This is a genomic window from Algiphilus sp. (assembly GCF_023145115.1).
In the GTDB taxonomy this organism is placed as follows: Bacteria; Pseudomonadota; Gammaproteobacteria; order Nevskiales; family Nevskiaceae; genus Algiphilus.
The window spans coordinates 1-55,699 of sequence record NZ_JAGLEJ010000013.1; the positions used below are offsets into that span (position 1 = coordinate 1).

Here is a 55,699-nt window from a genome sequence, read left to right on the forward strand (position 1 = left end):
ATGAACAACCTATTGAGAGATCACAGCTAGCGCGTCCGCCACACCAGCGTGAAGTTGTTCGCCGGCATGGCGATGGTGTCGGCGCGCTGCAGGCCCACCGCTGCGGCCAGCCGGTCGATGTCGGCCATGTCGCGGATGCCGCGCGCCGGGTCCTGGGCGCGCAGGCTCTCCTCGAAGGCGGCGTTGCTGGGCGCGGTGTGGGCGCCATCGCGGCGGAAGGGGCCGTAGACGGCCAGGGTCGCGTCCGGTGCCAGCACGCGGCCCAGTGCGGCGAAGAAGCGCTCGACCTCGGGCCACGACATGATGTGCAGCGTGTTGGCGCTGAAGACGGCGTCGAAGGGGCCTTCAGGCCAGGGGTCGGTCACGTCGAGCGCGATCGGGTCCGGCGTGTTCGGCAGCGCGGCGTCCGCCAGCCAGGCGCGGATGCCGGGCAGGTGCGCCGCCACATCGCTGCACTGCCAGCTCAGCCACGGCATGGCGGCGGCGAAGCGCACCGCATGCTGGCCGGTCCCGCTGCCCACTTCGAGCACCTTCCGGCGCTCGGCGAAGGCGTCGCGCAGCACCGCGAGAATGGGCTCGGCGTTGCGTTCCGCCGCCGGCGCGAAGGGCCTGTCCGCCGCCGGCGCGCTCACAGCAGTTCCCGCACCTTCTCCGGCGGCCGACCGACCACCGCGCGCTCGCCGCGCAGGACGATGGGGCGCTCCAGCAGACGCGGATTCTCGGCGAGGATCTTCAGCCAGTCCGCGCGCATGCGGGTGTCGTCGGGCTTGAGCTTCAGTGCCTTCGCGTCCGGCTCCTTGAAGCGAACCATGTCCGTGGGCTCGCCGCCGAGGGCGGTGCACAGCATGTCCAGCTCGGCGACATCGGGCGGTTCCTTGAGGTACTCGACGACGGTGGGGTTGACGTCGGCGTCGTGCAGCAGCTTGAGCGTCTCGCGGCTCTTCGAGCAGCGCGGGTTGTGATAGATGGTGATGGGTCCGTGGGTCATGCTCCGTATCCTCCGGGTTCCGATGGCGCCTCCGGCGCGAGCGCGCGCAGATGCGCGGCACTGCGCAGCGCATGCACGGTGACGCGCTCCAGCCAGCGCTGCGCAGCGAGCTGGGCGAGCACCGTCTCGATGGCGACGCTGTAGCCGCCGAGGCGCTCGACGATGGCCTGGCGCGCATTGTCGGCGGTATCCCCGATGCGTGCAGAGAAGGTCTCCATCGTGGTGAGCCGCGCCTGCGGGAGGCCGCCATCGCTGACCAGTCCATCCGCGCAGGCGTCGAGTGCGTCGGCGAGCTCGTCGGCCAGGCTGGCCAGCGCCGGCATCTCGCGCAGCGCCGCGGCCCGGCGCGCCGCCTCGAGATCGTCGCGCAGGCTGCGCGCATGGTCGAGCACCTGGCGCAGCCGGCCGAGCCGCTTCTGATCGGTGCGGCCGGAGCCCGGATTGAGCCGCGCGAAGTAGGCGGCGACCGCGTCGAGCGCTGCGCTGTTGCGCACGATCTCCTGCGCCGACGGCGCGGTACCACTGCGCAGGCTGCGGGCCAGCACGCGCATCATGTCGGCCACGCCCCGGTGCAGCACGCTGCCGGCGGCGGCCAGCGCCCACGCCGGCACGCGGCGCAGCAGCGGATCCAGCAGCGGCGTGAGCGGCGCGTGTCCTTCCTCGGGCAGGAGCCGCACCAGCATGCGCACCAGCGGCTGGCGCAGCGCCATCATCAGCAGCGCCACCAGTGCCGCCTGCGCCGATACGAAGATCGCGAGCTGGCCGGCGCGCGAGAAGCCGCCTTCCGGGCTCACCGCGGCCAGCGCATCCGGCAGCCCCGCGACCACCATCAGATAGCCGAGCGCGGCGGCAAGGCACTGCAGCACGATCAGCAGAACGGCCGAGCGGCGCGAGACCGTACCAATCGCGCGCATGGCCGGCATCGCCAGTGCCAGCAGATGCCCCACCGCGAGCGCCATCGCCTGTCCGGCGGTGAGGACCGCGGCCGTGGTGGCGGCCAGTGTCACGACCAGCGCGGTCGCCGGCGAGGCGACCACGACGCCAGCCGCCGTTCCTATGGCCACCAGGACGAGCGCGGTGGCGGCAGTGCCGTTCGACAGCGCGGTGAGCGACCAGCCCAGCCCGCTCCATCCCGAATGGAGCAGATCGATGCCGATCACCGCGAGCCCCAGCGCGGCGACGCCGCTGCCGAGCTGTATCACCCAGCTGCGGGTGCCGAGCCGTGCCAGAAGGGCACCGCCGGCGACGGTGACGAGCGCGACCGAGAGCGCGGGCTTCACCACCAGCGCCCCCCACAGCAGGAGCGGCATCGCGAGCAGCGCACCGATCAGCACACCGGTGGCGGCCCCCAGTCGCTGCTGCGCCCCGGAGGGATGCCCTGCCACCACCGCGGCCGCCGCCAGGCCCGAGGGCGCCACCGGGGCCGACATTGCGCCGGCCAGGAGCGCCGTCACCGCATCGGTCCGCCCGCGCAGCAGCATAGCGTGCAGGCGCGGGCCGGCGATCCCCGCCAGTGCCGCCCGAAGCCAGACCGTGCCGAGCAGGAACAGGCCGCCCCCACCGACAATCACGCACAGGCTCAGCATCGCGTCTTCCTCCCTGGTCGGTCCGCGGTCGATCGTGACGCGACCGCGCGTTCAGAACCCGATGCTACCCCGCGAGTGCGCGCGAGAGCCGCGGGCGAGCTTGACCGAAGCGCGGGTGGCGCTTCGCAGCGGGGTGAGCCCGACCGAAGTGCCGGCGGCACTTCGCACGCGGGCGAACGCCCGGACAGGACGTCCGGGCCGGGGGGTGGTTGGAGCATCGACGATGCGCCATGGACGGCATCGCCAACGTCGCCTTGGGCGTGGGTGGAACGTCCCGCGCAGGAGCGGGGACGTTGCAGGGAATCAAGTTGGAGTCGGCCTGTAAGCCGGGGCGAGTCCCGACCGAAGCGCCGGTGGCGCTTCGCAGCGGGGTGAGCGCTCGGGCCATGGATGGCCCGAGCCTAGTGACCGCGGCCGCCGCTGGCACGACGACCGCCGGAGCGAACTAGTTGGAGTCGGCCTGTAAGCCGGGTTCTGTCAAGAACAGCCATTCCTCTGGGACGCACGTCACCGTGCGCCTCAAGCAGCCTACCCGGAAGCCGCGCGCGGGCCGCGCGCTGGCGGTCGAACCGCCGTGCTTCCCTATTTGGCCTTGCTCCGGACGGGGTTTACCGTGCCGCGAACCGTTGCCGGCCGCGCGGTGCGCTCTTACCGCACCCTTTCACCCTTGCCTGTGCCCGCGAGGGGCCATCGGCGGTCTGCTCTCTGCTGCACTTTCCGTCGGCTCGCGCCGCCCAGGCGTTACCTGGCGTCCTGCCCTGTGGAGCCCGGACTTTCCTCCACCGCTTGCGCGGCAGCAGCTGTTCGGCCAACTCCGCGGACAAGTCTACTCGCTCGCCGGCGGTGCGTCCGCGTCGTCGGCCAGCGCCAGCGCGCGCCGGTACACGGTATTGCGCCGCTCGCCGAGTGCGGCGGCGACCACGCGCGCGGCGCGCGACGGCTCCAGCTCGCGCAGCAGCGGGCGCAGCAGGTCGTCGATGTGCTGCTGCGGATCGCGCGGCGGGCCGGGCGCGATCATGATGACGAACTCGCCGCGCTGTCGGTCGGTATCGGCGGACAGCCAGTCGCTCATGTCCGGAGCCGCGCCCCGCCAGTGCTGCTCGTAGCGCTTGCTGATCTCGCGCGCCAGCGCCACGGTGCGCTCCGGTTCGAGGCTCTGCGCGATGTCCGATGCCAGTCCGGTGATGCGATGGCTGGACTCGTAGAGCACGATGGTGTGTGGCCAGTGCCGATGCGCGCTCAGCCATTCGCGCCGCGCCGCCGGCTTGGGTGGCGGGAAGCCGAAGAAGCTGAAGGCATCGCTGGGCAGTCCCGATGCGGAGAGCGCTGCAACCGCTGCGCACGGCCCCGGCAGCGCGATCACCGGCAGGTCCGCTGCGCGTACCGCACCCACGAGCCGGTAGCCCGGGTCCGAGATCAGCGGTGTGCCGGCGTCCGACACCAGCGCCACGCTCTGTCCCTCCGCGAGCCGCGCCAGCAGGGTGCCCACGACCTGTTCCTCGTTGTGCTCGTGCAGTGCCGTCATGCGTGCGCGCACGCCGAACTGCGCCAGCATGGCGCCGGTGGTGCGGGTGTCCTCGGCGGCGATGACATCGACGCTGCCCAGGATGCGCAGCGCGCGCGGCGACAGGTCCGACAGATTGCCGATCGGCGTCGGCACGACATAGAGCGTGCCGCCTGCGGCGGTCTGCTCGTGCTGCTCGCTCATGCGCTACGTCCCCGAAATCCGCGTGCGATACTTTCAGTATGAATCACGCTAGTCGATGGGCCGCGGCACTGGCGGCCACGGCCGTCGTGCTCGCCGGCACGGCCTGTGCGCCGCTGCCGCGCGAGCGCGGCGACGTGCGCAGCGTCCCGAGCCGCTCCGAACCACCGCTGGCGCGGGCCGAGCGCCTGCTCGACGAAGGGCGCATCGACAGCGCCGAGTCGGCACTGGCGTCGATCGATGCCAGCCGCCTGAACGCCCGCGACCGCCACCGCCTCAAGCTGCTGCGCGTCGAGCTGTCGCTCGCCGCCGGCGAGTCGCTGATCGCGCTGCGCGATCTGCCGCCACCCAACGCCACCCCCGACCGCGCACTGGCGGCCCGTACCGAACTGGTCCGCGCCGAGGTGCTGCAGGCAATGGGGGACATGGGCGGCGCGGTCAGCGCGCTGGTCGACCGCGAGCGCTTCCTCGACGACCCCATCGCCCGCGATCGCAACACCGACCGCATCTGGCAGATGCTCATCGAACAGCCGCTGGGCGCCGACGCCCAGTCGCGCTTCGCCGGCACCGACCGGATCACGCGCGGCTGGTTCGAGCTGGCGCTGATCGCGCGCGGCGCCGTGCCGGGCCAGCGCGAGGCGCTGCTGGCGGGGTGGCGACAGCGCTTCCCGAACCATCCCGCCACCCCCGAGCGTGCGCGCAACATCGGCACGCGTCAGATCGGTGCCGGCTGGGCCAAGGCCGAGACCGGAGGCGCCATCGCCGTGCTGCTGCCCGAGCGCGGCAACTTCGCAGCCATCGGCGCCTCCATCCGCGACGGTCTGGTGGCGGCCTGGGAAGCCAGGCCGGAGCCGCGCCCGCCGCTGCGCTTCTACCACACCGGCGACAGCCCCGAGACGCTGTTCGCGGCCGTCGATCGTGCCCTCGGCGACGGCGCGACGCTGCTCCTCGGCCCGGTACGCAAGGATCTGGTGAATGCGATGGCGCGCTACGGCAGCGTGCCGGTCCCCATGCTCATGCTCAACCGCATGGACGCGGGTACCTGGCCGCCGCGCAACGTCTACCAGTACAGCATCGCCCCCGAGGACGAGGCGCGCGCCGCGGTGCGCCGTGCCGCGCGCGAGGGCCATGGCGACATGGTGGCCCTGCTCATGCGGGCCGACTGGAGCGAGCGCGTCGTTACCGCGCTGCGCACCACCGCCGACGAGTACGGCGCGCGCATCCTGGAGACCCAGTACGTGGCACCGGACGAGGATCTGTCGCCGCCGGTCAAGAGCCTGCTCAACGTCGATGCCGCCGAGGAACGCCATCGCGCGCTGGTGCGCACGCTGGGCATGTCGCCCGAGTTCGAGGCACAGGCGCGCAGCGACGCGGCCTCCATCTTCTTCATCGCGCGCCAGCGCGAGGCGCTGCAGATCGCGCCGCGCTTCGCCTACTTCCGCGCCGGCGAGCGGCCGGTGTACACCACCGCGCTGTCCTGGGACGGCGACATCCCGGTGCCCGAGGAGATCCGCGGCACGCGTCTGTGCGACATGCCCTGGATGATGCACAACCCCGATGCCGAGTGGCGCCTGCTGCGCGAGCGGCTGGCGGAGGAATCGGCCTCGCGCTTCACCCGCTTCCCGCGTCTGTTCGCGCTCGGTCACGACGCCCTGCTCATGGCGCTGCGCTTCCAGCAGGGCTGGGCGCCCGGCGAAGCCTTCCCGGGTGCCACCGGCTTCCTGCAGCTCGGCACCGACGGCGCCGTGACCCGCGAACTGGGCTGCGCCGAGCTCACCGCCGACGGCGCACAGCCGCTGCCCCCGATCACCACGCGCGACGATGCCGCCTTCGGCGACGGCCGCCCCGACCGCGACGGCTACGCCCGGCCCGCCGAGCGCGGCGGCTATTCCCGTGGCGGCACGCGGGAAGACAGCTGGGGACGTGACTACTGAGCGCAGCCGTCGCGGTCGCAGCGCCGAGGATGCTGCGCTGACCCTGCTGCGCGGACACGGACTGCGCCTGCTGGCGCGCAACGTGCGCTCGCGCGGCGGCGAGATCGACCTGGTCATGCGCGACGGCGACACCGTCGTCTTCGTCGAGGTCCGCAGCCGCCGGCGCAGCGACTACGGCACTGCGGCCGAGTCGGTGGGCGCGCGCAAGCAGCAGCGCCTGATCCACGCCGCCCGCACCTGGCTGGCACGCAACCCGCGCGATGCCCGGCGCCCGCTGCGCTTCGACGTCGTGGCCTACACCGGCGCCGACGAGGCCGAGTGGCTGCGCAACGCCATCGAGGTATCGGCATGAACACCGATGCGCTGCTGACCCGTCTGCGCGAGGCGCTGCCCGCGGAGCGCGTGGTCACCGACGAGGCCGAGCGCGTGGCCTACAGCTACGACAACAGCCGCCTCCAGGCGCTGCCCGACGTGGTGGTGCATGCCGCCGGCCATGACGATGTCGTTCATGTCGCGACCTGCTGCCACGCGCTGGGCGTGCCGCTGGTGGCACGCGGACGCGGCACCAACACCACCGGTGCCAGCGTGCCGGTGGCGGGTGGCGTGGCACTGAGCCTCGAGGGCATGCAGCGCATCATCGACTACCGACCCGCGGACCGGCTGCTGGTCTGCGAGGCCGGCACACTCAACGGCACGGTGCAGAGCACCGCCGGAGCCGACGACCTGTTCTGGGCGCCCGATCCCACCAGCGGCGGCTATTCCACCGTGGGCGGCAACATCGCCTGCGGCGCCGGCGGCCCGCGCGCGGTCAAGTACGGCACCGCGCGCGATGCCGTGCTGGGGCTGCGCGCGGTCGACGGAAGCGGTCGCACGCTGGTCACCGGCTGCCGCACCACCAAGGGCGTGGTCGGCTACGACCTCACCCGCCTGCTGGTGGGTAGCGAGGGCACGCTGGCCATCGTCACCGAGGCCACCCTCAAGCTGCTGCCGAGGCCCGCGCTGCGCCGGACCATGCGCGCGGCCTATCGCGATGTCGAATCGGCGGCCGCGGCGGTGGCGCGCATCATGGGCCAGCCGGCCACGCCGTGCGCGCTGGAGTTCATGGACGACCGCGCGGTAGCGCTGGCGCGCGCGCACGCCGCGCTCGATCTGCCCGAGGCGACCGGCGCCCTGCTGCTGCTGGCCGCCGACGGCTTCGAGGCCGGCATCGACCATGACATCGCCGCCATCCGCGCAGCCGCCGAGGGTGATGGCCTGCTCGACTGGCAGGCGGCGGCCGACGAGCACGCCGCCGACGACATCTGGGCGGCGCGCAAGGCGCTGTCGCCGGCGCTGCGCGGCCTGGCGCCGAAGAAGGTCAACGAGGACGTGGCCGTACCGGTGAGCCGGCTCGCCGAACTGGTCGCGGGCCTGCGCGAGCTGTCCGCACGGCACGGCCTGATGATCGTCAACTTCGGGCACGCCGGGAACGGCAACATCCACGTCAACATCCTCGCCGACCCCGACGATGCCGCCCAGATGCGCGCCATCGACGCCTGCCTGGCCGAGGTCTTCGCGCTGGTGCTCGCCCTCGGCGGCACCCTCTCCGGCGAGCACGGGGTGGGCGTTGCCAAGCGTGCCTTCGTGGCGCAGGAGATCGACGCCGGCACGCTGGAGCGCATGCAGGCGATCAAGCGCCTGTTCGACCCCGCCGGCATCCTCAACCCGGGCAAGACGCTCCCCGATCCGGTCCGGGCGTGATCGCTCGATAACTCGTGCACCCGGGCCATCGGCCCGGCACCGATGGGCGTCCACGTCCGTCAGCGCAGGGAGCAACCCGGACGAGTGCACCCCGGCACGCGTGCCCGACGGCCACGGTCGTGCGGCATCGGTGCACGGGCCCGCGCACCTCGAGCCCCATCGCTTCGCGTCACCGGTGCGTCGTCCCGGGGCCGGCCGCGTGCCGCCCCGCAGCGGTCGGGAGGTCCGTTCCATACCACCGTTGCGGCAGCGCCCGGATGCCCGGCCCGCGCGTCCGCTCGGCGTCGTGATATCTCATACTTGCATAACAGAATTGCCGATGTAATACTTCATCCCGCGGTGTGGAGGAGCGATCAAGTGACAGGACGGGAAGGATTGGTCATCGTCGGGGCCGGGCAGGCCGGCTTCCAGTTGGCGGCTTCGGCGCGATCGTCGGGTTACCGCCAACCGATCACGCTCATCGGCGAGGAGCCGGATGCGCCCTACCAGCGTCCGCCGCTCTCGAAGGCCTACCTGCTCGGCCGGAGCGCCAGGGACGGCCTGACGCTGCAGCCCGCCCGGTACTTCGACGATCAGGCGATCGAGCTGCGTCTGGGGGTGTCGGCGGTCGGGATCGATCGGGCCGGCGCGAAGCTGCACCTGGAGGATGGAAGCAGCGTCGGGTATGCAGCGCTGGTCCTCGCGACCGGGGCGGACAATCGGGCGCTGCCCGTTCCGGGCGCGGATCTGCGCGGCATTCATTCCCTTCGGACCCTCGGGGAAGCCGACGCGCTCAAGGCTGAACTGGAGACCGCCCGGCGAGTGGTGATCGTCGGCGGTGGATTCATCGGCCTCGAGATCGCCGCAGTCGCGACCCGGCTGGGCAAGCAGGTGACCGTCGTCGAGGCGCAATCCAGACTCATGGAGCGGGCCGTGACCCCGGAAATCTCCGCGTTCTTCTGCCGCGAGCATCGCGAGCAGGGCGCGACGGTCCGGCTGTCCGCATCGGTGACCTGCTTCGAGGGGCGGCAGGGTGCGGTCAGCGCGGTCCACCTGGATGATGGCAGCACGCTGCCCTGCGACGTGGCGGTGGTCGGCATTGGTGTGACCCCGAACACGCAGCTGGCCGTGTCGGCGGGGCTGCACACCCGGAACGGCATCCTGGTCGATCCACATCTGAGGACGAACGATCCTTCGATACACGCGATCGGTGACTGCGCCGCCTTCGAGGGGGGCGACGGCCAGATCCGCCGAATCGAGTCGATCCAGAACGCGGTGGACCAGGCGAAGCATCTGGCCGCGACGCTGTGCGGATCGCAGCGTCCCTACCGGGCCGTGCCCTGGTTCTGGACAGAGCAGTACGACTGCCGGCTGCAGATGGCCGGACTGACGTCGGGTGCCGATACCACCGTGATCCATGGAAGTCCCGAGGAGCGCAGTTTCTCGGTATTCGCATTTCGAAACGGACGATTGATCGGAGTGGATTCCGTCAATCGTCAGCGGGATCACGTCCGCGCGAGAAAGATGCTGGCTTCGGATCAGGTAACGACTCCGGAAGATATCGCATCCGATGGTGGTGCGATTCGCAATGCCGGCGTTCCGGTTTCCGCAGGCGCTGAAAGGGTTTAGACGCAATACACGAACGGATTCAGGGTGAAAAGAGATATGCAGATAAAGGTTACTGACCATAGCGGCGTCGAGCACGATATCGACGCGCCTGTTGGCGGAAAGATCATGGAGGCGATTCGCCAGGCGGGGCTCCCCGTGGCGGCCCAGTGCGGTGGATGCTGCTCCTGCGCCACCTGCCACGTCTACGTGCACGAGGCCTGGTTGGGGCAGCTCCCGCCGCCCGAGGAGGAAGAGGCGGAAATGCTGGAGCTTGCGGAGGACTGCCGCGATGCGTCCCGGCTCTCGTGCCAGCTGACGGCGGTCGAGGCGCTGGACGGCATCCGGGTCACGCTGGCCCCGGGCAGCCAGCTATAATCGGTCGCTCGTATGGCCTTTCGCTGGCTGCGGGATTAATGCGGTAACAGGCGGTTTTGCTTCTGAATAATTAATACAAGAATCGCAATGCGATGGAGGTTGACATGGAGAGCACGCAATTCCAGCCGGTAGAGAATCTTCCGGAATGGTTGCCCGGCGACATTACATTCGAAAGTCGCCCCCGCGAACACCCTGACCTCATGCTCCGCGGTTTCACCTATGGTTGTCAGGATGTAAAGGTTCCCCCGATGGAGGACTACACCATCGCCCTGTTCCATTGCAGCGGCGGTGCGGTCGGCAACATGGCGCACGGCCAGTGGGAGGACACGCAGGTCCAGTCGGGCAACGTCACCATAATGACCCGCGGCGAGGACACCCGTTGGCGCTGGAGCGGGCCGATCAAGGTGACCCACCTCTATCTGACGCATGCGGCCTTGAATGAAGTCGCGGCATCGGCTTTCGCCACCGACAAGGAATGCGTCCGGTTGCCCAACGTCCTGCATACCGACGATGCGATGCTTCGCCGCATCGTGCAGATGCTCTACAACGAGCTCTGTGCCGACATGATCGGCGTCGACCTGCTGCTGGAGACGCTGCAGACGCAGCTCTGCGTGCACCTGCTGCGCCGGTACGCGACCATCGACATGGAGCGCCGGATCGCGAGCGGCGGCCTCTCGCGCGTGCAGCGCAGGGATATCGTGGCCTTCATCAGGGAGAACATCCACCGGAAGATCACGCTTCCGGAACTCTCCCGGCTCCTGCGGATGAGTGCCTCGCAGACCATCCGGACCTTCCGGTCCGAGTTCGGCGCCACCCCGCACGCCTATGTGCTCCAGCAACGGTTCGAGCACGCGAAGGAGATGATCCGGAGAATGCCCGACGCGCCGCTCAAGATGGTGGCCATCGACAGCGGGTTTTCGGACCAGAGCCACATGACGCGGGTCTTCCAGCGGATGCTGCATCAGAGCCCCGGCGGGTATCGTGCCGATTGCCGGCGCAAGACGCCGACGATTGCATCGATTACCGCGCTGGAGCCAATCGAAGAAGCCTAGGTGGCCCGACGTCGCAGCCGGGGCACCGCCGCCGGTCGCCACTCGCGCTTCGGGCCGGACCTCGAATGGTAATCTCGACCGCCGAAGGCGGGAACGCGAATCCTCGGCAGGCATCACGGCGGGTGCTCCGTTCCGGGGTGCGTGCTCCCGCATGGGGGCTGTCCATTCCGGGGGCGGGTCTTCGAGCCAACGTGGAACTGCGATGAAAGACCAGAAGAAGGCGATCGATCCCCAGAATTCGGTTATCGAATCGCGGCGCCTGTTCTACTTCTATCACGTCGCGAAGCACGGTCGCTTCGTAGCGGCGGAGGCCGCCCTGGGTGTGGCGCAATCGGCGATGAGCCGGCAGATTCAGCAGCTGGAGGCGAGCCTGGGCGTGCCGCTTCTCGTGCGCAACGGGCACGGCGTCACGCTCACGGAGTTCGGCGAGATCCTGTATCGCCACGCCGAGGACATTCTCACCCGCATGGCGAGCTCGCTGGCGGAGCTCAGCGACGCTGCCGACAAGAGCGGCGGGAGCGTCAGCATTGCCGCGCCGCCCACGTTCACCAGCGTCTACATGGTCGCGATAATCGACACCTTCCAGCAGCAGTATCCCAACGTCCGCATCCGGGCCGTCGAAGGATCCACGGGATCGGTCATGAGCCAGTTGAGCACCGGGGAGGTCGACTGTGCCATCGTCCTGCAACCGAAGAAGGCCGGCCGCACGCTGCAGAAGAAGCTGTTGTCCGAGCCCGTGTGCATCATCTGTTCGCCGGACCATCCGGTCGCGGATCAGAAGTTCGTGCCGCGTGCCCAGCTGCGGGAGCTGGACCTGATCCTGCCGGCGTCATTGCACGGATCGAGAGCGCTCCTCCGCGAGTACTTCGACGGGGATGACATCCCGCTCCGCGCCCACATCGAAGCAGACAGCCTGACGCTCACCCGCAATCTGGTCATGCAGAAGAAGGTCTGCACGATCCTGCCCGCGAGCGCGTGCGAAGAGCAGATCGCCGAAGGCACCCTGGTGTCGGTGCCGCTGAAGCCGACATTGAGTCGTGAACTCTTCATCGCCCGATTGAGCGACCGGACTCCGTCCGCGCCTGCCGAGGCGCTGATGTCGATCGTGGTCGACGTGGTCAAGGGTGCGCGCCGCGGCGGGGACGCTGCCGTCGCATAGCCGGCCCGCGACCGTCGGGCGGCATCCCGTGCGGGGTCAGTAGTCGTGGAGCCGTGCCATGTCGCGCACCATCCGCCGTGTCTCGGATGCCTGACCATCCGCGAGTGCGTTGAGAAAGGCCCGTTCGTGATCGTTGGTCGCCGCGCCGGCGTGCGCGCGGTAGAACTGTTCCAGCGTGCGGTGCACCGCGATGGCGGTACCGGTCACGTCCTCCAGGTCGAGGCTCTTCGATGCCGCCAGATCGTCGAGCACGTGCGGGTGCGGCCAGGCGCCGCTGTCGTCCAGCCATGTCCGGAGCAGCGCGTCGTCACCCGAGTCGAGATGTCGTCGCAGCGCGGCCTCCAACTTGTGCTCGTGATCGGCCAGATACTCCAGTGCCATGACGACACGCTTGTCCTCTGCCTGCCGTGCGACCGCGCGGTATCGCCTGGCGAGCGCCACGTGGAATCCGATGGCCCAGTCGACCAGATCCCTGATCTGCTTGAAGCGCATGCGCGTCTCCGCAAGGGTAGGAACGATGTTCAAGCATCATGGAAGTGATCGCGCCGCGAACGTTTGACCCAGATCAATCCGCGAACCGGCCGGTGCGGCCGGATCGGCGCGGGCGAACACGACGAAGCGGTGGGGGCCTCCAGGGGCGATCGCGCGCAGGGGCCAGCAGGTCACCAGCACGAGCTCGTGCCGGTCGCGGATGGCGATGGTCGTGTCGCGTGCGTCGACCACGCGGGTGGTCGACACCCGGTAGTCGGTGCTGCCGCCTTCGTGCTCGAGCGTGATCGGGTCGCCGACCTGCAGCGCCCCCAGCCTGTTGAAGTGGGTATCCCGGTGCGCGCTGATGACGGTCGTGCCGGGCGTGCCCGGTTGCGCCGAGCGCGGGTTGCGGCCGGGCGCGAAGGCGAGGACATGACCGCCGTCGCCCTCAAGCACGATGTGCCGCTCGTCCAGGGTGGGGAAGTGCAGCCTCGCGACCGGCCAGTGCTCCGCGCCCGGCCAGGGCCGGTGCGGTGCGCCCTCGTGCCGTGTCGCGTGCCAGGCGCGCTGGAGCAGGATCTGCGCAACCACCGCCTTGGCCGGTACGCTGACCGCGTAGGCCCCCAGCATCAGGCCGCCGAGCAGCAGCGCCAGGGCCAGGGTGCGGGTCATGCGCACGGTCGATCACCCGCGTTCGCCGGTCCGCGGTCCAGAATCCACAGCATTGCCGACAGCAGAAGCAGCAGGCCGGCGACCAGCATGAGCAGCTGAGCGGGCGTCGCGGTCTGTGCCATGCGGACTTCGGTGCCGGTCATGCCGTGCGGCAGTTCGCGCCCGATGTCGTGCCGTTCGAGCATCGCCTCGCGCACGCGCGCCGGCGTTCGGTCGACCGCGACCAGGCTGGTGAAGCGGCTTACCAGCCCGTGCGTCAGCGCCAGGGTCAGGCTCTCGGTACGCACCGTCTCGGGGTCGGCGCCACGGGCTTCGTCCCGCTGCCATTGCCGCAGCCGCTCGCGTGCCCATGCCTTCGCGATGCCGCTGTGCGCCGCCGGCGGTGGCAGTGACAGGTCGCGCCGCCAGACGCCCTGATTGCGCTTGCCTTCGATGGCGATGCGGTGCGGCGTGTTCTCGAGGCGCATGAGCACCATCAGCGGCTCCCCGGCATAGAGATCGGGGAGCCGCTCCGGCAGGACTTCGGCCTTCACCGGCAGCGACAGCGCGAGGTCCGTGACCGCCGGTGTCTCGAGCTGGCGGAAGAGCGCATCCATGCGCTCCGCCACCTCGCCGGGACTGGCGATCATGGTGCTGGTGCCCCGCCCGAAGTGCGCCATCTCCGTCATCAGATGCGTATTCGGGGCATGGCCGATGCCGACGGTGAACAGGCGGTCGTCACCGAGTTCGCGGGTCATGGCGCGGAACAGCGGCTCGTGGTCGGCGATGGCGCCGTCGGTGATGAACACGATCTGCCGCAGCCGCTCGATTTCGCCGCCCTTCGTGGTCAGCGCGGCGCGCAGACCGCCCAGAAGCTCGGTGCCGCCGTCCGCCGACAGTCGCTCGACCCACCGTCGGGCGCGGGCGATGGACTGCGGCGACGCCGACAACGCACCGTCGTGAAAGCGCGTGGCAACGTGGTTGAACGCCACGATGTTGAAGCGATCCCGCGGGCGCAGGCGCGACAGCGCGCGGTCCAGCGCGGCCTTCGCGGCGCGGATCGGCACGCCGGCCATCGAGCCCGATACATCCAGCACGAAGATCAGCTCGCGCGCCGGCGGCGGGCCGGCGGATGCCGCCGACGGTGGCATCAGCATGAACAGACCGTATTGTCCGCCGTCGAGTGCCTCGGTGAAGAATGCCGCCTGTGGCGCCGTGTCGGTCGCCGGCGCCCAGGAAAGGACGAAGTCCCGGTCCGCGGTGGCGCCCGGAGCCAGCCGGACGCGGGTGCCCGAACCATCGCCCATCGGCTCGCGCGCGATGGCGTGATGGCGGCTGTGGACATCGGCGAGCGCGAAGCCCGGATCCAACGCCACTTCGAGATCGACCGGGCTGGTGGCGTCGTTGCGTGCCGTGTTGCCGACCTCGCCGGGCAGCAGCATCCAGCCGTCGCGGGCCGCTTCGGCCGTTGCGAGCGGGCCGCTCACGGTGTCGTCCTCGCTGCGCCCGTAGCGTGGCGTGATCGCCAGCGGCACGCGCAGGCTGAACTGCTGGTCGCGCCATTCGAGCACGTGCTGGTAGGCGATCTCGACGCTGATCTCGGCGCCCGGCGGGATGTTCGCGACGCTGGTGGTGAACAGGTTGGGACGCTGCTGTTCCACAAGGGCGGTGCGCTGTCCGGCGTCGCGCGCCATCTCGTAGGTGCGCCGGGCCTGCTCGCGTTCCCGGATCTCGCCCTCTATCACCCGCTCGCCGATGCGCAGGCGCAAGGTGTCGACCGCGGCATCCTCGGGCAGCGGGAAGGCGTAGACCGCCTCGACCCAGTCGGCGGTGGGATTGGTGAAGCGCTGACGGATGACGGTGCGCGCCAGCGGCCCGGTCACGCGCACGCGCACGCGGCTGTCGACTGCCGGCAACGGGACATGACCGCCACCGTCGCCGCCGGTGCGTGCCAGCAGTGTGCCGCTGCGCACCTCGTCGAGCGCGACGCGGTCGCCGCCTGCCGGCGTCCGGTCGGCCGCTTCGGCCGCGCTCTGTGCGCCGGCGAGCAGTATCAGCAGCAGGCAGGCGCGCAGCCACGCGGATCGGTGGCGGTGCACGGTGGCGGTAGCGAATGGCGGGGTCTGCATCACGATCACCTCGGGTTGGGCTTCGCGATGCATCCTCGGCTTCATGGTGGGGCTTAGAATGAAGTCGGTGTGAAGTCCGCCGCGCGCAACCGGGAACACCGCATGCCCGACACCGTCGTCCTGCTGGTCGAGGACGAAGCCGCCATCGCCGACAACGTGGTCTACGCGCTCGAGCGTGATGGACTGTCGGTGCATTGGCTGCGCACCGGCGGCGAGGCCCTGCAGTGTCTGGACGTCGTGACGCCGGCGATCGTCGTGCTCGACGTGGGGCTGCCGGACATGAGCGGCTTCGATGTGTGCCGGCGCCTGCGTCAGCGCCTGGACGCCCCCATTCTCTTTCTGACCGCACGCGACGCGGAGGTCGACCGCGTCGTCGGTCTCGAGATCGGCGGCGACGACTACGTGGTCAAGCCCTTCAGTCCGCGCGAGCTGGTGGCGCGCGTGCGCGCGCACCTGCGGGCAGCCGAGCGATTCCGGGAGTCCGCGGGTGCGGCGGGTGGCGAGGGTGGCGCGGCCTTCACCGTGGACGAAGCCGCCATGTGCGCGCGCTACGATGACCGCGCCCTGGCGCTGACCCGCTACGAGTTCCGTCTGCTCGCGACCCTGTACCGGCGTCCCGGTCGGGTGTTCAGCCGCGAGCACCTGCTGGCCGCGGCCTGGGACGACCCCACCGGCGTCTTCGACCGCACCGTGGACACCCACATCAAGACCCTGCGCCAGAAGCTGCGCGACGCTACCGGCGGGCGCGACCCCATCCGCACCCACCGCGGCGTCGGCTACGCATTCGATCCGGAGCGCTGAGCGCGTGTCGCTGCGCGGCCGGACCTTCCTGTTGTTCGCGCTGGCGGTGATCGCCGGGGCCGTGGCGGTGGTGGTCTGGCTGCGCGCCGATCTGCTGCCGCGCTACATGGAAGCGCAGGAGGACATCCTCGCCGACACGGCGCACGCGCTGGCCACGCAGCTCGCGGCAACCGCGCTGGTGCGGCGGGAGAGCGGCGCCGTGCCGAGTGCGGCGCTGCTGGCCGACGGCTTCGCGCCGCTGCACGGGACCGCCCTGCGTGCCCGCATCAGCGGCCTGGTCAAGACCGACTTCGGCCTGCGCATCTACGTCACCGACGCTGCCGGGCGTGTCGTCTACGACTCGGAGAACGGTCGGGACGTCGGTGTCGACTACAGCACCTGGCGCGACGTGAACCGAGCGCTGGCGGGCGACTACGGCGCGCGGACCACGCAGGGCGACTTCCTGCATCCGGATGGCGCCACCATGTACGTTGCCGTGCCCATACGGCATCGCGGTGCCGTCGTCGGCGCGGTCGGCGTCGGCAAGAGCACGCGCAACGCCGAACGCTTCATCGTTTCGGCGGTGGAGCGTCTGGCGCTTGCCGCCGGCGGTGTCCTGATCGTCGCGCTGCTGCTCGGCGCGCTGCTCTACGACTGGCTCAGCCGGCCTCTGGAGCGCCTGCACGCCTATGCGGTGTCGCTGCGCAGCGGCAGGCGGCAGACGCCGCCGAGGCTCGGCAACGACGAGGTCGGCCGCATCGGCACCGCCATGACCGAGCTGCGCGATGCGCTCGACGGCAAGCAGTACGTCGAGCAGTACGTGCAGTCCCTGGCCCACGAGTTGAAGACCCCCACGGCGGCCATCACCGGCGCCGCCGAGCTCCTCGAGGCCGATATGCCGGCAGGCGACCGCGCCCGCTTCATCGCCAACATGCGCGACGAGGCCGAGCGGCTCGACACCATCGTCCGACGGGTGCTGGAGCTGGCCACGCTGGAGAATCGTCGCGATCTGCGGGCCGCCGAGTCCCTGTCCGTCGATGCGCTGATCGCGGACAGCGTCGACGGTGCGGGCGCGCAGGCGGCGGCGCGCGGAGTGGTCATCGCGATCGATGGCGCGACCGGCCTGACGGTGCGCGGCGAGCGGTTCCTGCTGCAGCGTGCCGTGAGCAACCTGCTGGCCAATGCGCTCGATTTCGCGCCGCCGGGCAGCTGCGTGCATGTCGCCGCGTGCGCGCGGGACGGCGGCGTCGCGATCGTGGTGCGCGACGAGGGCCCCGGGGTTCCGGAGTACGCGCGGGAACGGGTCTTCGACCGCTTCTATTCGCTGCCGCGCGCGGACGGGCGGAAGAGCACGGGGCTCGGGCTCGCGTTCGTCGCGGAGATCGCCGAACTGCACGGAGGCAGCGTGCGGCTCATGCCCGCTGACGGGGGCGGTACGGTGGCGGAGCTGTGCGTGCCCGGCGGCAGTACCCGCGACCGCGGGTAGGGACGCCACGGCGGGGGACGGGATCTGCACACGGCGTCCGTTCCCCGGCGCGCGTGGCAGTGGTCCGAAGCCCTGGCGCAGTGATGGCCGGCCCGCGGGTGCGCTCCGGGATCACGGTGACGCGCGCGAGCAGAAGTCCAGGACGTTGATGCCGCTTCCCAGGTCCAGCGACAGGATGCTCGAACTGACCGTGAGCTCGACGCCGTTGAAGGGGCTTGATGCCACGAACCCGACGATCTCGCGCCGCTGGTCACCGAGAATGGACAGGCCGAGCAGGTCGAGCTCGGTTCCTTCACCGAAGCCCGCGGACTCGACCGCCTGCCCGTTGAGGAACGTCGTGACCGTGATCTGTTTCGCGACCGATGCCTGCACGAGGCTCGCCGGAAAGGCGATCTCGAATGCGGCCAGGCTGCCTCCCGACAGCCGCCCGGGCAGCTCGACGGCCACTCCGGCCGCGCCGCCTAGAAGGCCGTCGAGCAGTCCGACCGAATACGAGATGCTGGTCGCGGTCCCCAGATTGCCGTCGGCGGCGGCAGCCGGATCGGCGACGATACAGGCGACGAAACCCAGCAATGCGCATACCGCGCCGCGGCGAACCGGCGTGGCGACCGCGCCGGCCGGAGCCGCCTCGACGCAGCGCGCCTCCGATAGATCGGTAGCGGCCTGCGAGCCACCGTCACTGCAGGCGCACAGCAGTGCAACCGAACCGTAGATGGCCAGTCGTCCGCAAGCCGGAATGTGCATTGTCTCCCCCTCTCCCCGTGGCTGTCGTTGTCGCTGCGCTGCAGCGTGTGCGTGCCGGCGAGGATGGAGCGAAGGGATCGATCGCGACAGCGCACTTCACTGCGCCGGGGTGTAGGGAACGCTTTGGTGTGCGTGTAGGTATCGGCGTACACACGCGCGGCGGCGCGGAAGCCGCTTCGCCGTGTCACCGTATCCGACCCTGTCGCGAGCGTGGGCCATGGCGAACGAGGCGTCGCCCGGTCGCACGCCCGAGGGCCGCGCGTTCCGTGCATCCGGGCAGGGGGTGCCGTGCCGAGGGCGCCGGCAGCGAGCGGACGATCCGTCAGGTCCGCCGGTCCCGGTGCGGCCCGGTCGTCATGCGCTCCACCATGTCGGCGAGGCCGTTCACCAGATCGTCGAAGGGCACGATGGGCGGGTTCTCGCCGAGGTGCTGGCTGATCACGGCGACGCCCCCGTGAATGGCGATGTAGCTGATCACGTGCAGCTGCGGTACGGCGGCGTATTCGGGATGGTGGATGATGTACTGGCCCGCCAGATCGCGCAGCAGCTTGTTGATGCGGGCGTGCGTGCTGCGCAGCTCGCGCGGGTTCTGACTGGCGAGATAGCTCGCGTAGCGGCCGCCGTCGGCCTGAAGGAAGGCGCGCAGCTCGGCCAGCAGCCTGACCACCAGCGATCGCAGCTCGAGCGTCACCAGCGTCGGGATCTGCGGACGCAGGCGCCCGACCAGTTCGTCGACCATGCGCTGGTTCATCGCCGTGACGATGGCCTCCTTGTTCTCGAAATACTCGTATACCGATCCGACTCCCACGCCGGCGGTGTCGGCGATTCGGCGCGTCGTGACGCCCTCCATTCCCCCGCGCGCGGCCTCGATAAAGCCCGCCGAAACAATGGCATCGACGGTGCGTTGCGAGCGCGACTGCTGCGGTTTCCGGGTGCGTCCCATAATCCGAATTGAATCCGAACATTAGATCGGATTATCGTGCCACCAATCAATGGCACATTCAACAGGGGCGTGCATGGTCGCCACCGGAAGGAAGGATGAGGCGCTCGCGGCACGGGCCGTGGTGACGGGCGCCGGCAGCGGCATCGGTCGCGCGTTCGCGCGGGAGCTGGGCCGCCGGGGCGGGCGCGTCGTCTGCGCGGACATCGACATCGATCGCGCCCGCGAGACGGTCGACATGCTGCGTTCCGAAGGAGCGGACGGGTTGCCCGTGCAGGTCGATGTCGGGAGCCTGCAGCAGGTCGAGCAAATGGCCGAGCAGGCTGATGCCTTCTTCTCCGGCGCGCCGACGCTGGTGGTCAACAACGCCGGCGTCGGGGCGGGCGGCCAGCCCATCGGGGTCACGCCCATTGCCGACTGGCAGTGGGTGCTGAACGTCAATCTCTGGGGCGTCATCCATGGCAGCCACGTGTTCATGCCGCGGTTGCGCGATCAGGGCTTCGGCGGCGTCATCAACGTCTGCTCCACGGCCAGCTTCGCCGCAGCGCCCCGGATGGGACCGTATTCGACCAGCAAGGCGGCGGCGCTGGCGCTGACCGAAACGCTGGCCGCGGAAGCCAGCGGCAGCGGTGTGTCGGTGACGGCACTCTGCCCCACTTTCGTGAAGACCGACATCGTGCGCAGCGGTCGCATCGAGGCCGGCGCCCAGGCTCTGGCCGGTCGCCTGATGGCGTCCTGGTCGGTGGCGCCGGAGCGGGTCGTGCGGGATGCGCTGCGCGGTCTGGCGCGCGGTCAGCTCTACGTCGTGCCCCAACTGGACGCTCGCACCATCTGGCGCACCAAGCGCTGGATGCCGGCGCTGTACACCCGCGGCGCAGGCCGCCTCAATCGATTGCTGGCCGCAAGGGCCTGAGGAGTGACCATGTCCGACAAGATCGACCTCGACAGGATGCTGGAGAAGGTCAAGGCTTCGCAGTGGGCCCTGGTGGATATCGACTGGGATGCCCCGGGCGCCGAGCTGGTGACCGAGGCGCAGTGGCCCAAGCTCAAGGCTTTCATGAGCGATCTGATGTGGATCGAGCATGTGGGAGCACGCGGTTTCGCGGCGATGGCCAAGGGGGCACCCACCGAGACCCTGCGCGAGCTCTACAGCTATTTCCATGCCGAGGAACAGCGCCATGCCAACGCCGAGATGGCGCTGATGAAGCGCTGGGGGATGCTGGAAGGCGACGAGCTGCCGGAGCCCAACATCAATCTGCGGCTGGTGATCGAGTGGCTGGATCGCTACGCCGACGAGATGCCCTACCACGTGCTGAGCACGGTCATCCCGATGCTGGAGGTCGCGCTGGACGGAGCGTTGTGCAAGTTCCTGCTCGATACCGTCGACGACCCGGTCTGCCATCAGGCCTTCGGGCTCATCAACGGTGACGAGGCCCGCCACCTCGGCGTGGGCTTCACCGTCATGGAGATGCAGGGACGCAATGCCAGTCTCGTCCGGATGGTCGAGATGCTGGCGCCGGTCGTGGATCCGCGGCTGCTGATCGGCATCGCGACCTATCTGCCCCTGCTCAACAAGATGCGCGACAACGTGGTCGCGATGGGGCTGGGCGAGAAGAAGCTCTTCCAGGCCATGCGGCGCTTCGAGAAGGTCGGCGAGCGCAGTGCGCACTGCCGTCGCAATCCCTGGTACCAGATCATTTCCCGCCATGCGCGCCTGGTCACCAACCGCGGCAACGTCGTCTACCACCGACCGGTCGACATGCTGGTCCGGCTGACCGGTCGCATTCCCGCGCGCTGGCTGCCGGCGGTGCCGTCATGGGTCCACGAGCTGCGCTGGCAGCCCACCGCCTAGGGAGCGCGCAATGGCAATGATTCGGGGGTGGAGCGACTTCGCCGGCGAGATCGTGGTCGCGGGTCGTGATCCGCTGCCCGCGCACGGTGCCGGACGCAGGGTCGCGCTGATCGGCCGTGCCGAGCAGCTGGTGCCGCTGGTGGCGCCGCTGGCCGACGATGCCGAGAAGTTGACCGTGTTCCAGCGCCACCCGTGCTGGGTGGTGCCGGAGCGCGACGCGCTTCTGCCGGCGCGCAATCCGCGCCGGGCGGTGTCGGTCGCGCGCCGGCATCTGAACGCGTGGATCCCGGAGCGCTGGATGCGGCGGCAATTGACGCCGTCGCGCACCGGTGCGGATGGCTCGGTGCCGGTGCTGGCATCGGACCGCTACTATCCGGCGCTGCTGCAGGCGCACTGCAAGCTGCTGACCTGGCCCATCGACCGCCTCAGCCGGCACGGTGTGCGCAGCGTCGAAGGCATCGAGCATCACTGCGATCTCATCGTCGTCGCCGCTCCCGAGCAGCGGAGCATCGCCGCATGACCCGCGTCGGCGATCGGATCGATCACGAGGTCGCGATCATCGGCGCCGGCTTCTCCGGCATCGGGGTCGCCATTGCCCTGGATCGAGCCGGCATTCGCGACTGGCGGATCCTGGAGCAGGGCGATGGCGTCGGCGGTGCCTGGCACTGGAACACGTATCCCGGCGTGGCGGTGGACATCCCGTCGTTCAGCTATCAGTTCTCGTACTACCAGCGCAGCGACTGGTCGCGGGTATACGCACCGGGTGCCGAGCTCAAGGCCTATGCCGAGGACTGCGTGGGGCATTTCGGTCTGCGGGACCGCATCCGCTTCAACACCGCCGTTACCGGCGCCGTCTTCGACGAGGAAGCGGACGCCTGGGCGTTGTCGACGGATACCGGTACGACCCTGACCGTCCGCCACCTGGTGTCCGCGACCGGCATCCTCACGCAGCCCAGGCTGCCGGACATTCCGGGTGTGGCGGATTTCGCGGGCACCACGCTGCATACCGCACGCTGGGACCATGCCGTCGATCTGCGCGGCAAGCGCGTCGGCATCGTGGGCACCGGGGCCTCCGCGGTACAGGTGGTGCCGTCGATCGCGCCCGAGGTCGCACATCTCACCGTGTTCCAGCGCACGCCCATCTGGTGCCTGCCCAAACCGGACGCCCGGCTCACCGCGCCCCTGCGCCAGCTGCTGCGGCGGGTTCCCGGCGCGAGGGGCGGGATGCGGGCGCTGAGCCAGGGCTTCGTCGAAACCACGTTCCCCTTCGCCGCCCACTACAACTCGGTGCTTCCGGTGGCGTCGGTGGGTGCGCGCATCGGTCGCCGCCATCTCGCGCGGCAGGTCCGCGATCCGGTGGTGCGCGACAAGCTGACGCCGCGCTACGACCTCGGCTGCAAGCGCCCCAGCTTCTCCAACGAGTATCTGGCCACCTTCAACCGGGACAACGTGTCGCTGGAAACCGCGTCGATCGTGGAAATCGGGCCGACGGCCGTGCGCACGCAGGACGGCGGCGACCATCCGCTCGACGTCCTGATCCTGGCGACCGGCTTCAAGGTCTTCGAGGCCGGCAACGCACCGCCGTTTCCGGTGCACGGCCGCGGCGAGCTGGAGCTCGGCGCGTTCTGGAAGCGGAACCGGCACCAGGCCTACGAAGGTGCGACCGTACCGGGCTTTCCCAACTACTTCACCGTCCTGGGGCCCTACGCCTACAACGGCGCGTCCTACTTCACGCTGGTGGAGAACCAGGCGCGCCATATCGTGCGCTGCCTGAAGCGGGCGCGACGGACCGGTGCCCGGCGCGTGGAGGTCCGGCAGGCCGCCCACGAGCGCTACTTCGCCGAGATGCTGAAGCGCCGCCCGCGGCAGGTCTTCTTCCGGGGCAGCTGCGGGGGCGCCAACAGCTACTACTTCGATGAGCACGGCGATGTGCCGTTCCGGCCGGCCACCACACTGGAGGCGTACTGGCGCAGCGCGCGCTTCGACCTGGCCGACTACCGCTTCTCCGGCGGCTGAGCGCAGGGACGCGCCCGGGGCGGCGTCAGATGTTGGCGGTGGCCAGGTCCTCCACCGTCACCAGGCGCAGGAGACCACCCTCGCGGTCGAGGAACTCGAAGAGCGTGCCATCGTCCGACTGCATGCTGAAGAAGAGCAGCGACCCTTCGGCGCCACCGTATTCCATGTGCAGGTCGCCGGGCGGGTTGTCGGCGACGTGGCCCGGCTGTCGCGTCTTGTGCACGGTCTCGTGGGGGTGCTCCTCGACGACGTGATGCTCGCCGGCGAGCACCGCGACGGTCGTGCGTCCGACGTGCCGGTGGAAGTGGCAGTAGCGTTCCGGCTCCCAGCGGACCAGGAAGTCGGCGCGATGGGTGTCGATGTCGGTTCCCATCACCGCGACCCAGTAGTCGATGGGGTAGTCGAAGGCATCACCCCCTTCCAGACGCACCCATTCGAGGCCGCGGGTGCTGTACGGGCTCAGTTCGGCCAGACGGCGCTCGATTGCGGCGTTCATCGTCATGTCTCCTCCTCGTTCCGCGGTGCGCGGTTGTCCATGCGGGTTCAGGCGGGCTGTGCGGTGCTGCGCAGCGCGAAGGTGTCGTAGCCGCGCTCCGCGATCTCCCGGATCCGGTTGCGGTAGTCCGCGAACCCGACGTAGATGGTGAAGGTCTGCGGCTTGCCCGGGACGTTCGAGCCGGAATACCAGCTGTTGCAGCCGGTGAACTGGGTCGCCTCGGCGATGGCCGCAACCTCCTGCATCCACGCGGTCTGCTGCTCGGCGGTCGCCTCGATCGCGGTGATCGCCTCATCGTCCAGATAGCGGATGCAGTTCGCGACCCAGTCCACGTGGTCCTCGATGGCCATCACCATGTTGGTGAGAACCGACGGGCTGCCCGGACCGGTGATGGTGAAGAAGTTGGGGAAGCCGGCCACCATCAGACCGAGGTAGGCGCCGGCGCCGTATTCCCATTGATCGGCCAGACGCGTCCCGTTCCGGCCACGGATGTCGATGCGCGACAGCGCGCCGGTGATGGCGTCGAAACCGGTGGCGTAGACGATTGCGTCCGCTGCTACCGTGCGCTCACCCACCACGATGCCGTCCCGCGCGAAACGGCTGATCGGATCGGCGCGGAGGTCGATCAGTTCGACGTTCGGCCGATTGTAGGTTTCGTAGTAGCCGGTATCGCTGCACAGGCGCTTGCAGCCCACCGCGTGGTCGGTCGGGACCAGCATCTCGGCCGTTGCCGGATCCTCGACGATCGAGCGGATCTTCCGCCGGATGAACGCCTGGGCTTCCCTGTTGGCATCGCTGTCGAGCAGGATGTCCTGGAACGCGCCCAGGAACTGGAGACCGCCGAATGCGGACCAGCGCCGCTCGAATTCGGCCTCCCGCTCCTCCGGGGAAGCATCCGTGGCATTCCGAGGATTGACGAACAGATTGAAGGCGAACGCCTGCTCGAGGTTGTGCTCGCGGAAACGCTGGTGCTCCAGCTTCGTCTTGGCGACCTCGTCCGCCAGCAGCGGTCGGTTGCACGCCGGTACCGAGAAGCTCGGCGTGCGCTGGAACACGGTCAGGCGGGACGCCTGCGACGCGATGATCGGAATCGACTGGATGCCGGAGGAGCCGGTGCCGATGACGGCGACGCGCTGTCCGCTGAAGTCGACGTCCTCGCGGGGCCAGCGGCTGGTGTAGAGGATCCTTCCGGCGAAATCCTCCTGCCCCGGGTAGCGAGGCCGGGTCGGCTCCGAAAGGCATCCGGTCGCGGCGATGAAGTAGCGGACGTCGTACCGTTCGCCGTCCTCTGTGGTGACCCGCCACCGTGCGCGCGCCTCATCGTACGCGGCCGCCGTGACGGTGGTCCGCAGCGCGATGTCGGGGCGCAGTCCGAAGCGATCGGCCACGTGATTGAGGTAGGCCAGGATCTCCGGCTGGGCGGCGTAGCGTTCGGTCCAGACCCACTCCTGCTGCAGCGCGTCGTCGAACTTGTAGGAGTACTCCAGACTCTCCACATCGCAGCGCGCTCCGGGGTAGCGGTTCCAGTACCAGGTGCCCCCGACGCCGCTGCCGCGCTCGAGTATCCGGGCCGTGACGCCCAGCTCTCGCAGCCGGTGAAGCATGTACAGACCGGCGAAACCGGCTCCCACGACGATCGCGTCCAGCGTGATCACGCTGTCATTGCCTGCCTGGTGCATCGTTGTCTCCTCTTGATCGGCACGCACGGCTCGCGACGTGCGATGCCGATCAAGATTGGCAAGCCGGGCACACACAGGCTTGACACCTGGAGACGTTCTCTGGACATTTGGAGACATGGCGGTCACGGTCCGAACCAGCGGTCTGCGCGGCTACGAGCCGCTGATGCGGCGGCTGGGCGCCGACCCCGGGCCGCTGCTGCGCCGGTACCGGATCCGCCCGTCCGTACTGCGGAACGAGGACGCGCTCGTACCGCTGCGCGCCTTTGCCGCCCTGCTCGAGGCGAGCGCGGCCATCACCGACTGCCCCGACTTCGGATTGCGTCTGGCGCAGGGGCAGGACATCAGCGTGCTGGGGCCGGTGGCCATCGCGATGCAGAATGCGCCGACGGTCCGGGCGGCGGTCGGGTACGCCTCCCGGTTCCTCTACGTCCAGAGTCCGGGTCTCGTGCTCACGCCCCTGCCGGACAGCCCGATCGGCAGGGACTGCGAGGAGCTTCGGCTGGAGGTCGATCTGCCCCGGGCATCGGGTCTCCGGCAGACGGTGGATCTGAGCCTCGCCGACCTGCACCAGATGCTGAAGGCGCTGGGGGCGGGCGCCTACCGGCTGCACGCCGTCACGCTGACGCACGCCGCGGGCGCTGCCGACCGAAGCTATCGACGGTTCTACGGCGCACCCGTGCTCACCCAGCAGCCACACGCGGGGCTGCACGTCGCCAGGTCGACGCTCGATACCCCGCTGGGCAAGCAGAACGCCATGCTGCGGGAGATCGCGGTGGACTATCTGGCGATGACCTACGACGCGCCCGAAGTACCGCTGTCGTCGCGGGTGCGCCAGGCGCTGCGCCACGCCATCGGCACCCATGCCGACAACCGCCCCGAGATCGCGCGGCTGTTCAACCTGCATCCCCGCACCCTGCAGCGGCATCTGGCATCGGAGGGGACCACCTTCGACGCGCTGCGCGAGCAGACCCGCAGGGAACTGGCGCTGCGCTATCTGACGGAAACGCATATTCCGCTTCCCCAGCTCGCGACCATGCTGGGCTTCTCGGAGCATTCCGCCCTGAGTCGCTCCTGCCGTCGGTGGTTCGGGCGTTCTCCGTCGGCTCTTCGCACGCAGGGGCCATCGGCCGCGTCGCGATCGTCCACGAAGGCGTGATCGCGGGAGACGCACGCGCCACCGGCGGCGCTTCCGACCGACCGTTCGCCGGATCGCGCGACCTCCGCCGCGAACAAAGAGGCCGCCGCTCCGGGGGAAGAGCGGCGGCCTGGGGCACTCTCAGTGGGGGGGAGGAGATTGCGCTGAGAGTGGGTGTAGATTGCAGCGGCGGGAGCGGGCGCGCCAATCGCGATTGCCTATCGTCGCGATGGTGTGCGCATTGCTACCGGCTCCTTGTTCAGCAGCCGTTCGATCGCCGGCGTGCAGGCCGCCGGACGGCTACCATTCCGGATTCCCATGGCCCTTGCGAGGTCGGCGCACGGTCGATCGCTCGGGCGTCACCATCATCCGAGGAGGCTTCTGCGTGCAGATCAGTGATCGTGTTTTCGTCATCACCGGCGGGGCGTCCGGCATAGGCCGGGGCAATGTCGAGTACTTCCACAGGCTCGGGGCGCGTGTCGCGATCTTCGACATGAACGCCGAGGCCGGCGAGGCGCTGGTGGCCGAGCTCGGCGACAAGGCGCTGTTCGCGCAGGTGGACGTTACCGACGAGGCCTCGGTGGCCAGGGGCATTGCGGCGACCGTCGAGCGCTTCGGCGCCATCCACGTGTGCCTGAACTTCGCCGGTATCGCCAGTGCTGCCAAGACCCTCGGCAAGGATGGCCCCTTCCCGCTCGACAAGTTCAACAAGGTGATCCAGATCAATCTGGTGGGCAGCTTCAACGTGCTGCGCCTGGCTGCGGAGAAGATGGCCGGGAACGAGCTCGTCGACGGCGAGCGCGGCGTCATCATCAATACCGCCTCGGTGGCAGCCTTCGAGGGGCAGATGGGGCAGGCGGCCTACTCGGCGTCCAAGGGCGGCATCGTCGGCATGACGCTGCCGGTGGCACGCGACCTCGCGTCCTTCGGCATCCGCGTCAATACCATCGCGCCGGGCCTCATCCACACCCCGCTGTTCGAGGCGCTGGGCGAGAAGGTGGTCACGGCGCTGTCGCAGCAGGTGCTGAATCCGCAGCGACTGGGTACGCCCGACGAGATCGCGCATCTCGCCAAGTCGCTGGTCGAGAACCCGTACATCAACGGGGAGACCGTGCGCATCGACGGCGGCATCCGCATGCAGCCACGCTGAACGGGCCCCGCGCACGGGCCGGCGCCGCAGCGTGCCGGTCCGTGCGCCCCGTGGCGGGCCCTAGAGCGAGACGGTCTGCTCGAAGGACTGCAGGCTGCGCCGCGCCATGGCGAGACTGGCCTGCTTGCGGTTGAGCACGAGATACACGAACACGTCCTGGGTCTTCGCGAGCGGACGGATGAGGTGGTACTGCTCGCTCAGCGTGATCAGGATGTCCTCGATGCCGCCCGAGATGCCCAGCTTCTCGGCGACACGGCGCTTGGCCTTGACGACCTCCGAATTGCCGGCCGCCGCGATCTCGAGATCGAGGGCGCCACCCTCGGTGGACGCCATCAGCATGCCGCTGTCGCCGTCCACCACCGCAGCGCACATGAAGCCGTCGATGTCGGTGAGAGGGGAGAGGTCGATGGATGCCATGGGGGTTGCTCCTTGTGGTCGGGAAAAGATGCGCTTGAACAGGTCCGTCGCACTCATGGCTCGGCGGCGACGGAATCGGTGAGTGCGGACGCCGTCGTGCGGACGGCGACCACGGCATTGCCGAGCGTGGTCTTGGTATCGGTGAGCGCGAGCAGGACGATGCGCGGCTGGATGCGCGGCACCGACATGATGATGATCCGGCCCTGCTCGCCGTTGATGTAGATGTCGCGGCAGTCGCCGATGTGTCCGGAACGCGCCAGTGCTCCCGCCAGCCCGAGCGCCGAGGCGCTGAGCGCGGCGAGACTCTCGTCGGCGAGACGGCTGCGGGCGGCCTGGGCGAGCTCGAAGCCGTCCTCGGTGGCGGCGACGGCCGCGCCGATGCCCGGTTCGGATGTCAGCAGCGCATCGAGCGCGTGCTGCGCGCGTTCGCGTATGCGGTCGGCTGATATGGCCATGTCAGGTCACCCGGAACTGCATGCCGGAGACGCCCTGCAGACGGTCCAGAACGGTGCTGCCGTGAGCGTCGATCTGCGTCAGCAGCGCTTCCACCAGCAGAGCGGCGGATTCGGGGTCGCGCGGGTCGACCGGCATGACCGGGATGTCCGGGTGCCGGTCGCCGGCACGGGCGGACAGCGGATCGAATGCCTCAGGCCGGCAGTCCACGCGCGAGATGCCGATGACCGTCGGGATATCGCCGAGCAGCCGCTCGTAGTAGCCCAGAAAGTGCCCCAGCGCCTGCGGGCCGTCGGGGTCCTCGGCGGACAGCAGCATGATCACCCCGAAGGCATTGCGCGACAGGATGTGCCACATGGGTTCGAAGCGTTCCTGGCCGGGGGTCCCGTAGAAGGCCACGGTCAGACCGTCGTCGATGTGGCGCCGGCCGTAGTCCATGGCCACCGTGGTCATCGGCTTGGCGGGGTCGGCCTCGGTGCGCTGTGCCTCGGTGCGTACGGGCGGTGCGTCGCTGAGGGCGGATACCAGCGTGGTCTTGCCCGCGCCGACCGGACCGGCGACGACGACCTTCAACTCGACAGGTGAATCAGTTATTGGCATTGCGGCGGCGATCGTCCCGGGGCGGTGGAAGCGAGGCCTCAGGAGGGCGCGCGGGCGGGCAGACCGAAGGCGGCGCGCAGGGTCGCGAGGAGGGTGCCGTGGCGCTGGCGGCCGGCGCCAGCCGGTGTCGCGGATGGTGACTTCGCCGGGGCGTCGGCCGCCCGCACGAAGTCGAGCAGGTGCCCGGCATTGAGCAGGGTCGTTGCGTCCCGAACGTCGAACTGCCGGTTGCGACGGAGCGCTTCGGCAGACGGTCGCCCGTGCGCGATGGCGGAGCAGATGCGCATGACATCACTGCTGCGGATGGTCGAGCTCGGCGGGTGCGGCCAGCGACGGAGCTCGAGCGCGCGGTCGGGCGTCATCAGCAGGATGTCATGGCCGGCCAGGGCGGCGGCGAGCTGCCACACCAGCCGCTGCGCGGCCGCGGCGCTGCCGGTACCGGAAACGGGATGGTTGCGGGCGACGACGCGCAGCGACGGCAGGAATCCCGGCCCGGCGAGCAGGGCGGCGACTTCGTCGTCGGCATGTCCGTGGGCGCGCATGCCGTCGTCGTGTGCCGAGAGCGCCAGCGCGCCGTCCGGGGATTCGAGATGCAGGGTCGTGTAGCGGCCGCCTACCAGTCCGGCAATGGCGTCGGCCAGCGCGCGCAGGCGCGTTGCCTGCTCACTCGGGGTGTCGTGTTCCTGGCGTGCGGATGCGCCCCGGGCGAGTTGCTGCCCGACGCCGGACAGGAAGCCGGCGAGGTCCGCGCTCGAGGGCGGGAAGGGGAGCGCGAGGGCATCGCCGCCATCGTGCTGCGCGCGATCGATGACGGGCAGCACCAGCGCGTCGACATCGGTGGCATCGCGCGGTATCGGGTGTGTCGGATCGAACAGCACCACCTCGGCATCGGCCGCCGACTCGCGGAAGCGCCAGCCGGGTTCGGTCCGGTCGCCGTGTCGCTCGATCAGGCTGCGCAGCAGGAGATAGCGGCGAGCCGACATCGGTCCCAGTGCGAGCGCGATGGGCTGACGCATGGTGGTGTTCGATCCTTGTCGCGGTTTCGGATCATGTTAGGGGCGCCGTGGGCGCCATCCGAGGCCGCCGATCGTCCTATCCGCGCCGCCTGTCGCAGTGCCGCGCGCGGGCGGGCGTGGACCGCGCGGCCGGAGCCGGCATCCCGCCACCGGGAATTGATCTGGATCATCGCGGCACCCACCGGCGGGCGGGAAGATGCGTGCACTCCGAACCCGAGGAACTGCCGTGTCTTCTGCCAACCCCGCCCAGCCGGCGTACTACCACGACCGCGTCGTGCGTCAGTTCACCATCGCGACCGTGGTCTGGGGGCTCGTGGGCATGGGCGTGGGCGTGCTGCTCGCCGCCCAGCTCCTGTTCCCGGCCCTGAACTTCGACATCCCGTGGCTGACCTACAGCCGTCTGCGACCGCTGCATACCAACGCGGTCATCTTCGCGTTCGGCGGCAGCGCGCTGTTCGCGACTTCGTACTGGATCGTGCAGCGCACCTGTCATGCGCCGCTCTTCCTGCCGAAGCTGGCGGCTTTCACCTTCTGGGGCTGGACGGCGGTGATCATCGGTGCCGTCATCACCCTGCCGATGGGCATCACGCAGTCCAAGGAGTACGCCGAGCTGGAGTGGCCGCTGGCGATCCTGGTGGCGCTGGTGTGGGTGGCCTACGCCGTGGTCTTCTTCGGGACCATCGCCACGCGGCGCGTCAAGCACATCTACGTCGCGAACTGGTTCTACGGCGCCTTCATCATCGCGGTGGCGATGCTGCACATCGTCAACAACGCGGCCACGCCGGTGAGCCTGTGGAAGTCGTATTCGGCCTATCCCGGCGCCGTCGACGCGATGGTGCAGTGGTGGTACGGCCACAACGCCGTCGGCTTCTTCCTCACTGCCGGCTTCCTCGGGATGATGTACTACTTCGTGCCCAAGCAGGCGGGGCGGCCGATCTACTCGTACCGCCTGTCGATCGTGCACTTCTGGGCACTGATCTCCATCTACATGTGGGCCGGTCCGCACCACCTGCAGTACTCGGCGCTGCCGGACTGGGTGCAGTCACTGGGCATGGTGTTCTCGCTGATCCTGCTGGCCCCCAGCTGGGGCGGCATGATCAACGGGATCATGACCCTGTCGGGTGCATGGCACAAGCTGCGCGACGACCCCATCCTGAAGTTCCTGATCGTGTCGCTGTCGTTCTACGGCATGTCGACCTTCGAGGGGCCGATGATGTCGATCCGGACGGTCAACGCGCTCTCGCACTACACCGACTGGACCATCGGCCACGTGCATTCGGGCGCGCTGGGCTGGGTCGCGATGATCTCCATCGGCTCGATCTACATGCTGGTGCCGCGCCTCTGGGGCCGCACCGAGATGCACAGCGTGCCGGCCATCAATCTGCACTTCTGGCTGTCGACCATCGGTGTCGTGCTCTACGCCGCCTCGATGTGGGTCGCCGGAATCATGCAGGGCCTGATGTGGCGGGCCGTGGAGGATGACGGAACCCTGACCTATTCCTTCATGGAGGCGCTCAACGCCACCTATCCCTACTACGCCGTGCGGCTGTTCGGCGGGGCGCTCTTCCTCAGCGGCATGGTGATCATGGCGTGGAACGTGTGGCGCACCGTCGCCGGCCAGCGGGCTGCCGAGTTCGTCATCGCGGAGGCGCGGGCATGAACCACGAGAAGATCGAGAAGAACATCGTCCTGATGGCGGTCCTGATCGCCCTGGTCATCAGTGTGGGCGGTTTCATCCAGATCGTGCCGCTGATGGCGGCCGGCCTGGGCGAGGATGCGGCGCCCGGCGTCGAGCCCTACGACCCGCTCCGCCTCGCCGGGCGCGACGTCTACATCCGGGAGGGTTGCTACGGCTGCCACTCGCAGATGGTGCGCTCGCTACACGAGGAAACGCTGCGCTACGGCTCGTACTCGGTGGCCGGCGAGTTCGTCTACGACCATCCCTTTCAGTGGGGGTCGAAGCGCACCGGTCCCGATCTGGCGCGGGTCGGCGGTCGCTACAGCGACGAGTGGCATCGCCTGCATCTGCGCAATCCGCGCGACCTGGTGCCGGAATCGAACATGCCCGGCTACCCGTGGCTTGATCGCGCCGACGTGGATCCGGAGGAGGTCCAGGCGATGATGCGGGCACTGCGCCGTGTCGGCGTGCCCTATGGCGACGATGCCATCGCGGCCGCGCCGGACGCGGTCAGCGGGAAGACCAAGATGGACGCGCTCATCGCCTATCTGCAGGGCCTGCGTGCACCGGCCGGCGGGGAGGGGCAGTAATGGCGGCCGGCATCACCACCGTACTCGCCATGATCGGCTTCGGCGCCATCTGCGTCTGGGCCTACAGCAAGCGCAAGCGCGCCGACTTCGAGGAAGCCTCCCGGCTCCCGCTCGACGACGGCGATGACCATCACGAGGACCCCAAGCGATGAATACCTTCTGGAGCGTGACGGTGGCCGTGGTCACCATCGCCAACATCCTCGCCTGTCTCTGGCTGCTGGTGTGGACTTCGAAGAAGCAGCCGGGGGAGGTTGCCGACGGCGCCGAGAAGGAGCACGTCTGGGACGAGGATCTGCGCGAGCTCAACAATCCGCTGCCGCGCTGGTGGCTGCACATGTTCATCCTGACCATCGTCTTCGGGCTCGGCTATCTGGTGGCCTTCCCGGGACTGGGCAACTACCCGGGTCTGCTGGACTGGACGCAGGAGAAGCAGCACGACGAGCGCCTGGAGGCCGTCAAGGAGCGGCGCGAGGCCTTCTACGCAGCTTTCGAGGGCAAGTCCATCGCGGCGCTCGCGAACGATCCGGCGGCGCGCCGCTTCGGTGGGGAGCTCTTCTCCATCCAGTGCGCCGGCTGCCACGGTGTCGATGCGCGCGGCGCGGTCGGATTCCCCGATCTTGCCGACGATGTCTGGCTCTGGGGTGGCGCGCCCGAGACCATCCGCGCCAGCATCGCCAGGGGCCGGCAGGCCGCCATGCCGCAGTTCTACGCGACCCTGCCGCAGGACGTGGTGCCCGACCTGATCACCTTCGTGCGGGAGTGGGACGATGCCCGCCTGACGCAGGCGCGCGCCGAACGCGCGCGGCAGACCTTCCAGCGCACCTGCGCGGCCTGTCACGGGGCCGAGGGTCACGGCAATCCGGCACTGGGTGCCCCCGACCTGCGCAATGGCGAGTGGCTCTACGGCGGCGATCCCGATGCCGTGCGCCACACCATCCTGTTCGGTCGCAACGGCAACATGCCGGCCTTCGGGGACGCGCTGGGCGCGACCGACATCGACCTGCTTGCCGCCTATGTCTACGGGCTCGGGGAGGCGCAGTGATGGCCGGCAATGACGAGCCGCTGTTCGAACGCGACCTGCGTCCGCCGATGTCGCGCCGGACCCGCTTCGTGGCATCGGTGCTGTGGGCCGGTTTCCTGGGCGCGACCGTCAACATGATCGCCGTCCTGGTGGGCTGGGACATCTGTGCGATGGCCGCCGACGGGCCCGGCTTCGATGCGCTCGGCCGCATCTTCGGCGTGGCCTGGGCGACCGCGCTGGTGCCCGCGGCGGTGGCCTGGGCGCTGGCCACCAATCCCCGGAGGAGATTGCGTCGTGGCTGATCCATCGGGCGAGACCGTCTCCCTCTACCAGTCCGCGCCCAAGGTCTATCCGCGCATGGCGCGGGGGCGCTACGCGCGTCTGCGCGTGCTCGCGATGGTGGTGCTGCTGGGGCTGTATTACCTGCTGCCATGGGTCACCATCGGCGGCGAGCCCGCGGTGCTGTTCGATCTGCCCGCGCGGCGCTTCCATGTCTTCGGCATGACCCTGGTGCCGCAGGACCTCTTCCTGCTGGCGTGGCTGCTCATCCTGGCAGCGCTGACGCTGTTCTTCTTCACCACGCTGGCGGGCCGACTGTGGTGCGGCTATGCCTGCCCGCAGACGGTGTGGACCGAAGCCTTCCTGTGGATCGAGCGCGCCATCGAGGGCGAGCGGCATCAGCGCATGAAGCTCGACCGCATGCCGTGGGGACCGCACAAGCTGCTGCGCAAGGGGGGCAAGCATGTGGCGTGGGTCGCCTTCGCCGCATTCACGGGGCTGACCTTCGTGGCCTACTTCGTGCCGATGCGCACGCTGGTGGCCGACGTTGCCGCCTTCGAGCTGGGCGGCTGGCCGCTCTGGTGGAGCGCCTTCTACGGCTTCGCGACCTGGGGCAACGCCGGCTTCATGCGCGAGCAGGTGTGCAAGTACATGTGCCCCTATGCGCGCTTCCAGTCGGCGATGTTCGACAAGGACACGCTGATCATCGCCTATGACGAGAAGCGCGGCGAACCACGCAAGCAGAGCGCCAGGCGGCGCGGCGAGACCGCGGGCGACTGCGTGGACTGCTCGCTGTGCGTGCAGGTCTGTCCCACGGGCATCGACATCCGCAACGGCCTGCAGTACGAGTGCATCGCCTGCGCGGCCTGCGTGGACGCCTGCAACACGGTCATGGACCATGTCGGCAGGCCGCGCGGGCTGATCCGCTACACCAGCGATCGGCACGACGCCGAAGGCCGCTTCCGCCTGCTGCGACCGCGCGCCATCGGCTACGGCCTGGTCTGGTTGCTGCTGGCCGGCGGCCTGCTCGCGGCACTGCTGCTGCGCTCGCCGCTCGAGCTCGACGTGATGCGCGATCGGCGCAATCTCTACCGGGCGCTGCCGGACGGCATGGTCGAGAACGTCTTCGTGCTGCGCGTCACCAACAAGAGTGACGCGCCCCGCACGCTGATGCTGCGTGCCGAGGCACCCGACGGCCGCACCCTGGCGCTGTCCCCGGATTCGGTGCAGCTCGGTGCCAGCGAGACCCGCCCGGTGACGGTGGGTGCGCGCATCGCCGGGGACGCCATCGCGCATCCCTTCGACGTGACCTTCATTGCCACCGCGGCCGATGCGCCGGAGGTCTCGATTCGTCACACCGGCCGCTTCATACCCGGAGCCATGCCATGAATCGTTCGCGCTTGTCCATCGAGGCGCTGCTGGTATTCGGGATCCCGTTCGCGACCGTGATCGCGGGGGTTCTGACGGTGATCATCGCGGTCCAGAATCGCTGGGAGCCGGTGGCGGACCGCAGCGACCGCTTCGCCGGCGTCACCACGCAGTCGGAACAGTGAGCATGGACTGGACCGGCTTCGACGCACCCGCACTGCGCGATGCGGCGAGTCGCGATCTGGGCGACGGCCGCCGCGAGGCGCTGCTGCGTGTCGACGGCATGCACTGCAGTGCCTGTGCACGGCGCATCGAGCGGGCGCTGGCGCCGCTGGCGCGCGATGTGCGCGTGCACCTGGGAACCGGCACCGTCGAGGTGGACTGGGATGCGCGCCGGCATCCGTTCTCGGCGGTGCTGGGCGCGCTCGACGCGGCCGGATTCACGCCCGCCATCACCGGTGCTCCGGCGAGCAGCGCGCGGGCCGAACGTCGCACCGCCCTCAAGCGCATCGGCGTCGCGCTGATCTTCGGCATGCAGGTCATGATGCTCGCATCCGGTCACTACTTCGGCGCCATCGACGCGGCATACGCCGGGCTCATGCGCTGGGCGCAGCTGGCGCTGGCCACGCCGGTGGCCTTCTTCGCCGGCTGGCCGTTCCTCGTCGGCGCGGTGCGCGCGCTGCGGGCGCGCGCCGTGACCATGGATGTCCCGGTGGCCACGGCGATCACGCTGGCGTGGACGGTCAGCGCGTGGCATACGGTCGCGGGTGCCGGCGCGGTCTACTTCGACTCGGTGGTCATGTTCGTGCTGCTTCTGCTCACGGCCCGCATGCTGCAGGATGTCGGCCGTGCCCGCGCGAGCGAGCGCGTGCGCCGGCTCGCCGAAGCGCAACCCGCGGTTGCCGTGCGGGTCTCCGATGGCGCATCCGGGACGGTGCCGCTGGGTGCCCTGGCAGTGGGCGACCACGTGCTGGTGGCGCCGGGCGCGGCGGTGCCGGTGGACGGTGTGCTGGTCGAGGGTGCGAGTGCCTTCGACGAGGCGCTGCTTTCGGGCGAGTCGGTACCGGTGACGCACGCCACCGGTGACGAGGTGCTGGCCGGAAGCATCAACGCCGGGCATGCGCCGGTGATCATGCGCGCTGTGCGTGTCGGGCAGGGCAGCGCGCTGTCGCAGATCGCGCGCCTGCTGCAGCGGGCCGAGGCCGAGCGGCCGCGCGTACAGGTTCTGGCCGATCGCGTCGCGGGCTACTTCCTGACCGCGATGCTGGCACTGGTGGCCGGGGCCCTGGCGTTCTGGTGGCCGCAGGACCCTACGCGTGCGCTGACCGTGGTGCTGGCCCTGCTGGTGGCGACCTGCCCGTGCGCGCTGTCGCTGGCGGTGCCGGCGACGCTGGCGGCATCCGCATCGCGGCTGGCGCGCCGGGGCGTGCTGCTGGCGCGCGCCGACGCGCTTCTGCGGCTGCGCGATATCGACACGGTGTGTTTCGACAAGACCGGCACGCTCACCACGGGCGCCATGCGCCTCGACCATGTCATGCCGATGGGTGGGCGCGACACCGAAACCTGCCGGCGCATTGCGGCCGCGCTGGAGGCGGGCAGCGCGCACCCGATCGCACGGGCACTTTCGCACGACACCGGAGATCTCCGCGCGGAGGATCTTCACATGCGCGCCGACCAGGGCCTGGCCGGGCGCATCGGTGCGCACGACTACATCCTGGGAGCGCCGGAGCACGTGGCGCCGCAGGTGGCGCTGCCGCCGTCGGCTCCCGAGCAGACCCGGGTGCTGCTGCTCGAGGATGGTGCCCCGCTGGCCCTGTTCGGTCTGACCGCCGAGGTGCGCCCGGAAGCCCGGTCCTGCGTCGGCGCCCTGCAGGGTCGCGGGCTCGATGTCGAGCTGCTCTCCGGGGACGGCGAGGAACCGGTGCGTGCGCTGGCGCGCCGGCTGGGGCTCCGGCGCTGGCACGCGCGCCAGAAGCCCGGCGACAAGCTGGCACGCGTCCGGATGCTGGCGCATCGGGGACGGCACGTGCTGGCGGTCGGCGACGGTGTCAATGACGCTCCGCTGCTTGCGGCGGCACAGGTCTCGGTGGCGATGGCATCGGGCAGTGCGCTCAGCCAGGCCAGCGCGGATGTGCTGCTGCTCGGCGACCGCCTCGACGGTCTGTCCGAGCTGCTCGCCGCCGCCCGCCACGCGCGCGTGGTGGTCGCCCAGAACCTGATCTGGGCGGCGGGCTACAACGCGGTCATGGTGCCGCTTGCCTTCGCCGGCTGGCTCACGCCGTGGCTGGGTGCGCTGGGCATGGGCCTGAGCTCGCTCGTGGTCGTGGCCAATGCGCTGCGCCTGACACACCCGCCGCGTTCCGCCGCGCCGTCGGGTTCCGATCTCCGCTCCGCCCCTGCCTGAGGATCGCCATGTCCAGCCTCTTCATCCTCATCCCGCTGTCGCTCGCGCTCGCCGGGCTGGCGTGCTGGTTCTTCTTCTTCGCCGTCGACAACGGCCAGCTCGACGATCTCGACGAGATCGGCCGGCGCATGCCGGACGACGAGATCTGATTCCGGCCCCGACCCCGTGCTGACCGGTATCGAGCTCACGGTTCCCGCGCTTCTGGTGGCCGGGCTGGCGGCCTCGCCGCACTGCGCGCTGATGTGCGCGGCGGTGGCCGGCGGTGCCGCCCGCGCCGGCGATCCGGCGCATGCATTCCGTGCAGCGATGGTCCTCAACATCGGTCGGGTGGCCGGCTATGCGCTGCTCGGCGCGCTCGCCGGTGCCGTCGGCGGTCTGGTGCTGATGCTGCCTCACGCGGGGTGGGGCGAGGCCCTGCGCCTGCTCGCTGCGGCGGCACTGATCGTACTCGGTGTCCGGCACTGGCGCGGTCGGCGCTCGTGCTGCCCGCGCCGCCGGGTCGGCCCGCGCGGCATGCTGGCCCGCGGCCTGGCGTGGTCGCTGCTGCCGTGCCCGCTCTTCTACGCGGTGCTGGCGCTGGCCGCGCTCGCCGCCGGACCGTTGGCGGGCGCGCTGCTGGCCGGCGCCTTCGGCCTCGGCACGGTCCCGGCGATGGCCGGCCTCGCGTATGGCGGCGGGGTCGTGCCGGCGGCGCGCATGCGCGCCACGGGCGGTGCGTTGATGGTGGGGTTCGGCCTGCTGACCGCGCTCTCCCTGATGCTGCCCGCGGCCTTCCCCCTTCCGCTCTGGTGCGGCTAGCACGGTCGTGACCTGGGTCAACGCCGTGGAGCACGGGACGCCGTAACGTCACGCTTTCATCTCCGACGGACGACGGCATGCTCGAGCTCATCGCTTCCCGACCCGGTGTCGCGCCCCCCGTGCCGCAGCGCGCTGCGGGCACCTACCCGCTGCCCGTGCCGGCGCCGCTGATCGCCTGCTACGACGGCAATGCGCCGCGCTATACCTCCTATCCGACCGCGGCCGAATTCCGTCACGGTTTCGATGACGATGCGTTCCGGTCCGCCATCGCCGCATCGAATCGCCGCGGAGCCGCTCGCGATCTCTCGGTCTACATCCATCTGCCGTTCTGTCGCGAGGCGTGCTGGTACTGCGCCTGTCACCGCAGCATCACGCGGCGTGCCGACCGCGCCGACCGCTACCTGGAAACGCTGCGCGAGGAGATCGCGGCGAAGGCGGCATTGCTGGAGCCGCGTCGCACGCTTCGCCAGCTGCATCTCGGAGGCGGCACGCCCACCTTCTACAGTCCCGCCGCGCTGCGCGATCTGATCGCGTTCCTCGGGACCTGCTTCACGCTGCCCCCCGCGGAGGCGCGCGAGTGGTCGATCGAGATCGACCCGCGTACGGTGACGCCGGAGCAGGCCGCCGAGCTGGTCGGCATGGGCTTCGACCGCGTGTCGCTGGGGATCCAGGACTTCGACCCGCGCGTGCAGCGCGCGATCAACCGGCGCCAGGGAGTCCGCGACGTGCGCCGGGTCGTGGCGGCCCTGCGCGCCGCCGGGACGCAGTCGCTCAGCTTCGACCTCATCTACGGTCTGCCGCACCAGACACCGGCGCGCTTCGCGCGCACGCTGCGCGTGGTACGGGCACTGCGGCCGGACCGCATCTCGGTCTATGCCTATGCGCACATGCCGCGGCGCTTCCGCGTGCAGTCGCTGATGCCCGAGGAAGCGCTGCCGGACCCGGCCACCCGCCTGACCCTGATGGCAACCTGCCACGGCATGCTCACCGAGGCCGGCTATGTGCACATCGGCATGGACCATTTCGCGCTTCCCGACGATGCCCTGGTGCGCGCCATGGTGGGGGGCACGATGCAACGCAACTTCCAGGGCTACAGCACGCACGGCGACTGCGAGCTGCTCGGCTTCGGCGCGAGTGCGATCTCGCACATCGGTGGTGCGCTGGCGCAGAACGCCAGCGATATCGCGTCATGGGAGCGTCGTATCCGGGGCGGCGGCCTGGCGGTTGCACGCGGCCATCGATTGACTGCCGAGGACCATCTGCGCAGCGACATCATCCAGGCGCTGATGTGCCACGGCTACGTCGATATCGCCAGTCTCGAGGAGACGCACGGTATCCGCTTCGACACGCATTTCGGCCATCTGCGCCGCGTGCTCGAGCGCATGGCGGATGACGGTCTGCTGCGGTTCGATCGCTGGTCCCTGTCGCTGACCGAGCGCGGCTGCTTCCTCATGCGCAGCGTCGCGGTCCTGTTCGACGCCTATCGCGGCGCGGATTCGGCGGAGCGGTTCTCGCGCGCGATCTGACGGCGCGGGTATCCGGCGGCGGCTAAACTTGACCGTTCGACCTGCAGCGCCGCATGGCGGCCTGTCGGCACGATGCCTCAGCGCCTCCGGGGATTCCATGTCCGCGTCACCCTTTTCCGTCACCCATGTCTCCGGGGCCGCCCGTCGCGGCCGGCTGCGCCTGGCGCACGGCGAAGTGCAGACACCGGTGTTCATGCCGGTGGGCACGTACGGCACCGTCAAGGCGATGACGCCCGAGGAGCTGCGCGGACTGGGGGCAGAGATCGTGCTCGGCAATACCTTCCATCTGATGCTGCGTCCGGGCGAGGAGACGGTCGCCGCACTGGGCGGGCTGCACCGCTTCATGCACTGGGACGGGCCCATCCTCACCGACTCGGGCGGCTTCCAGGTGTGGAGCCTGTCCACCCTGCGCAAGCTCAGCGAGGAGGGCGTGCAGTTCGCCTCGCCGGTGGACGGCAGCCGGCACTTCCTGACGCCGGAGCGCTCGGTGGCCGTGCAGCACGCGCTGGGGTCGGACATCGTCATGCAGTTCGACGAATGCACCGACTACCCGGCGACCGAGGACGAGGTCCGTGCGTCCATGGAGCTGTCGGCGCGCTGGGCCGCACGCAGCCGCGAGGCGCACGGCGACAATCCCAATCTGCTGTTCGGCATCGTGCAGGGCGGCATGGTGCCGGCGCTGCGCGCCGAGTCGGCCCAGCGCCTGGGCGAGATCGGCTTTCCCGGCTACGCCATCGGCGGTCTGTCGGTGGGCGAGCCCGAGGCCGAGCGCACCCGGGTGCTCGACGCGCTGCTGCCGCTGATGCCCGCGGGCGCTCCCCGCTACCTCATGGGCGTGGGAACGCCGCGCGACCTCGTGGTTGCGGTCGCGCGCGGCGTCGACATGTTCGACTGCGTCATGCCCACCCGCAATGCGCGCACCGGTCAGCTGTTCACCAGCCAGGGCCTGGTCAACATCCGCAACGCGCGCCACCGGACCGATTCCGGGCCGCTGGATCCGGCGTGCGACTGCACGACCTGCGCGCACTACTCGCGCGCCTATCTGCATCACCTGGATCGCTGCAAGGAGATCCTCGGTGCGCGCCTCAACACCATCCACAACCTTGCGTTCTACCTGCGCCTCATGCAGCGCATGCGCGACGCCATCGAGGCGGATGCCTTCGATGCCTTCGCCCGCGACTTCCTCGACAGCCCTGCCGGCCGGCCGCGCGAGCTGCCCGCCTGAGCCGGAGCACGATGGAACCGCCGGACCCCACGGATTCAGGGAGCTGCCGGTACGAGAGACCGGAACGGCGGGGAGCATATTGCTCCGGCGCGTCGCTCCCACAATGCGGGGACAGTATACTTAATTTCCGCGCGTCACTTCTTGTGCCGCAAAAGGGGGGTCACAAGAAATTAAGTATACTGTCCCCGTGCGCCCCGGGAAAAGCAGGGAACCACAGGTTGCACAGATTTCCACAGATTGGCTTGGGTTCTGGTGTGCGCTGACTCTGTCAACGCCACCAGTAAACAATCCCTTCAATCTGTGAAATCTGTGGTTCTCTTTTCATCTGCGGCAATCTGCGGTTTCAAGACCGTCAGCCCGCCAGCGCCGCCTCGATGTCGGCGCGCAGTTTCTCGGGCTTGTCGGTGGGCGCGTAGCGCTTGAGCACGGTGCCGTCCCTGCCGATCAGGAACTTGGTGAAGTTCCACTTGATGGCACCGGTACCCAGCAGGCCGCTCTTCTCCTGCTTGAGATGGCGATAGAGCGGGTGGGCGTCGTCGCCGTTGACGTCGACCTTGGCGAACATCGGGAAGCTGACGTCGTAGGTCGTGCTGCAGAAGCTGGCGATCTCGTCGGCATCACCGGGTTCCTGATGCCCGAACTGGTTGCACGGGAAGCCCAGGATCTCGAAGCCGCGGTCCCGGAAGTCCCGGTAGAGCGTCTCCAGTCCCTTGTACTGCGGCGTGAAACCGCACTTGGAGGCCACGTTGACCACCAGCAGGACCTTGCCCTTGTAGGGCTCGAGCGTTCCCGCGGTGCCGTCCAGGCGCTGCGCTTCGATGTTGAAGATATCCATTGATCCACTCCCGTGTGCCGGTCGGCAGCCTATCACCGGCCGGGGTGCCTCGCGTGGGGCGGTGCGGCGTGTCGAGGACGGCCGGACTTGCCCGTGGCGCGGCACTGTGATTTGTTCTGCAGCGGCGATCCACGGGAGGAGGCGATGGACGGGCTGCACTGGCTCGATTACGCGGTGCTCGCGGGCTATCTGGTGGTCCTGCTGGCGGTGTGCGTGCGCGTGGCGCGGCGCAGCCCGGACGCGGACGAGCTCTTCCTGGCCGGCCGCAGCCTCGGTGTCGGGGTGGTGGGGCTGTCGCTGTTCGCGTCCAACATATCGTCCACCACGCTGATCGGACTGCCCGGCGCGGCGTGGGAATCCGGCATCGCGGTGGCGAACTACGAATGGATGGCCGCGCTGGTGCTGGTGTTCTCCGCCTTCTTCATCGTGCCGCGCCTGTTGCGCGCCCGTGTGACGACGGTTCCGCAGTGGCTGGAGGCGCGCTTCGGCGTCGGCATGCGGCGCTATCTGTCGGCCGTGACGGTGTTCCTGAGCATCGTGCTGGATACCGCGGGCAGCCTCTACGCCGGTGCGCTGGTGCTCCTGATGTTCTTCCCGGCGCTGTCGCTGACGCCGACCATCGTCGTGATCGCCGTGGCCGCGGGGCTGTACACCGCGGCCGGCGGCCTGCGCGCCGTGGCCTACACCGATGTGCTGCAGACCGTGGTGCTGCTGGCCGGCTCGGTGCTGCTCACCGTGATGGTCTTCGGCGAGTTCGACTACTCGTGGTCGGCGGTGAAGGCGGCGCTGCCGCCGGAGCAGCTGTCACTGATCCGGCCGCTGGACGATCCGGCGCTGCCCTGGCTGGGTACGCTCATCGGTCTGCCGGTGCTGGGCTTCTACTACTGGACCATGAACCAGTACGTCTCGCAGCGGCTGCTCGGCGCCCGCGACGAGGCGACCGCCGGGCGCGGCGCCATGCTGGCGGCGGGACTGAAGCTGTTGCCGCTGTTCATCATGGTGCTGCCGGGGGCGATGGCGGCGGCACTGTTCACCGATCTCGACCGTGCCGACATGGTGTTCCCGACGCTGATCGCCGAATACGCGCCGGTCGGGGTGGCGGGGCTGATCCTCGCCGGGCTGCTGGCGGCGATCATGTCGAGCGTGGATTCGGCGCTGAATTCGTCGTCGACCCTGATCTCGGTGGACTTCCTCCAGCCGCGCCGCCCGGACTGGGACGCGCGGCAGATGGCGCGCACCGGTCGCGTGGTCACGCTGTCGCTGATGGCGGTGGCGGCGCTGTGGGCACCCATGATCGACCGCTTCCCGGGGCTCTTCCACTATCTGCAGCAGGGATTCGCCTATGTGGCGTCACCGCTGGTGGCGGTCTTCCTGCTGGGCAGCTTCTCGCGCTGGCTTGGCGCACGGGCGGCGCTGCGCGCCACGGTTACCGGGCATCTGGTCAGCGCGGTGTGGTTCGCCGCCGCGCAGCTCGGCTGGACCGGCATCCACTTCACCATTGTCGCGGGCATCCTGGTAGCGATCACGGCGCTGGCTGCCGCGGCCTGGCAGTGGATCGAGGGCCGCGCCGGCGCGCAGGGCGCGGACACGCTGGCACCGGTCGGGCCGGGTCTGCGCGCACTGCCGCGCGACGTCTACGCGGCCGCCGGCGCGCTGGTGCTGATCACTGCGCTGCTGGTGCTTCTGTTCCGCTGAGCGGCTCGGGTGCCGGTTCGTCGACGGCGGCGAGAAAATCGTCGCCCCAGCGCGCGAGGTTGTAGTACTCGACGATCTCGTAGAGCTGGCGCAGCCGTCCCTCGGCCTCGGCGCGTCCCATGTTGAGGGCCACGTAGAGGGCCGAGGCGAGGTCGTCGGTATCGTGCGGGTTGGTGAGCAGGGCGCCCTTGAGCTCGGCGGCCGCGCCGGCGAACTCGGACAGCACCAGCACGCCGCGCCCGTCGATCGCGCCCTGCACGGCGACGTACTCCTTTGCCACCAGGTTGAGGCCGTCGCGCAGCGGCGTGATCCACATGACGTCGGCCATGGCGTAGTAGGCGACCAGGTCGGCGAAGGGCACCGGGCGGAAGAAGAACTGCACCGGTGTCCAGCCGACCCGGGAGAAGCGCCCGTTGATGCGCCCCACGGCCTGCTCGATGCGCGTCTGCAGCTCGGCGTAGACGCGCATCTCGCGCGCTGCCGGCACGCAGATGGTCATGAGCGTGACCTTGCCCTGCAGCTCGGGCTGGGCGTCGAGCAGCTGCTCGAAGGCGAGCAGCTTCTCCAGCGTGCCCTTGGTGTAGTCCAGGCGCTCGACCGACAGGATCAGCTTGACGCCCGCGACCTCGCTGCGCAGCGCGTCGAGCTTGCCGGCCTCGCGCGCGGCCGTCAGGGCGCCCTGCACGCGCCCCACGTCGAGCCCCACCGGATGGGCCCCCAGCCGCACGACGCGGTCGTTGACCTGGAGCGCGGTGGTGACGTTCTCCAGCCCCATCGCGCAGCCGTAGGTCAGGAAGCGCGGCGCGCAGTGCACGCGGTCGAGAATGATCGACGGCGCGGCGCCGCGCACCACGTCGACGAAGTTCTCGACCTGGCGCGGGATGTGGAAGCCGACGTAGTCGCACTGCAGCAGGCTGCCGACGATCTGGCGCCGCCACGGGATGACGTTGAAGACGTCGGCCGACGGGAAGTAGGTGTGATGGAAGAACGCGATCTTGACGTCGTGACGCAGCTCGCGGAGGTAGGCCGGCACCAGCCACAGGTTGTAGTCGTGGATCCATACCACGGCGCCGGGCGCGGCTTCGCGGGCCGCGGCCTCGGCGAAGATGCGGTTGACGCGCTGGAAGACCTGCCAGTGCTCCTCGCGGAATACCGCGCGTTCCCAGAAGGTGTGCAGCGTCGGCCAGAAGGCTTCCTTGGAGAAGCGCTTGTAGAAGATGTCGACGTCCTGCTTGGTGAGCAGGACGCGCGAGCACACCAGATTGGGATAGGCGTCGTCGTCGACGCTCGTATGGGCCTCGAAGGCACCCTTGCGCGGTTCGTGCGTGGTCCAGGCGACCCATGCGCCCTTGCGACCGCCGCCGAAGAAGCTCAGCAGGGTGGGGATGATGCCGTTGGGTGACTGGTGCGGGCGCCGCTCGAGCACGCCGTTGTCGACGTATTCCTCGTACGGCAGGCGGTGATAGACCACCACCAGATCGGCCTTGCCGGTGTCCGCCGCGCGCGTGTCGATGGCCGATACGCCGCGGTCGCCGAGGAAGCCGAAGTGGGCGATGGCGTCGAGGATGCCGCCGCATCCCGGGCGCTCGGCGTGCAGCACGCGCGCGTTGTTGCGCGTGGCCTCCAGCAGGCCGCTCTCGGATGCCCCCACCGCGACCGCCTTGAAGCCGACCTGCAGCATGGAGAGGTCATTGAGCGTGTCGCCGGCCGCAAGCACCTCGTCCGGGTCGATGCCCAGCTGCCGGACCAGCGCGGTCAGCGAGCTGCCCTTGTTGACCCCGCGCGGCAGGACATCGAGATAGAGATCGGCGGAGTACAGGAGGTCGCAGTCCAGGGCCTCGACGGCGGCGCGGACCTCCTCGGTCACGGCATCCTCGTCGCAGAAGTACGAGCAGCGGCGTTCCTGCGGCAGCGCCTGGCGCTCGAGTCCGGGAAAGCCGTTCATGACTTCGACCACCGCCTGCTCGCCGGGCCAGTGTTCCTCGATGTGCGCCTGCATCGGCTGGATGGGCTGGCGCGTGTGGCCGTCCACCACCGTTGCACCGACGTCGCAGATCACGTAGTCCGGCGTCGGGATGGCGGGATCGTCCAGCAGCGGCATGACCGCTTCCAGCCCGCGCCCGGTGACATACGCGAGCTGGATGTCCGGGTGCCGGTCGATCAGATAGTAGAGGCGGTGGCGGTCCTCCGCCGTGCCGGCCAGGAAGGTGCCGTCGAGATCGGTTGCGAGGAGCATGTCATCTATTCTGACCGCAAACGCGCGACGCTGCCGCCCCGGCCCCGCCGTTCAGGGATGCCCGTAGGCGCTCGGCGGTGGCTCCTCGTCGCTCGGCGGCTCCTCCGAAGCCGGTGCCGGCGGGGCCGTCGGTTCGCCCGCGAGCACGGCGCTGATGCGTTCCTCGGCCTCCATCTCCAGTTCGGCATCGGCATCGGGCATCCATTCATCGGAGGGCTCGGAGGTCTCGTCCTCGGCCAGCAGCTCCATGACCGCGGCCGATGTGCGCACCATCGGTACGAAGTTGCTCGACTGATCCCCGGCAATGGTCGCATCGGCCCGGCGGGGCAGCGCATACCAGCCCGCGAACCACGCGATCGGCACCAGCAGGGCCGCGAAGAACAGCAGCAGGCTGCCCGGCCCCATCATGCCCATGAACCAGCCCGCCAGGACGGGACCGAGCGCGGCGCCGGCGCCGTGGAGCAGCAGCAGCCAGCTGCTGCCGCCGATCAGCTGGTCGCTCTCCAGCCAGTCCGAAAGGTGCGCCGCGCACAGCGGATAGATCGCGAAGGCCATGCCGCCGTAGAGCAGCATCATCGGGAAGATCGCCATCGGCACGCGCTCCAGCAGCAGCGCGGCGACGACCGCCATGAGGGCGCCGCCGGCCGCGACCTCGCCCATCACGCGCCGCCGGTCGTGGTTGTCCGAGTAGCGTCCCACCGGGAGCTGGAGCAGTGCTCCGCCGACGATGGTCAGGCTCATCAGCGCGGCCACGCCGCGCTCGTCAAGGCCGATGCGCTGCGCGAACAGCGGCCCCATGCCCCAGAACGCACCCATCACCAGGCCGGAGCCGAAGCCGCCCACCACCGCCACCGGCGCAGCGCGCTGGATCACCCAGTACGACACCCGCTTGGCGTCGGACACGCTCGGCTGGCCGAGCTGGGTCATCGCCACCGGCACCAGCGACAGCGCCACCAGGATGGTGATCAGCGAGAACAGCTCGAAGCTCGTCGGCGATCCGGCCAGGATGAGCCACTGACCGGCCGCCAGGGCCATCAGGTTGACGATCATGTAGACCGCGAAGACGCTGCCGCGGCTCTCGGTGCTTGCCTGAGCGGTGAGCCAGCTCTCGATGACGTTGTACAGCCCGACCACCGTGATGCCGGTGAGCACGCGCAGCAGGCCCCAGAACCAGGGATCCACCCAGATGGCGTGCAGCACCGCCGTGCACGAGGCCACCGCCGCGAAGATCGCGAAGGCGCGGATGTGCCCGACCCGCCCGATGATCGCGGGCGCGACCACCGTGCCCAGCAGGAAGCCCACGAAATAGCACGACATCACCAGGCCGATGACGCCGGTGCTGAACCCTTCCAGGCCGCCGCGCACCGCCAGCAGGGTGCCGAGCAGGCCGCTGCCCAGCAGAAGCAGCGCGACGCCGCCGAGCAGAGCCGAAATCGGGAGGATGCGCGAGGTCATGCGGCTGCGGTACGAAAAAGGGCGAGCGCGATTCTATCGCGCCCGCCCGGTGGTGATGCCCATTGCTGCCACCGTTCCGGGCGGCAGCGTTTCCACGGTCAGAAGTAGTAGCCGACGTTGACGTTGAATCGGCTGTTCCAGTCGTCGGTATCGCCCACCATCGAGCCACCGATGAAGGGCTGGTTCTGCGCCACGATGAAGTCGAAGTAGGCGAAGACGCCGCCCGCCACCACCGAGAAGCCGGTGACGTTCATGGTGGTGTCTTCCAGATCCTGCGACTTGTCGGTCACCAGGCTGTAGTCGTTGTAGAACTGCACGGCGCTGATCGGACCGATGGAAACGTCCACGTTGTAGGCCACGTTGGCCGTGTAGATCGTCGACTCCGCCGGGATCGCATCGAGGAAGCTGTAGGCGCCGACCGTCATGATCTCGGCGCCGGAGTCGAGGTCGTACTCGTAGTCGGCGGCCTGCAGCATGATGTTGAAGGGACCGTAGTTGCCGTTGATGTGCGCGGCGTAGGCCTGGTAGTCGCCGGCCGAGCCGCTGCCGCTCTTCAGCGAGCCGAACAGGCCCGAGAGCCCGAACTCGGTACCGCCTGCCGTGTAGGTCGCCCGCAGCGAGCCGGTGTTCGCCTCGGCGAGCTCGGTGCCGTTGACGTCGTCGCCGATGACATCGTACGAGTAGCGATCCGCACGGTTGTCGACGAAGCCGTCGATGCCGCCCTGCTCGTCGTTCTTGAAGAAGCCGATCTGCAGGCCGATGGGGCCGAGATCGCCGTCGGCCACCGCGCCGAAGTCGTAGTCGTCCTCGAGCCCCACGTAGTAGGCGCTGCTGAAGAAGAAGTTGTGCGAGTTGTAGGGGCGCACGCCGAAGGGCACCTGCTGGATGCCGATGCGGCCCTGCCAGGAATCGCTGAAGTCATAGCCCACCCACGCGTGGTGGATGACCTCCATGTACTGGTAGTAGCGCCACTCGGCCGACAGGATGACGTCGCCGACCGAGCCATCCAGGTTGATGCGGAAGGTATCCAGATCCAGGTCGCCGCCACGGTTGCGGTTCTGCGGCACGTAATCCTCGAAGCTGTACTGGAAGCGCACTGCGCCGCCGACGCTGATGCCGTCCTCCTTTTCCTCGGCCTGCACGCCCCCCGCCGCGGTCGCGATGGCGGCGGCGATCATCCAGGCTCCATAGTTGCGTCTCATGCTCATCCCCTCTTTCTCGTTGGAAGAATCCGGAGCGTGCGGGCGCGACGCTCCATCCTCGCGGCGGCCGGCCGCGGGTGCGACCGGCAGCCTCGATGGGTTTCGGGATGGAGAACCGGCGCGGTCGGGATCGGTCGGCACCGCGGCGCGGCCCCGGAAGGCCCTGCGAGCGGTTCGGCGATGTCGTCCATCCGCGTGTCTCCCCGGCGCGGCATCTGGCGGATGCCGACGTCCCCCCAGTCCTGATTGCACCCTAACGGTGCGGCGCGGCGATTGCAAAGCCCTTGCAGGGGGCCGGAACGCGCAAGGGGCCTTGCGGCCCCTTGCACGCTGCCCGACGTCGTGGGTTCAGGCGGCGTCGAGCAGGCTGGCCGAACGGCCCATGACCGGGCCGGCCGGCAGCGCGGCGGTCCGGCACAGCGTCACCGCGTGCGGCAGCAGGCGGGTGGCGAAGTGGTGCGCGGTCACCTGCTTGCCCTCGGCGAAGCCGGCGTCGCCACGGTCGTCGGCGGCGCGCACCATGCGCAGCCAGGCGTGGCCCAGCGCCACCAGCGCGAAGGCGCGGAGGAAGTCGCAGCAGCCGTAGGCGGCGTCGTTGGGGTCTTCGCGGAAGCCGTCCTGGAAGGTCCTGGTGGTGGCCTCGACCGCCTCCAGCGCCTCGCGCAGCGGCGCCACCAGCCAGTCGGGTCCGCCGGCGTCGAGGTCGGTCCGCACGCGCTCGAAGAAGCGGTCGGGCAGGCGGCCGCCGTGCAGCTGCAGCTTGCGGCGCACCAGGTCCATGGCCTGGATGCCGTTGGTGCCCTCGTAGAGCGCGAGGATCTTGCTGTCGCGGATGATCTGCTCGATGCCGTGCTCGCGGATGAAGCCGTGGCCGCCGTACACCTGTACGGCCAGCGAGCCGAGCTCGAAGGCGGCGTCGGTGAGGAAGGCCTTGACCAGCGGCGTCATCAGCTCGACGTAGTCCTGCGCGGCCTCGCGCTCGGCGGCGTCGCCGTGGCGGTGGGCAATGTCGACGTGCATCGAGGTGTCCAGCGCCATCACGCGGCCGGCCTCGGTGTAGGCGCGCATGGTGAGCAGCATGCGCCGGACGTCGGGGTGATCGACGATGGTGTCGCCGCCGCCGAAGGTCTTGCCCTGCTTGCGCTCGCCGGCATAGGCGAGGGCGTTCTGGGTGGCCAGCTCGCACTGGCCGAGGCCCTGGAAGCCGACCATGATGCGCGCCAGGTTCATCATGATGAACATGTTCTGGATGCCCTGGTTGGGCTCGCCCACCAGCCATCCCTGGGCGCCGTCGAAGCCCATGGTGCAGGTCGAGGAGGCGTGGATGCCCATCTTGTGCTCGATGGACACGCAGCGCAGCTTGTTGCGCTCGCCGATGCTGCCGTCGTCGTTGACCAGGAACTTCGGCACCACGAAGGTCGACAGCCCCTTGATGCCGGCGGGGGCATCGGGCAGACGGGCCAGTACCAGGTGGATGATGTTGTCGGTCATCTGGTGCTCGCCGCCGGTGATGAAGATCTTCATCCCCTCGAGCGAATAGCTGCCGTCGTCGTTCGGCGTGGCCCTGGTCTTGACCGCGGCGAGGTCGGAGCCGGCCTGCGGCTCGGTGAGGCACATCGTGCCGGACCATTCGCCGGTGCCGAGCTTGGGCAGGTAGCGCGCCTTGATCTCGTCGGTGGCCACCGCCTCGATGGCCTCGAAGCAGCTGCTGGTCAGGCCGGGATAGAGCGCGAAGGCGACGTTGGCGCCGCACAGCATCTCCTCGACGACCTTCGACAGCACGTAGGGCAGGCCCTGGCCGCCGTACTCGGGCGGGCTCGCGAGGCCGACCCAGCCGGACTCGGCGTAGCGCTGGTAGGCCTCCTTCATGCCCTCGGGCAGGATGACCTCGCCGTCCTCCCAGCGCGCGCCGGTCTCGTCGGCGCTCTCGCGAAGCGGCGCGATCTCGCCCTCGACGAACTTCGCGGCCTCGTCCACCACACCGTCGATGATCTCGCCGGTGGCCTCCTCGAGGCCCGGCAGCTCGGCCAGTCGGTCGACGCCGAGCACGTCGTGCAGGACGAACAGCAATTCTTTCTGGGGAACCTTGTACTGGGCCATTGCTACCTCGGCGTGGGCGTTGGAGAGCCGCCAATTATCGCAGCCTCCGCGCGCGCTCGCGCGACGGGCGCGATGCCACTGGGACAACACCGGCCCACGGCGCGCAGGGGCGGGCGCCCTGGTCTGGCATACTCCCGATGTTCGAGCGCCCGCCCGCGCGGGTGCCCCCCCGTCCACCGAGGAGTCTTCGCACGTGTTCGATGCCGTGATCGGAACCGCCTACGCCCAGACACAGGGCGCGGCTGAGCCCAACGCCTTCATGAGCTTCCTGCCGCTGATCCTGCTGATCGTGGTGTTCTACTTCCTGCTGATCCGTCCGCAGATGAAGCGCAACAAGGAGCACCGCAACATGCTCGCCAGCCTGTCGATCGGCGACGAGGTCATCACCGGCGGCGGCGTCGCCGGCCGCGTCCAGGCGCTGGGCGAGACCTTCGTGTCGGTCGAGATCGCCGACGGCGTGGTCGCCAAGATCCAGAAGCAGTCCATCGCCAGCGTACTGCCCAAGGGCTCGCTCTCCGAGAGCTGAACGCCCGCAACGGTCCGCCGGCGGGGTGCCGACAGGGCGCCCCGCCGCTCCGCACGCCTCCATAGCGTCCGCCACCATGAAGCCCTTTGCCGTCTGGAAGTATCTGATCCTCGCCGTCGCGCTGGTGGCGGGCGCGGTCTACGCGCTGCCCAATCTGTTCGGTCAGGATCCCGCCATCCAGGTGTCGCGCACCGACGACACCGCCGTATCCGGTCAGGTCGCGCAGCGCGTCGACGAGGCGCTGGCGGAAGAGGGACTGGCCGTGCGCTCGGCGCGCGAGGTCGACGGCCAGTACATGGTGCGCATGGCCTCCAGCGACGACCAGCTCGCTGCCGCCGAGCTGCTGCGCCCGATGCTGGGCCGGGACTTCGTGGTGGCGCTCAACATGGCCTCGCGCACGCCCGGGTGGCTGCTGGAGATCGGCGCCCAGCCGATGAATCTGGGACTGGACCTGCGCGGTGGCGTGCACTTCCTGCTGGAGGTCGACATCCCGGCGGCGCTGGACAGCGCCGCCGAACGCTACCTGACCGATCTTCCGGCCTATCTGCGCACCGAGAACATCCGCTACAGCGGCCGCAAGCTCGAGGACGGCACGGTCACGCTCGAGTTCGCCAACGTCGAGCGGCGCGATGCCGCCGCCGACGCGCTGCGCGGCGAGTTCGCCGAGCTGGCCATCGAGACGCAGGACGGGCCGCCGCGCATCGAGGCCGGGCTGAGCGAGAGCGAGCGCGAGCGCATCAGCGACTTCGCCGTGCGCCAGAACCTCACCACGCTGCGCAATCGCGTCAACCAGCTGGGCGTCGCCGAGCCGCTGGTGCAGCGACAGGGCGAGGACCGCATCGTGGTGCAGCTGCCCGGCGTGCAGGACACCACCCGCGTCAAGGATCTGCTCGGCGCCACCGCGACGCTGGAGTACCGCGCCGTCGACCAGGATGGCGATGCCCAGCGGGCCGCGCGTACCGGCTCGGTGCCCTTCGGCAGCGAGCTCTTCTATTCCCGCGACGGGCGGCCGGTGCTGCTCAAGCGCGAGGTCATCGCCAGCGGCAATCAGCTGGTCGACGCCCAGTCCACGATCGATCAGGAATCCGGCACGCCGGCGGTATCGGTCACCCTGGACGGCACCGGCGCCAAGCGGATGTTCGAGTTCACGCAGCAGAACGTCGGCAATCCGATGGCGGTGCTGTACCGCGAGACCGAGGTCGTCACCACCTACAACGCCAAGGGCGAGCCCATCCGCGAGACCAACGAGGTCGAGGAGGTCATCTCCATCGCGACCATCCGCGGCGTCTTCGGCAAGCGTTTCCAGACCACCGGCCTGACCAGTAACGAGGCGCACGATCTGGCGCTGCTGCTGCGCTCCGGCGCGCTGGCAGCGCCCATCATGATCGTCGAGGAGCGCACCGTCGGCCCGAGCCTGGGTGCCGACAACATCGCGCAGGGCCAGCTGGCCGCGGTCGCCGGCCTGATCGCGGTGCTGCTGTTCATGGCGGTGTACTACCGCGTGTTCGGGCTCCTCGCCAACGTGGCGCTGGTGTTCAACCTGATGCTGATCGTGGCGGCGATGTCGCTGATCCAGGCCACGCTGACCATGCCGGGCATCGCCGGCATCGTGCTGACCCTGGGCATGGCAGTGGACGCCAACGTGCTGATCTACGAGCGCATCCGCGAGGAGATCTACCGCGGCACGCCGGCACTGCAGGCCATCGACGCCGGCTACGACCGCGCCTTCCTGACCATCGCGGACTCGCAGATCACCACGCTGATCGCGGCCGTGGTGCTGTTCGCGCTCGGCTCGGGTCCGGTCAAGGGCTTCGCCGTGACGCTGTCCATTGGTATCGCCACGTCGATGTTCACCGCCATCGTCGCGACCCGCGCGCTGGTACACATCGTCTACGGCCGGCGCGCGCGCATGGCCGACCTGCCCATCTAGTCGAGGTTCGCCGTGCGTCTGTTCAAAAGCTACCCCGACGTCGACTTCATGCGTCTCCGGCGTCCCGCCGGACTGTTCTCGATCGCGCTGCTGCTCGCCTGCGTCGTGCTGCTGGTCACGCGCGGACTGAATCCGGGCATCGACTTCAGCGGCGGCGTGCTGGTCGAGCTCGGCTATCCCGAATCGGTGGAGCTGTCGACCGTGCGCGAGGCGCTGGCCGAAGCCGAGCTGGGTTCCGCCAGCGTGCAGTACTTCGGCACGCAGACCGACGTGCTGGTGCGCATGGCACCGGAGGACACCGAGAACACCGCCGAGATCAGCGAGCGCGTGCTCAATGCGCTGCGCGCCGTCGGGCAGGATCCCGAGGTGCGCCGCATCGAGTTCGTGGGCGCCGCGGTCGGCGACGAGCTGGCCGTCGACGGCGCACTGGCTGCGCTGTTCGCGCTCATCGGCATCCTGATCTACGTGGCCTTCCGCTTCGAGTGGAAGTTCGCGGTCGGCGCCATCGCCGCCACCGCGCACGACGCCATCGTGGTGCTGGGCTGGTTCTCGCTGCTCGGTCTCGAGTTCGATCTCACCGTGCTGGCGGCCGTGCTCGCCACCATCGGCTATTCGCTCAACGACACCATCGTGGTCTACGACCGCGTGCGCGAAACCTTCCTGGACCTGCGTCGCAGCGAGCCGGTGGATGTCATCAACACCGCGGTCAACCAGACCCTGGCGCGCACCATCGTCACCAGCGGCACGACCCTTCTGGTGCTGTTCGCGCTGTTCTTCTTCGGTGGCAGCGTGGTGCACAACTTCAGCGTCGCGCTGATCGTCGGCATCCTGGTGGGCACCTACTCGTCGATCTTCATCGCCAGCGGCATCCTGCCCGCGCTCGGCGTCAAGCACGAGGATCTGCTGCCGCCCCAGGACGACGACGAAGTCGACCAGATGCCCTAGCAGTGGGGTCTCCGGAAACGCTTCGGAACCACCGATTTCACGGATTGAGGGGATTGTCGACTGGTGGCGCTGACAAGGTCAGCGCCACCAGGGCCGAAGGAATCCGTGTGAATCCGTGGTTCGAGCTTCAGCCGGCCGAAGGCTCGACGCTGTCCGCCAGCAGCCGGCCCAGCGCCGAGTGCACGGCGAGGTTGCCGGCGAGCACGTTGCCGGTGTCCATGACGTCCTTGCGGCCGTAGAGCTCGGTGACGGTGCCGCCGGCCTCGCGCACCAGCAGCACGCCGGCGGCGATGTCCCAGGGCTTCAGTGCCGTCTCCCAGAATCCGTCCAGCCGCCCGCGGGCGACCCAGGCGAGGTCGAGCGCGGCAGAGCCGGCGCGCCGGATGCCGGCGGTGGCGTTGAGCACCGCGCCCATCTGCGGCAGGTAGCGCTGCACGCGGTCCTCGTCGCGGAAGGGCGCGCCGGTGCCGATCAGGCTGCGCTCCAGACTGTCGGTACGCGAGACGCGGATGCGCCGCGCATTGCACTGCGCGCCACCGCCCGCCGTGGCGGTGTAGAGGTCATTGCTGTTGGGATCGTAGATCACGCCGTGCGCGAGCTTGCCGCGGTAGGTGATGCCGATCGACACCGCGTAGTGCGGGATGCCGTGCAGGAAGTTGGTGGTGCCGTCGAGCGGATCGATGATCCATACCGTCTCGGCGTCGGCCTTGCCGGATGTGCCGCCTTCCTCGCCGAGCACGCCGTGATCCGGATAGTAGCGCCGGACGATGCGCGTGATCTCGGCCTCGGCGGCGCGATCGACCTCGGACACGAAGTCGCTCTTGCCCTTGGCCGTGACCGTCAGCCGGTCGGTCTGGTGCGCGTGGCGCAGAATGATGTGTCCCGCGGCGCGTGCTGCCTGCACCGCCACATTGACCAATGGATGCACGGATAGAGACCGATGAAAGAGCCGCAAACGGGCGCGCAGCATAGCAAAAGCGGCCTGTCACCCCTGGATTCGCTGCGCGTGGTGCTGGTGCGCACGCAGCATCCGGGCAATGTCGGTGCCACCGCGCGCGCCATGAAGACCATGGGCCTGCGCGATCTCGTGCTGGTCGCGCCGCAGCGCCCGCCCGACGATCGCAGCCGGGCCATGGCCAGCGGCGCGCTCGACGTGCTGGAGCACATGCGCATCGTCGAGACGCTGCCCGAGGCGCTGGCCGACTGCGCCACCGCGGTCGGCGTGTCGGCGCGCCGGCGCGGCATCTCGGTGGCGGTGCACGATGCCCGCAACTGGGCGACCGACTGGGCGCGCGGTGCCGCCGACGCACGCACCGCGCTGGTCTTCGGCGCGGAGCGCACCGGCCTGACCAACGCGGAGCTGGCCCTCTGCCAGCAGGCCGTGCAGATCCCGGCCGACCCCGACTACGCCTCGCTCAATCTCGCCCAGGCCGTCCAGGTGCTGGCCTACGAGGCGCGCATGGCGGCCGTCGGCGGACTGCGCGGCTCGCGCGGCAGGCAGCCGGCCGATCACGCCACCATGGAAGGGGTGTACGCCCATCTAGAGGACATGCTGGTGGAGGTCGGCTTCCTCGACCCCGCCAATCCGCGCCATCTCATGCGGCGTCTGCGCCGCCTGCTGGCAAGAGCCACGCCGGATCCGGTCGAGGCGAACATCCTGCGCGGCATCTTCAGCGCCGTGCAGAAGCGGCTGCGGTAGCGCCCGTCACTGCGGGAACCGCGGCAGGGCTGGGGACAGTATATTT

The 55,699-nt window shown here is 69.5% G+C and carries 53 protein-coding genes and 1 other RNA gene; 32 read left to right on the forward strand and 22 right to left on the reverse strand.

The annotated features are described in order from the left end of the window. Positions 1 to 26: 26 nt before the first annotated feature. The 5 genes from KAH28_RS04000 to rsmI form a co-directional block, all read right to left on the reverse strand. Positions 27 to 632 carry a DUF938 domain-containing protein gene (locus tag KAH28_RS04000; protein WP_290574520.1) on the reverse strand — a complete coding sequence of 202 codons (606 nt, stop codon included), beginning with the start codon at positions 630 to 632 and terminating at the stop codon, positions 27 to 29. Beyond that, a complete protein-coding gene (gene arsC / locus KAH28_RS04005; RefSeq protein ID WP_290574521.1) occupies positions 629 to 988 on the reverse strand; it encodes an arsenate reductase (glutaredoxin) in 360 nt (119 codons plus the stop codon). Before arsC ends, KAH28_RS04000 begins: the two co-directional genes overlap by 4 nt. Further along, a complete protein-coding gene (locus tag KAH28_RS04010; RefSeq protein WP_290574522.1) occupies positions 985 to 2,574 on the reverse strand; it encodes a hypothetical protein in 1,590 nt (529 codons plus the stop codon). Before KAH28_RS04010 ends, arsC begins: the two co-directional genes overlap by 4 nt. Positions 2,575 to 3,021: 447 nt before the next feature. Beyond that, an RNA gene (gene rnpB, locus KAH28_RS04015) (RNase P RNA component class A) lies at positions 3,022 to 3,390 on the reverse strand. 10 nt (positions 3,391 to 3,400) lie between these two features. Continuing rightward, positions 3,401 to 4,282: a 16S rRNA (cytidine(1402)-2'-O)-methyltransferase gene (rsmI, locus tag KAH28_RS04020; protein ID WP_290574523.1), complete on the reverse strand. Its 882-nt coding sequence runs from the start codon at positions 4,280 to 4,282 to the stop codon at positions 3,401 to 3,403. A gap of 38 nt (positions 4,283 to 4,320) precedes the next feature. Here rsmI and KAH28_RS04025 point away from each other — a divergent pair, with 38 nt between their 5' ends. The 7 genes from KAH28_RS04025 (at position 4,321) to KAH28_RS04055 (ending at position 12,126) form a co-directional block, all read left to right on the forward strand. Then, positions 4,321 to 6,213, forward strand: a complete 1,893-nt coding sequence (locus tag KAH28_RS04025) for a penicillin-binding protein activator (RefSeq protein WP_290574524.1) — start codon at positions 4,321 to 4,323, stop codon at positions 6,211 to 6,213. Continuing rightward, positions 6,203 to 6,565, forward strand: coding sequence for a YraN family protein (locus KAH28_RS04030; protein ID WP_290574525.1), 363 nt, complete (start codon positions 6,203 to 6,205; stop codon positions 6,563 to 6,565). Before KAH28_RS04025 ends, KAH28_RS04030 begins: the two co-directional genes overlap by 11 nt. Then, positions 6,562 to 7,953, forward strand: coding sequence for an FAD-linked oxidase C-terminal domain-containing protein (locus KAH28_RS04035; RefSeq protein ID WP_290574526.1), 1,392 nt, complete (start codon positions 6,562 to 6,564; stop codon positions 7,951 to 7,953). Before KAH28_RS04030 ends, KAH28_RS04035 begins: the two co-directional genes overlap by 4 nt. A gap of 357 nt (positions 7,954 to 8,310) precedes the next feature. Then, positions 8,311 to 9,561 (forward strand): FAD-dependent oxidoreductase, encoded by a 1,251-nt coding sequence (locus KAH28_RS04040; protein ID WP_290574527.1) that lies wholly within the window; start codon positions 8,311 to 8,313, stop codon positions 9,559 to 9,561. 36 nt (positions 9,562 to 9,597) lie between these two features. Then, the gene (locus tag KAH28_RS04045; protein ID WP_290574528.1) at positions 9,598 to 9,915 is read left to right on the forward strand and encodes a 2Fe-2S iron-sulfur cluster-binding protein; all 318 of its coding nucleotides are present in this window, start codon (positions 9,598 to 9,600) and stop codon (positions 9,913 to 9,915) included. Between the two features lie 104 nt (positions 9,916 to 10,019). Next, complete coding sequence (locus KAH28_RS04050; protein ID WP_290574529.1) at positions 10,020 to 10,967, forward strand: AraC family transcriptional regulator; 948 nt, start codon at positions 10,020 to 10,022, stop codon at positions 10,965 to 10,967. A 202-nt stretch (positions 10,968 to 11,169) separates the two neighbouring features. Continuing rightward, positions 11,170 to 12,126: a LysR family transcriptional regulator gene (locus KAH28_RS04055; RefSeq protein WP_290574530.1), complete on the forward strand. Its 957-nt coding sequence runs from the start codon at positions 11,170 to 11,172 to the stop codon at positions 12,124 to 12,126. Positions 12,127 to 12,162: 36 nt separating this feature from the next. Here KAH28_RS04055 and KAH28_RS04060 read toward each other — a convergent pair whose 3' ends face one another. The 3 genes from KAH28_RS04060 to KAH28_RS04070 are packed head-to-tail and all read right to left on the reverse strand — an operon-like array spanning position 12,163 to position 15,410. Then, positions 12,163 to 12,618: a hypothetical protein gene (locus tag KAH28_RS04060; protein WP_290574531.1), complete on the reverse strand. Its 456-nt coding sequence runs from the start codon at positions 12,616 to 12,618 to the stop codon at positions 12,163 to 12,165. Between the two features lie 36 nt (positions 12,619 to 12,654). Then, positions 12,655 to 13,269, reverse strand: a complete 615-nt coding sequence (locus KAH28_RS04065) for a class GN sortase (RefSeq protein WP_290574532.1) — start codon at positions 13,267 to 13,269, stop codon at positions 12,655 to 12,657. Next, on the reverse strand, positions 13,266 to 15,410 hold the full coding sequence (locus KAH28_RS04070; protein ID WP_290574533.1) for a marine proteobacterial sortase target protein: 2,145 nt from the start codon (positions 15,408 to 15,410) through the stop codon (positions 13,266 to 13,268). Before KAH28_RS04070 ends, KAH28_RS04065 begins: the two co-directional genes overlap by 4 nt. Before the next feature lie 69 nt (positions 15,411 to 15,479). Between KAH28_RS04070 and creB the strand changes: the two genes are divergently transcribed. Together creB and creC are read left to right on the forward strand one after the other, a co-directional pair. Then, on the forward strand, positions 15,480 to 16,178 hold the full coding sequence (creB, locus tag KAH28_RS04075; RefSeq protein ID WP_290574534.1) for a two-component system response regulator CreB: 699 nt from the start codon (positions 15,480 to 15,482) through the stop codon (positions 16,176 to 16,178). 4 nt (positions 16,179 to 16,182) lie between these two features. Beyond that, on the forward strand, positions 16,183 to 17,643 hold the full coding sequence (gene creC, locus KAH28_RS04080; protein ID WP_290574535.1) for a two-component system sensor histidine kinase CreC: 1,461 nt from the start codon (positions 16,183 to 16,185) through the stop codon (positions 17,641 to 17,643). 111 nt (positions 17,644 to 17,754) lie between these two features. Here the strand turns inward: creC and KAH28_RS04085 are convergent, their stop codons facing one another. Next, positions 17,755 to 18,387: a hypothetical protein gene (locus KAH28_RS04085; protein ID WP_290574536.1), complete on the reverse strand. Its 633-nt coding sequence runs from the start codon at positions 18,385 to 18,387 to the stop codon at positions 17,755 to 17,757. 322 nt (positions 18,388 to 18,709) lie between these two features. Further along, entirely contained in the window at positions 18,710 to 19,330 is a 621-nt protein-coding gene (locus KAH28_RS04090) for a TetR/AcrR family transcriptional regulator (RefSeq protein ID WP_290574537.1), read from the reverse strand. 73 nt (positions 19,331 to 19,403) lie between these two features. Here KAH28_RS04090 and KAH28_RS04095 point away from each other — a divergent pair, with 73 nt between their 5' ends. From KAH28_RS04095 to KAH28_RS04110, 4 genes are read left to right on the forward strand one after another with little or no spacing between them, the layout of a single operon-like run. Then, positions 19,404 to 20,240: an SDR family NAD(P)-dependent oxidoreductase gene (locus tag KAH28_RS04095; RefSeq protein WP_290574538.1), complete on the forward strand. Its 837-nt coding sequence runs from the start codon at positions 19,404 to 19,406 to the stop codon at positions 20,238 to 20,240. Between the two features lie 9 nt (positions 20,241 to 20,249). Continuing rightward, the gene (locus tag KAH28_RS04100; protein WP_290574539.1) at positions 20,250 to 21,179 is read left to right on the forward strand and encodes a hypothetical protein; all 930 of its coding nucleotides are present in this window, start codon (positions 20,250 to 20,252) and stop codon (positions 21,177 to 21,179) included. Between the two features lie 10 nt (positions 21,180 to 21,189). Next, positions 21,190 to 21,699 carry a hypothetical protein gene (locus KAH28_RS04105; RefSeq protein WP_290574540.1) on the forward strand — a complete coding sequence of 170 codons (510 nt, stop codon included), beginning with the start codon at positions 21,190 to 21,192 and terminating at the stop codon, positions 21,697 to 21,699. Beyond that, a complete protein-coding gene (locus KAH28_RS04110) occupies positions 21,696 to 23,195 on the forward strand; it encodes an NAD(P)/FAD-dependent oxidoreductase (protein ID WP_290574541.1) in 1,500 nt (499 codons plus the stop codon). Before KAH28_RS04105 ends, KAH28_RS04110 begins: the two co-directional genes overlap by 4 nt. Positions 23,196 to 23,220: 25 nt before the next feature. Here KAH28_RS04110 and KAH28_RS04115 read toward each other — a convergent pair whose 3' ends face one another. Continuing rightward, positions 23,221 to 23,691, reverse strand: a complete 471-nt coding sequence (locus tag KAH28_RS04115; protein ID WP_290574542.1) for a hypothetical protein — start codon at positions 23,689 to 23,691, stop codon at positions 23,221 to 23,223. A 47-nt stretch (positions 23,692 to 23,738) separates the two neighbouring features. After that, the gene (locus KAH28_RS04120) at positions 23,739 to 25,370 is read right to left on the reverse strand and encodes an NAD(P)/FAD-dependent oxidoreductase (protein ID WP_290574543.1); all 1,632 of its coding nucleotides are present in this window, start codon (positions 25,368 to 25,370) and stop codon (positions 23,739 to 23,741) included. 115 nt (positions 25,371 to 25,485) lie between these two features. On the opposite strand from KAH28_RS04120, the gene KAH28_RS04125 reads away from it, so the two are divergent. Together KAH28_RS04125 and KAH28_RS04130 are read left to right on the forward strand one after the other, a co-directional pair. Continuing rightward, a complete protein-coding gene (locus KAH28_RS04125) occupies positions 25,486 to 26,526 on the forward strand; it encodes an AraC family transcriptional regulator (protein WP_290574544.1) in 1,041 nt (346 codons plus the stop codon). A 364-nt stretch (positions 26,527 to 26,890) separates the two neighbouring features. After that, positions 26,891 to 27,655, forward strand: coding sequence for a 3-hydroxyacyl-CoA dehydrogenase (locus tag KAH28_RS04130; protein ID WP_290574545.1), 765 nt, complete (start codon positions 26,891 to 26,893; stop codon positions 27,653 to 27,655). Between the two features lie 60 nt (positions 27,656 to 27,715). Here KAH28_RS04130 and KAH28_RS04135 read toward each other — a convergent pair whose 3' ends face one another. From KAH28_RS04135 to KAH28_RS04150, 4 genes are all read right to left on the reverse strand, one after another. After that, entirely contained in the window at positions 27,716 to 28,072 is a 357-nt protein-coding gene (locus tag KAH28_RS04135; protein WP_290574547.1) for a hypothetical protein, read from the reverse strand. Positions 28,073 to 28,125: 53 nt separating this feature from the next. Next, positions 28,126 to 28,527: a roadblock/LC7 domain-containing protein gene (locus KAH28_RS04140; RefSeq protein ID WP_290574548.1), complete on the reverse strand. Its 402-nt coding sequence runs from the start codon at positions 28,525 to 28,527 to the stop codon at positions 28,126 to 28,128. Position 28,528: 1 nt separating this feature from the next. Continuing rightward, positions 28,529 to 29,098, reverse strand: a complete 570-nt coding sequence (locus tag KAH28_RS04145) for a hypothetical protein (RefSeq protein ID WP_290574549.1) — start codon at positions 29,096 to 29,098, stop codon at positions 28,529 to 28,531. 65 nt (positions 29,099 to 29,163) lie between these two features. After that, positions 29,164 to 30,141 carry a hypothetical protein gene (locus tag KAH28_RS04150; protein WP_290574551.1) on the reverse strand — a complete coding sequence of 326 codons (978 nt, stop codon included), beginning with the start codon at positions 30,139 to 30,141 and terminating at the stop codon, positions 29,164 to 29,166. A 226-nt stretch (positions 30,142 to 30,367) separates the two neighbouring features. Here KAH28_RS04150 and ccoN point away from each other — a divergent pair, with 226 nt between their 5' ends. From ccoN to tgt, 12 genes are all read left to right on the forward strand, one after another. After that, positions 30,368 to 31,801: a cytochrome-c oxidase, cbb3-type subunit I gene (ccoN, locus tag KAH28_RS04155; protein ID WP_290574552.1), complete on the forward strand. Its 1,434-nt coding sequence runs from the start codon at positions 30,368 to 30,370 to the stop codon at positions 31,799 to 31,801. Then, positions 31,798 to 32,409: a cytochrome-c oxidase, cbb3-type subunit II gene (gene ccoO / locus KAH28_RS04160; RefSeq protein WP_290574554.1), complete on the forward strand. Its 612-nt coding sequence runs from the start codon at positions 31,798 to 31,800 to the stop codon at positions 32,407 to 32,409. Before ccoN ends, ccoO begins: the two co-directional genes overlap by 4 nt. After that, complete coding sequence (locus KAH28_RS04165; protein ID WP_290574555.1) at positions 32,409 to 32,561, forward strand: cbb3-type cytochrome c oxidase subunit 3; 153 nt, start codon at positions 32,409 to 32,411, stop codon at positions 32,559 to 32,561. Before ccoO ends, KAH28_RS04165 begins: the two co-directional genes overlap by 1 nt. Continuing rightward, positions 32,558 to 33,451, forward strand: a complete 894-nt coding sequence (gene ccoP, locus KAH28_RS04170) for a cytochrome-c oxidase, cbb3-type subunit III (protein WP_290574556.1) — start codon at positions 32,558 to 32,560, stop codon at positions 33,449 to 33,451. Before KAH28_RS04165 ends, ccoP begins: the two co-directional genes overlap by 4 nt. Further along, positions 33,451 to 33,732: a hypothetical protein gene (locus KAH28_RS04175; protein WP_290574557.1), complete on the forward strand. Its 282-nt coding sequence runs from the start codon at positions 33,451 to 33,453 to the stop codon at positions 33,730 to 33,732. Before ccoP ends, KAH28_RS04175 begins: the two co-directional genes overlap by 1 nt. After that, complete coding sequence (gene ccoG, locus KAH28_RS04180; protein ID WP_290574559.1) at positions 33,725 to 35,098, forward strand: cytochrome c oxidase accessory protein CcoG; 1,374 nt, start codon at positions 33,725 to 33,727, stop codon at positions 35,096 to 35,098. The genes KAH28_RS04175 and ccoG overlap by 8 nt, the downstream gene beginning before the upstream one ends. Beyond that, positions 35,095 to 35,262 (forward strand): hypothetical protein, encoded by a 168-nt coding sequence (locus KAH28_RS04185; protein ID WP_290574560.1) that lies wholly within the window; start codon positions 35,095 to 35,097, stop codon positions 35,260 to 35,262. Before ccoG ends, KAH28_RS04185 begins: the two co-directional genes overlap by 4 nt. Before the next feature lie 2 nt (positions 35,263 to 35,264). Continuing rightward, positions 35,265 to 37,481, forward strand: coding sequence for a cation-translocating P-type ATPase (locus tag KAH28_RS04190; protein WP_290574561.1), 2,217 nt, complete (start codon positions 35,265 to 35,267; stop codon positions 37,479 to 37,481). An 8-nt stretch (positions 37,482 to 37,489) separates the two neighbouring features. After that, positions 37,490 to 37,630, forward strand: a complete 141-nt coding sequence (gene ccoS / locus KAH28_RS04195) for a cbb3-type cytochrome oxidase assembly protein CcoS (protein WP_290574563.1) — start codon at positions 37,490 to 37,492, stop codon at positions 37,628 to 37,630. A gap of 16 nt (positions 37,631 to 37,646) precedes the next feature. Beyond that, positions 37,647 to 38,279 carry a sulfite exporter TauE/SafE family protein gene (locus KAH28_RS04200; RefSeq protein WP_290574565.1) on the forward strand — a complete coding sequence of 211 codons (633 nt, stop codon included), beginning with the start codon at positions 37,647 to 37,649 and terminating at the stop codon, positions 38,277 to 38,279. 77 nt (positions 38,280 to 38,356) lie between these two features. After that, entirely contained in the window at positions 38,357 to 39,805 is a 1,449-nt protein-coding gene (gene hemN / locus KAH28_RS04205; protein ID WP_290574567.1) for an oxygen-independent coproporphyrinogen III oxidase, read from the forward strand. Between the two features lie 97 nt (positions 39,806 to 39,902). Continuing rightward, positions 39,903 to 41,030: a tRNA guanosine(34) transglycosylase Tgt gene (tgt, locus tag KAH28_RS04210; RefSeq protein ID WP_290574569.1), complete on the forward strand. Its 1,128-nt coding sequence runs from the start codon at positions 39,903 to 39,905 to the stop codon at positions 41,028 to 41,030. A 352-nt stretch (positions 41,031 to 41,382) separates the two neighbouring features. Here the strand turns inward: tgt and KAH28_RS04215 are convergent, their stop codons facing one another. Continuing rightward, positions 41,383 to 41,865 (reverse strand): glutathione peroxidase, encoded by a 483-nt coding sequence (locus KAH28_RS04215; RefSeq protein WP_290574571.1) that lies wholly within the window; start codon positions 41,863 to 41,865, stop codon positions 41,383 to 41,385. Between the two features lie 144 nt (positions 41,866 to 42,009). Here KAH28_RS04215 and KAH28_RS04220 point away from each other — a divergent pair, with 144 nt between their 5' ends. After that, on the forward strand, positions 42,010 to 43,560 hold the full coding sequence (locus KAH28_RS04220) for a sodium/solute symporter (RefSeq protein ID WP_290574573.1): 1,551 nt from the start codon (positions 42,010 to 42,012) through the stop codon (positions 43,558 to 43,560). Here KAH28_RS04220 and ggpS read toward each other — a convergent pair. The 4 genes from ggpS to KAH28_RS04240 form a co-directional block, all read right to left on the reverse strand. Beyond that, positions 43,529 to 45,796, reverse strand: a complete 2,268-nt coding sequence (gene ggpS / locus KAH28_RS04225) for a glucosylglycerol-phosphate synthase (RefSeq protein WP_290574575.1) — start codon at positions 45,794 to 45,796, stop codon at positions 43,529 to 43,531. The two genes, KAH28_RS04220 and ggpS, sit on opposite strands and share 32 nt — an antisense overlap. 51 nt (positions 45,797 to 45,847) lie before the next feature. Then, positions 45,848 to 47,251 carry an MFS transporter gene (locus KAH28_RS04230; RefSeq protein WP_290574577.1) on the reverse strand — a complete coding sequence of 468 codons (1,404 nt, stop codon included), beginning with the start codon at positions 47,249 to 47,251 and terminating at the stop codon, positions 45,848 to 45,850. 98 nt (positions 47,252 to 47,349) lie between these two features. Then, positions 47,350 to 48,453, reverse strand: coding sequence for a hypothetical protein (locus KAH28_RS04235; protein WP_290574578.1), 1,104 nt, complete (start codon positions 48,451 to 48,453; stop codon positions 47,350 to 47,352). 348 nt (positions 48,454 to 48,801) lie between these two features. Then, entirely contained in the window at positions 48,802 to 50,553 is a 1,752-nt protein-coding gene (locus tag KAH28_RS04240; protein ID WP_290574579.1) for an acyl-CoA dehydrogenase family protein, read from the reverse strand. A gap of 259 nt (positions 50,554 to 50,812) precedes the next feature. On the opposite strand from KAH28_RS04240, the gene yajC reads away from it, so the two are divergent. From yajC to secF, 3 genes are all read left to right on the forward strand, one after another. After that, a complete protein-coding gene (gene yajC / locus KAH28_RS04245) occupies positions 50,813 to 51,079 on the forward strand; it encodes a preprotein translocase subunit YajC (RefSeq protein WP_366918120.1) in 267 nt (88 codons plus the stop codon). Between the two features lie 76 nt (positions 51,080 to 51,155). Further along, the gene (gene secD, locus KAH28_RS04250) at positions 51,156 to 53,009 is read left to right on the forward strand and encodes a protein translocase subunit SecD (protein ID WP_290574581.1); all 1,854 of its coding nucleotides are present in this window, start codon (positions 51,156 to 51,158) and stop codon (positions 53,007 to 53,009) included. Between the two features lie 48 nt (positions 53,010 to 53,057). Then, on the forward strand, positions 53,058 to 53,954 hold the full coding sequence (secF, locus tag KAH28_RS04255; RefSeq protein WP_366918121.1) for a protein translocase subunit SecF: 897 nt from the start codon (positions 53,058 to 53,060) through the stop codon (positions 53,952 to 53,954). Between the two features lie 127 nt (positions 53,955 to 54,081). Here the strand turns inward: secF and KAH28_RS04260 are convergent, their stop codons facing one another. Continuing rightward, positions 54,082 to 54,924, reverse strand: a complete 843-nt coding sequence (locus tag KAH28_RS04260; RefSeq protein ID WP_290574583.1) for an inositol monophosphatase family protein — start codon at positions 54,922 to 54,924, stop codon at positions 54,082 to 54,084. On the opposite strand from KAH28_RS04260, the gene KAH28_RS04265 reads away from it, so the two are divergent. Beyond that, positions 54,895 to 55,653, forward strand: coding sequence for an RNA methyltransferase (locus KAH28_RS04265; RefSeq protein ID WP_290574584.1), 759 nt, complete (start codon positions 54,895 to 54,897; stop codon positions 55,651 to 55,653). The genes KAH28_RS04260 and KAH28_RS04265 overlap by 30 nt on opposite strands. The last annotated feature ends 46 nt before the right edge of the window (positions 55,654 to 55,699 follow it).

What these genes read in the sequence shown, in the direction of transcription:
- KAH28_RS04185 (WP_290574560.1), top strand. Translation starts at nt 35,095, where the DNA reads ATGAATCGTTCGCGCTTGTCCATCGAGGCGCTGCTGGTATTCGGGATC.
- KAH28_RS04025 (WP_290574524.1), top strand. Translation starts at nt 4,321, where the DNA reads ATGAATCACGCTAGTCGATGGGCCGCGGCACTGGCGGCCACGGCCGTC.
- KAH28_RS04235 (WP_290574578.1), bottom strand. Translation starts at nt 48,453, where the DNA reads ATGAGACGCAACTATGGAGCCTGGATGATCGCCGCCGCCATCGCGACC.
- KAH28_RS04265 (WP_290574584.1), top strand. Translation starts at nt 54,895, where the DNA reads ATGAAAGAGCCGCAAACGGGCGCGCAGCATAGCAAAAGCGGCCTGTCA.
- KAH28_RS04230 (WP_290574577.1), bottom strand. Translation starts at nt 47,251, where the DNA reads ATGACCTCGCGCATCCTCCCGATTTCGGCTCTGCTCGGCGGCGTCGCG.
- secD (WP_290574581.1), top strand. Translation starts at nt 51,156, where the DNA reads ATGAAGCCCTTTGCCGTCTGGAAGTATCTGATCCTCGCCGTCGCGCTG.
- hemN (WP_290574567.1), top strand. Translation starts at nt 38,357, where the DNA reads ATGCTCGAGCTCATCGCTTCCCGACCCGGTGTCGCGCCCCCCGTGCCG.
- KAH28_RS04050 (WP_290574529.1), top strand. Translation starts at nt 10,020, where the DNA reads ATGGAGAGCACGCAATTCCAGCCGGTAGAGAATCTTCCGGAATGGTTG.
- KAH28_RS04120 (WP_290574543.1), bottom strand. Translation starts at nt 25,370, where the DNA reads ATGCACCAGGCAGGCAATGACAGCGTGATCACGCTGGACGCGATCGTC.
- KAH28_RS04065 (WP_290574532.1), bottom strand. Translation starts at nt 13,269, where the DNA reads ATGACCCGCACCCTGGCCCTGGCGCTGCTGCTCGGCGGCCTGATGCTG.
- KAH28_RS04215 (WP_290574571.1), bottom strand. Translation starts at nt 41,865, where the DNA reads ATGGATATCTTCAACATCGAAGCGCAGCGCCTGGACGGCACCGCGGGA.
- creB (WP_290574534.1), top strand. Translation starts at nt 15,480, where the DNA reads ATGCCCGACACCGTCGTCCTGCTGGTCGAGGACGAAGCCGCCATCGCC.
- secF (WP_366918121.1), top strand. Translation starts at nt 53,058, where the DNA reads ATGCGTCTCCGGCGTCCCGCCGGACTGTTCTCGATCGCGCTGCTGCTC.
- KAH28_RS04165 (WP_290574555.1), top strand. Translation starts at nt 32,409, where the DNA reads ATGGCGGCCGGCATCACCACCGTACTCGCCATGATCGGCTTCGGCGCC.
- ccoO (WP_290574554.1), top strand. Translation starts at nt 31,798, where the DNA reads ATGAACCACGAGAAGATCGAGAAGAACATCGTCCTGATGGCGGTCCTG.
- arsC (WP_290574521.1), bottom strand. Translation starts at nt 988, where the DNA reads ATGACCCACGGACCCATCACCATCTATCACAACCCGCGCTGCTCGAAG.
- KAH28_RS04190 (WP_290574561.1), top strand. Translation starts at nt 35,265, where the DNA reads ATGGACTGGACCGGCTTCGACGCACCCGCACTGCGCGATGCGGCGAGT.
- rsmI (WP_290574523.1), bottom strand. Translation starts at nt 4,282, where the DNA reads ATGAGCGAGCAGCACGAGCAGACCGCCGCAGGCGGCACGCTCTATGTC.
- ccoP (WP_290574556.1), top strand. Translation starts at nt 32,558, where the DNA reads ATGAATACCTTCTGGAGCGTGACGGTGGCCGTGGTCACCATCGCCAAC.
- KAH28_RS04070 (WP_290574533.1), bottom strand. Translation starts at nt 15,410, where the DNA reads ATGCATCGCGAAGCCCAACCCGAGGTGATCGTGATGCAGACCCCGCCA.
- KAH28_RS04140 (WP_290574548.1), bottom strand. Translation starts at nt 28,527, where the DNA reads ATGGCCATATCAGCCGACCGCATACGCGAACGCGCGCAGCACGCGCTC.
- KAH28_RS04175 (WP_290574557.1), top strand. Translation starts at nt 33,451, where the DNA reads ATGGCCGGCAATGACGAGCCGCTGTTCGAACGCGACCTGCGTCCGCCG.
- ccoS (WP_290574563.1), top strand. Translation starts at nt 37,490, where the DNA reads ATGTCCAGCCTCTTCATCCTCATCCCGCTGTCGCTCGCGCTCGCCGGG.
- KAH28_RS04220 (WP_290574573.1), top strand. Translation starts at nt 42,010, where the DNA reads ATGGACGGGCTGCACTGGCTCGATTACGCGGTGCTCGCGGGCTATCTG.
- KAH28_RS04055 (WP_290574530.1), top strand. Translation starts at nt 11,170, where the DNA reads ATGAAAGACCAGAAGAAGGCGATCGATCCCCAGAATTCGGTTATCGAA.
- KAH28_RS04260 (WP_290574583.1), bottom strand. Translation starts at nt 54,924, where the DNA reads ATGCTGCGCGCCCGTTTGCGGCTCTTTCATCGGTCTCTATCCGTGCAT.
- KAH28_RS04105 (WP_290574540.1), top strand. Translation starts at nt 21,190, where the DNA reads ATGGCAATGATTCGGGGGTGGAGCGACTTCGCCGGCGAGATCGTGGTC.
- KAH28_RS04100 (WP_290574539.1), top strand. Translation starts at nt 20,250, where the DNA reads ATGTCCGACAAGATCGACCTCGACAGGATGCTGGAGAAGGTCAAGGCT.
- KAH28_RS04240 (WP_290574579.1), bottom strand. Translation starts at nt 50,553, where the DNA reads ATGGCCCAGTACAAGGTTCCCCAGAAAGAATTGCTGTTCGTCCTGCAC.
- KAH28_RS04125 (WP_290574544.1), top strand. Translation starts at nt 25,486, where the DNA reads ATGGCGGTCACGGTCCGAACCAGCGGTCTGCGCGGCTACGAGCCGCTG.
- ggpS (WP_290574575.1), bottom strand. Translation starts at nt 45,796, where the DNA reads ATGCTCCTCGCAACCGATCTCGACGGCACCTTCCTGGCCGGCACGGCG.
- KAH28_RS04085 (WP_290574536.1), bottom strand. Translation starts at nt 18,387, where the DNA reads ATGCACATTCCGGCTTGCGGACGACTGGCCATCTACGGTTCGGTTGCA.
- KAH28_RS04115 (WP_290574542.1), bottom strand. Translation starts at nt 23,691, where the DNA reads ATGAACGCCGCAATCGAGCGCCGTCTGGCCGAACTGAGCCCGTACAGC.
- KAH28_RS04135 (WP_290574547.1), bottom strand. Translation starts at nt 28,072, where the DNA reads ATGGCATCCATCGACCTCTCCCCTCTCACCGACATCGACGGCTTCATG.
- KAH28_RS04045 (WP_290574528.1), top strand. Translation starts at nt 9,598, where the DNA reads ATGCAGATAAAGGTTACTGACCATAGCGGCGTCGAGCACGATATCGAC.
- KAH28_RS04090 (WP_290574537.1), bottom strand. Translation starts at nt 19,330, where the DNA reads ATGGGACGCACCCGGAAACCGCAGCAGTCGCGCTCGCAACGCACCGTC.
- KAH28_RS04060 (WP_290574531.1), bottom strand. Translation starts at nt 12,618, where the DNA reads ATGCGCTTCAAGCAGATCAGGGATCTGGTCGACTGGGCCATCGGATTC.
- yajC (WP_366918120.1), top strand. Translation starts at nt 50,813, where the DNA reads ATGAGCTTCCTGCCGCTGATCCTGCTGATCGTGGTGTTCTACTTCCTG.
- KAH28_RS04010 (WP_290574522.1), bottom strand. Translation starts at nt 2,574, where the DNA reads ATGCTGAGCCTGTGCGTGATTGTCGGTGGGGGCGGCCTGTTCCTGCTC.
- KAH28_RS04150 (WP_290574551.1), bottom strand. Translation starts at nt 30,141, where the DNA reads ATGCGTCAGCCCATCGCGCTCGCACTGGGACCGATGTCGGCTCGCCGC.
- KAH28_RS04095 (WP_290574538.1), top strand. Translation starts at nt 19,404, where the DNA reads ATGGTCGCCACCGGAAGGAAGGATGAGGCGCTCGCGGCACGGGCCGTG.
- KAH28_RS04035 (WP_290574526.1), top strand. Translation starts at nt 6,562, where the DNA reads ATGAACACCGATGCGCTGCTGACCCGTCTGCGCGAGGCGCTGCCCGCG.
- KAH28_RS04110 (WP_290574541.1), top strand. Translation starts at nt 21,696, where the DNA reads ATGACCCGCGTCGGCGATCGGATCGATCACGAGGTCGCGATCATCGGC.
- tgt (WP_290574569.1), top strand. Translation starts at nt 39,903, where the DNA reads ATGTCCGCGTCACCCTTTTCCGTCACCCATGTCTCCGGGGCCGCCCGT.